This window comes from Bifidobacterium tibiigranuli (assembly GCF_009371885.1).
GTDB lineage: Bacteria > Actinomycetota > Actinomycetes > Actinomycetales > Bifidobacteriaceae > Bifidobacterium > Bifidobacterium tibiigranuli.
Genome location: NZ_QLZA01000004.1, coordinates 112,796 through 170,466 on the forward strand (window position 1 = coordinate 112,796; position 57,671 = coordinate 170,466).

At 59.7% G+C, this 57,671-nt stretch carries 45 protein-coding genes, 1 tRNA gene and 1 riboswitch (2 of these 47 running past the window's edge); of the genes, 28 read left to right on the forward strand and 18 right to left on the reverse strand.

The window, feature by feature from the left end; genetic code table 11:
- Both DDF78_RS04605 and DDF78_RS04610 read left to right on the forward strand, forming a co-directional pair.
- On the forward strand, nucleotides 1-490 hold the 3' portion of the coding sequence (locus DDF78_RS04605; protein ID WP_152580574.1) for an ABC transporter permease. The gene continues 389 nt to the left of window position 1, outside the view; the window shows 490 of its 879 coding nt (coding positions 390-879); its start codon lies beyond the left edge, outside the window; the stop codon is at nucleotides 488-490.
- Nucleotides 491-773: 283 nt separating this feature from the next.
- A complete protein-coding gene (locus tag DDF78_RS04610) occupies nucleotides 774-3,230 on the forward strand; it encodes a cation-translocating P-type ATPase (protein ID WP_152580575.1) in 2,457 nt (818 codons plus the stop codon).
- A 383-nt stretch (nucleotides 3,231-3,613) separates the two neighbouring features.
- Here DDF78_RS04610 and thiD read toward each other — a convergent pair whose 3' ends face one another.
- The 4 genes from thiD to DDF78_RS04630 form a co-directional block, all read right to left on the reverse strand.
- Nucleotides 3,614-4,285 carry a bifunctional hydroxymethylpyrimidine kinase/phosphomethylpyrimidine kinase gene (gene thiD / locus DDF78_RS04615; RefSeq protein WP_202613206.1) on the reverse strand — a complete coding sequence of 224 codons (672 nt, stop codon included), beginning with the start codon at nucleotides 4,283-4,285 and terminating at the stop codon, nucleotides 3,614-3,616.
- 161 nt (nucleotides 4,286-4,446) lie between these two features.
- On the reverse strand, nucleotides 4,447-5,139 hold the full coding sequence (thiE, locus tag DDF78_RS04620) for a thiamine phosphate synthase (protein ID WP_152580576.1): 693 nt from the start codon (nucleotides 5,137-5,139) through the stop codon (nucleotides 4,447-4,449).
- Nucleotides 5,136-5,939, reverse strand: coding sequence for a hydroxyethylthiazole kinase (gene thiM, locus DDF78_RS04625; RefSeq protein ID WP_152580577.1), 804 nt, complete (start codon nucleotides 5,937-5,939; stop codon nucleotides 5,136-5,138). The genes thiE and thiM overlap by 4 nt, the downstream gene beginning before the upstream one ends.
- Nucleotides 5,928-6,019: riboswitch (TPP riboswitch) on the reverse strand. Its footprint overlaps the gene before it by 12 nt.
- Before the next feature lie 201 nt (nucleotides 6,020-6,220).
- A complete protein-coding gene (locus DDF78_RS04630) occupies nucleotides 6,221-7,804 on the reverse strand; it encodes a S10 family peptidase (protein WP_152580578.1) in 1,584 nt (527 codons plus the stop codon).
- A 322-nt stretch (nucleotides 7,805-8,126) separates the two neighbouring features.
- Here DDF78_RS04630 and DDF78_RS04635 point away from each other — a divergent pair, with 322 nt between their 5' ends.
- The 3 genes from DDF78_RS04635 (at nucleotide 8,127) to DDF78_RS04645 (ending at nucleotide 12,809) form a co-directional block, all read left to right on the forward strand.
- Nucleotides 8,127-9,299, forward strand: a complete 1,173-nt coding sequence (locus DDF78_RS04635) for an FRG domain-containing protein (protein WP_152580579.1) — start codon at nucleotides 8,127-8,129, stop codon at nucleotides 9,297-9,299.
- Nucleotides 9,299-11,251: an AIPR family protein gene (locus DDF78_RS04640; protein ID WP_152580580.1), complete on the forward strand. Its 1,953-nt coding sequence runs from the start codon at nucleotides 9,299-9,301 to the stop codon at nucleotides 11,249-11,251. Before DDF78_RS04635 ends, DDF78_RS04640 begins: the two co-directional genes overlap by 1 nt.
- 202 nt (nucleotides 11,252-11,453) lie before the next feature.
- A complete protein-coding gene (locus tag DDF78_RS04645) occupies nucleotides 11,454-12,809 on the forward strand; it encodes an ATP-binding protein (protein WP_152580581.1) in 1,356 nt (451 codons plus the stop codon).
- A 360-nt stretch (nucleotides 12,810-13,169) separates the two neighbouring features.
- On the opposite strand, the gene DDF78_RS04650 is transcribed toward DDF78_RS04645, so the two are convergent.
- The 4 genes from DDF78_RS04650 to DDF78_RS04665 are packed head-to-tail and all read right to left on the reverse strand — an operon-like array spanning nucleotide 13,170 to nucleotide 16,855.
- Entirely contained in the window at nucleotides 13,170-13,961 is a 792-nt protein-coding gene (locus DDF78_RS04650; RefSeq protein WP_152580582.1) for a metal ABC transporter permease, read from the reverse strand.
- Nucleotides 13,954-14,943, reverse strand: coding sequence for a metal ABC transporter permease (locus DDF78_RS04655; RefSeq protein WP_152580583.1), 990 nt, complete (start codon nucleotides 14,941-14,943; stop codon nucleotides 13,954-13,956). The genes DDF78_RS04650 and DDF78_RS04655 overlap by 8 nt, the downstream gene beginning before the upstream one ends.
- Nucleotides 14,930-15,907: a metal ABC transporter ATP-binding protein gene (locus DDF78_RS04660; protein ID WP_152580584.1), complete on the reverse strand. Its 978-nt coding sequence runs from the start codon at nucleotides 15,905-15,907 to the stop codon at nucleotides 14,930-14,932. The genes DDF78_RS04655 and DDF78_RS04660 overlap by 14 nt, the downstream gene beginning before the upstream one ends.
- A gap of 6 nt (nucleotides 15,908-15,913) precedes the next feature.
- Entirely contained in the window at nucleotides 15,914-16,855 is a 942-nt protein-coding gene (locus DDF78_RS04665) for a metal ABC transporter solute-binding protein, Zn/Mn family (RefSeq protein ID WP_202613207.1), read from the reverse strand.
- Nucleotides 16,856-17,416: 561 nt separating this feature from the next.
- Here DDF78_RS04665 and DDF78_RS04670 point away from each other — a divergent pair.
- Genes DDF78_RS04670 through DDF78_RS04690 form a run of 5 tightly spaced genes read left to right on the forward strand, consistent with a single transcriptional unit; the run spans nucleotide 17,417 to nucleotide 23,201 of the window.
- Nucleotides 17,417-18,577: an extracellular solute-binding protein gene (locus tag DDF78_RS04670; RefSeq protein ID WP_152580585.1), complete on the forward strand. Its 1,161-nt coding sequence runs from the start codon at nucleotides 17,417-17,419 to the stop codon at nucleotides 18,575-18,577.
- A gap of 38 nt (nucleotides 18,578-18,615) precedes the next feature.
- Nucleotides 18,616-19,587: an ABC transporter permease gene (locus tag DDF78_RS04675; protein WP_202613208.1), complete on the forward strand. Its 972-nt coding sequence runs from the start codon at nucleotides 18,616-18,618 to the stop codon at nucleotides 19,585-19,587.
- A 3-nt stretch (nucleotides 19,588-19,590) separates the two neighbouring features.
- Nucleotides 19,591-20,412, forward strand: a complete 822-nt coding sequence (locus DDF78_RS04680) for an ABC transporter permease (RefSeq protein ID WP_152580586.1) — start codon at nucleotides 19,591-19,593, stop codon at nucleotides 20,410-20,412.
- A gap of 30 nt (nucleotides 20,413-20,442) precedes the next feature.
- Nucleotides 20,443-21,651, forward strand: a complete 1,209-nt coding sequence (locus DDF78_RS04685; protein WP_202613209.1) for an ABC transporter ATP-binding protein — start codon at nucleotides 20,443-20,445, stop codon at nucleotides 21,649-21,651.
- Between the two features lie 8 nt (nucleotides 21,652-21,659).
- Entirely contained in the window at nucleotides 21,660-23,201 is a 1,542-nt protein-coding gene (locus tag DDF78_RS04690) for an inositol monophosphatase family protein (RefSeq protein ID WP_162000699.1), read from the forward strand.
- Between the two features lie 231 nt (nucleotides 23,202-23,432).
- Here DDF78_RS04690 and DDF78_RS04695 read toward each other — a convergent pair whose 3' ends face one another.
- Nucleotides 23,433-24,434 (reverse strand): NAD(P)-dependent oxidoreductase, encoded by a 1,002-nt coding sequence (locus tag DDF78_RS04695; RefSeq protein WP_162000700.1) that lies wholly within the window; start codon nucleotides 24,432-24,434, stop codon nucleotides 23,433-23,435.
- A 233-nt stretch (nucleotides 24,435-24,667) separates the two neighbouring features.
- On the opposite strand from DDF78_RS04695, the gene DDF78_RS04700 reads away from it, so the two are divergent.
- From DDF78_RS04700 to DDF78_RS04730, 7 genes are all read left to right on the forward strand, one after another.
- Nucleotides 24,668-24,740 (forward strand) — tRNA-Lys (locus DDF78_RS04700).
- A gap of 304 nt (nucleotides 24,741-25,044) precedes the next feature.
- Entirely contained in the window at nucleotides 25,045-26,043 is a 999-nt protein-coding gene (locus DDF78_RS04705; protein ID WP_152580589.1) for a virulence RhuM family protein/type II toxin-antitoxin system death-on-curing family toxin, read from the forward strand.
- Between the two features lie 207 nt (nucleotides 26,044-26,250).
- Entirely contained in the window at nucleotides 26,251-27,831 is a 1,581-nt protein-coding gene (locus DDF78_RS04710) for a dicarboxylate/amino acid:cation symporter (protein WP_152580590.1), read from the forward strand.
- A 448-nt stretch (nucleotides 27,832-28,279) separates the two neighbouring features.
- Nucleotides 28,280-28,498: a ribbon-helix-helix domain-containing protein gene (locus DDF78_RS11970; protein WP_202613210.1), complete on the forward strand. Its 219-nt coding sequence runs from the start codon at nucleotides 28,280-28,282 to the stop codon at nucleotides 28,496-28,498.
- Between the two features lie 361 nt (nucleotides 28,499-28,859).
- Nucleotides 28,860-29,504 (forward strand): hypothetical protein, encoded by a 645-nt coding sequence (locus tag DDF78_RS04720; RefSeq protein ID WP_152580661.1) that lies wholly within the window; start codon nucleotides 28,860-28,862, stop codon nucleotides 29,502-29,504.
- Between the two features lie 161 nt (nucleotides 29,505-29,665).
- Complete coding sequence (rpsO, locus tag DDF78_RS04725) at nucleotides 29,666-29,935, forward strand: 30S ribosomal protein S15 (protein WP_152580591.1); 270 nt, start codon at nucleotides 29,666-29,668, stop codon at nucleotides 29,933-29,935.
- A 544-nt stretch (nucleotides 29,936-30,479) separates the two neighbouring features.
- Entirely contained in the window at nucleotides 30,480-33,089 is a 2,610-nt protein-coding gene (locus DDF78_RS04730; protein WP_152580592.1) for a polyribonucleotide nucleotidyltransferase, read from the forward strand.
- 220 nt (nucleotides 33,090-33,309) lie between these two features.
- On the opposite strand, the gene DDF78_RS04735 is transcribed toward DDF78_RS04730, so the two are convergent.
- On the reverse strand, nucleotides 33,310-34,530 hold the full coding sequence (locus DDF78_RS04735; protein ID WP_152580593.1) for a trans-sulfuration enzyme family protein: 1,221 nt from the start codon (nucleotides 34,528-34,530) through the stop codon (nucleotides 33,310-33,312).
- Nucleotides 34,531-34,786: 256 nt separating this feature from the next.
- On the opposite strand from DDF78_RS04735, the gene DDF78_RS04740 reads away from it, so the two are divergent.
- The 7 genes from DDF78_RS04740 to DDF78_RS04770 all read left to right on the forward strand — a co-directional run bounded on the left by DDF78_RS04740 (nucleotide 34,787) and on the right by DDF78_RS04770 (nucleotide 44,547).
- The gene (locus tag DDF78_RS04740; RefSeq protein ID WP_152580594.1) at nucleotides 34,787-35,365 is read left to right on the forward strand and encodes a LemA family protein; all 579 of its coding nucleotides are present in this window, start codon (nucleotides 34,787-34,789) and stop codon (nucleotides 35,363-35,365) included.
- A gap of 190 nt (nucleotides 35,366-35,555) precedes the next feature.
- Complete coding sequence (locus DDF78_RS04745; RefSeq protein WP_152580595.1) at nucleotides 35,556-37,775, forward strand: DUF2207 domain-containing protein; 2,220 nt, start codon at nucleotides 35,556-35,558, stop codon at nucleotides 37,773-37,775.
- A 129-nt stretch (nucleotides 37,776-37,904) separates the two neighbouring features.
- On the forward strand, nucleotides 37,905-38,768 hold the full coding sequence (locus DDF78_RS04750; RefSeq protein WP_152580596.1) for an aldo/keto reductase: 864 nt from the start codon (nucleotides 37,905-37,907) through the stop codon (nucleotides 38,766-38,768).
- 448 nt (nucleotides 38,769-39,216) lie between these two features.
- On the forward strand, nucleotides 39,217-40,242 hold the full coding sequence (locus DDF78_RS04755; RefSeq protein ID WP_152580597.1) for a purine nucleoside phosphorylase YfiH/LACC1 family protein: 1,026 nt from the start codon (nucleotides 39,217-39,219) through the stop codon (nucleotides 40,240-40,242).
- Between the two features lie 162 nt (nucleotides 40,243-40,404).
- Nucleotides 40,405-41,094, forward strand: coding sequence for a pyroglutamyl-peptidase I (locus tag DDF78_RS04760; protein WP_152580598.1), 690 nt, complete (start codon nucleotides 40,405-40,407; stop codon nucleotides 41,092-41,094).
- 252 nt (nucleotides 41,095-41,346) lie between these two features.
- Nucleotides 41,347-42,909 carry a cell division protein gene (locus tag DDF78_RS04765; protein ID WP_202613211.1) on the forward strand — a complete coding sequence of 521 codons (1,563 nt, stop codon included), beginning with the start codon at nucleotides 41,347-41,349 and terminating at the stop codon, nucleotides 42,907-42,909.
- 303 nt (nucleotides 42,910-43,212) lie between these two features.
- Nucleotides 43,213-44,547 carry a C1 family peptidase gene (locus DDF78_RS04770; RefSeq protein WP_152580599.1) on the forward strand — a complete coding sequence of 445 codons (1,335 nt, stop codon included), beginning with the start codon at nucleotides 43,213-43,215 and terminating at the stop codon, nucleotides 44,545-44,547.
- A gap of 397 nt (nucleotides 44,548-44,944) precedes the next feature.
- Here DDF78_RS04770 and DDF78_RS04775 read toward each other — a convergent pair whose 3' ends face one another.
- The gene (locus tag DDF78_RS04775) at nucleotides 44,945-45,955 is read right to left on the reverse strand and encodes a Gfo/Idh/MocA family protein (protein ID WP_152580600.1); all 1,011 of its coding nucleotides are present in this window, start codon (nucleotides 45,953-45,955) and stop codon (nucleotides 44,945-44,947) included.
- A gap of 135 nt (nucleotides 45,956-46,090) precedes the next feature.
- On the opposite strand from DDF78_RS04775, the gene DDF78_RS04780 reads away from it, so the two are divergent.
- Entirely contained in the window at nucleotides 46,091-46,414 is a 324-nt protein-coding gene (locus DDF78_RS04780) for a nucleotidyltransferase family protein (protein WP_162000701.1), read from the forward strand.
- A gap of 106 nt (nucleotides 46,415-46,520) precedes the next feature.
- Here DDF78_RS04780 and DDF78_RS04785 read toward each other — a convergent pair whose 3' ends face one another.
- From DDF78_RS04785 to ffh, 7 genes are all read right to left on the reverse strand, one after another.
- Nucleotides 46,521-48,383, reverse strand: a complete 1,863-nt coding sequence (locus tag DDF78_RS04785) for an ABC transporter ATP-binding protein (RefSeq protein WP_152580602.1) — start codon at nucleotides 48,381-48,383, stop codon at nucleotides 46,521-46,523.
- Entirely contained in the window at nucleotides 48,380-50,275 is a 1,896-nt protein-coding gene (locus tag DDF78_RS04790) for an ABC transporter ATP-binding protein (protein ID WP_152580603.1), read from the reverse strand. Before DDF78_RS04790 ends, DDF78_RS04785 begins: the two co-directional genes overlap by 4 nt.
- A 178-nt stretch (nucleotides 50,276-50,453) precedes the next feature.
- Nucleotides 50,454-51,113 carry a ribosome maturation factor RimM gene (gene rimM, locus DDF78_RS04795; RefSeq protein ID WP_237564547.1) on the reverse strand — a complete coding sequence of 220 codons (660 nt, stop codon included), beginning with the start codon at nucleotides 51,111-51,113 and terminating at the stop codon, nucleotides 50,454-50,456.
- Nucleotides 51,110-51,346, reverse strand: a complete 237-nt coding sequence (locus DDF78_RS04800) for an RNA-binding protein (RefSeq protein ID WP_152580604.1) — start codon at nucleotides 51,344-51,346, stop codon at nucleotides 51,110-51,112. The genes rimM and DDF78_RS04800 overlap by 4 nt, the downstream gene beginning before the upstream one ends.
- Before the next feature lie 2 nt (nucleotides 51,347-51,348).
- Complete coding sequence (gene rpsP / locus DDF78_RS04805; protein WP_152580605.1) at nucleotides 51,349-51,828, reverse strand: 30S ribosomal protein S16; 480 nt, start codon at nucleotides 51,826-51,828, stop codon at nucleotides 51,349-51,351.
- 266 nt (nucleotides 51,829-52,094) lie between these two features.
- On the reverse strand, nucleotides 52,095-53,138 hold the full coding sequence (locus DDF78_RS04810) for an endonuclease/exonuclease/phosphatase family protein (protein WP_152580606.1): 1,044 nt from the start codon (nucleotides 53,136-53,138) through the stop codon (nucleotides 52,095-52,097).
- Nucleotides 53,139-53,152: 14 nt separating this feature from the next.
- Nucleotides 53,153-54,805, reverse strand: a complete 1,653-nt coding sequence (ffh, locus tag DDF78_RS04815; protein WP_152580607.1) for a signal recognition particle protein — start codon at nucleotides 54,803-54,805, stop codon at nucleotides 53,153-53,155.
- Nucleotides 54,806-55,029: 224 nt separating this feature from the next.
- Between ffh and DDF78_RS04820 the strand changes: the two genes are divergently transcribed.
- The 3 genes from DDF78_RS04820 to spxB all read left to right on the forward strand — a co-directional run.
- Complete coding sequence (locus DDF78_RS04820) at nucleotides 55,030-55,797, forward strand: hypothetical protein (RefSeq protein ID WP_152580608.1); 768 nt, start codon at nucleotides 55,030-55,032, stop codon at nucleotides 55,795-55,797.
- 4 nt (nucleotides 55,798-55,801) lie between these two features.
- Entirely contained in the window at nucleotides 55,802-56,107 is a 306-nt protein-coding gene (locus DDF78_RS04825) for a winged helix-turn-helix domain-containing protein (protein ID WP_152580609.1), read from the forward strand.
- A 346-nt stretch (nucleotides 56,108-56,453) separates the two neighbouring features.
- Nucleotides 56,454-57,671 carry the 5' portion of a pyruvate oxidase gene (spxB, locus tag DDF78_RS04830; protein ID WP_152580610.1) on the forward strand. Its footprint extends 630 nt past the window's final position, so 1,218 of the gene's 1,848 nt are visible here — the first part of the coding sequence; its start codon is at nucleotides 56,454-56,456; its stop codon lies off the right edge, out of view.

Sequence of the window (57,671 nt, forward strand, 5' to 3'; positions counted from 1 at the left end):
CCTGACTCTGCTGGTCGGCGCGCTGCTGCAGTTCGTTTTCGCCACCCAGCTGATTGTCCGCCCGCACCCGTGGTACGCGCCGCAGATCGTGGTGACGATGACAGGCATGCTGCTGGGCAATATGGTCGCTGCGATAGCCGTGGCGATGAGCCGCTTCTTCGACGATATGGCCTCGCGCCGATATGAAATCGAGATGCTGCTCAGCCTCGGCGCCACGCCTTTCGAGGCCGCGAAGAGCTCGATCATCTCCTCGGTGAAGCTCGGCATGATTCCCACGATCTCGCAGCTGGCATCCAGCGGCATCGTGCTGATTCCGGGCATGATGGCCGGTCAGGTCATCGCCGGAGCCGACCCGCTGACCGCAGCCAAGTACCAGTTCGTGGTGCTGGCCATCATCAGCGCACTGACGCTGCTGGCTGATTCGCTGATCATGCTGCTCGTCTACCGCAAGCCGTTCACCGCGCTGCACCAATACGTTCAGAAGGCATAGCGTTTAGACAGCATAGCGTTTAGACGGCTGAGCATTCAGACAGCATAGCGTTCAGTTTTCACAGTATTCAACAGCATTCAGCCCCATAACCTCCCGATTTCTTAGCATCGGCTCAGCCGCAGCCAGTTAGCATGACCATTGTTATGCATAACGACGGGCTCACCGCATAGCACAGATGCCCGCCGCGTGCAGACACCTGTCGATGGCCACTGTTTGATGGATACTGTTATATATAGCCACCGAGCCGACTGGTTTACAACGATTGACTTATGGAGACTGATTGATGGACACTGACGCAATAGCAAACGCGACGCCGAATGGCACTGGCACTGCACACGGCAAGCCGCCCGTCGTGGGACTCGCTGGCTGGGAGGTCGAGGAGCGGCGGCAGCACGGCGAGGGGGAGACCGGCGCGCAGAGCATCACCAAGTCGGTGGGCGCAATCCTGCGCGAGAACATCTTCACGCTGTTCAACGCTCTCAATCTCGCCATCGTGATTATGCTCTTCGCGGTTCACGCCTACTCGAATATGCTGTTCTTCGGCATTATCCTGCTCAATGTCATCATCGGCATCGCGCAGGAGCTCAAGGCCAAGAAGCTCGTCGACGAGCTGGCGATCCTCAACCAGCCACACGCCATCGTGCTGCGCGACGGCGCGGAGACGAAGATTCCGGCGTCGCAAATCGTCAAGGACGATATCCTCGTGCTCGACTCGGGGCAGCAGATCTGCAATGACGCCGTAGTGGTTTCCGGCACGCTGGAAGCCAACGAATCGCTGCTGACCGGAGAAAGCGATTCGGTCGACAAAGTCGCCGGCGACGAGCTGTTCTCCGGCAGTTCGGTGGTGTCGGGCCGCTGCTATGCGCGCGTGACCCATGTGGGCGACGACAATTACGCCAATTCGCTCATCAACGAGGTGCGGCGCGAGAAGCGCGTGCACTCCGAGCTGCTCGACTCGATGAACAAGGTCACGCGCTTCACCAGCTGGCTCATCATCCCGCTGGGCATCGCGCTGTTCCTGGAATCGACGCTGCTGCGGCACGGCGGCATGTACGATTCGGTCGTCTCGTCGTCCGCCGCGCTGCTGGGCATGCTGCCCAAGGGGCTGGTGCTGCTGATTTCCGTTTCGCTGGCCACCGGCGTCATCAGGCTGGCGAAGATGCGCATACTCGTGCAGAACATCTATTCCTTGGAGACGCTGGCCCATGTGGACGTGCTGTGTCTCGACAAAACCGGCACGCTGACCGACGGCAATATGACCGTGGAATCGGTGGTTGCGCTGGGTAGTGGCAGTGCGTCTGGAACCGGTGCTGATGCTGCGGGTGCAGCAGTCACAGCAACCGAGAATGCAGCTGCATTGAACGGCGATCTATTAATGACGTCCTATCTGACCGCGAGCGACGACAACAACGCCACCATAGCCGCGCTGCGTCGCCACTGGCTTGGCGACGAAGCCGACGGGGGCAACCTTGGCAGCACGCCGCAGCCGCTTCCGGCAAGCGGCAGCATCGCCTTCTCCTCGAAGCGCAAATGGGGAGCCATCGGATTCGCCGACGCAGGCACGGTGTTTCTCGGCGCTCCCGAACGCATCCTCGGCGAGCTGCCGCAGGAGGCCCAGGACTTGATGCGCCAAGGCCTGCGAATCATCGCGGTCGGCTACCTGCCCGGCAAATGGAGCGACGAGGAGCAGCTCCCCGGCAATCTGCAGCCGCTGTATCTGATTGCGCTGAGCGACAACATCCGCACACGCACCAAAGAGACACTGCGGTATTTCCGTACCGAAGGCGTCGATGTGAAGGTCATCTCGGGCGACCATCCCGACACCGTCAGCGCCGTTGCCAAGCAGGCCGGACTGGAACGCTGGAATGACGCGGTCGACATGTCCACGGTCGACGCCGATGCGCCGGATGAGGTCTTCGACGAGTTGAGTACGCGATACGCGGTATTCGCCCGCGTGACGCCCAAGCAGAAGCGCCTGCTCGTGCAGGCCCTGCAGCGGGCCGGGCGTCAGGTTGCCATGACCGGCGATGGCGTCAACGACCTGCTGGCCCTGCGCGAGGCTGACTGCTCGATCGCCATCGCCTCTGGCTCCGATGCGGCCCGCCAGATTTCGCAGGTCGTGCTGCTGGATTCGGACTTCACCTACCTGCCGCATGTCGTGCTGGAAGGTCGCAAGGTCGTCAACAACGTGACGCGCACGGCCGCCGTGTTCTTCATCAAGACGATCTACTCGGTGCTGGTGTCGCTGTTCTGCCTCGCGCTCAACATGCCCTTCCCCTTCATCCCGATTCAGATCACGCTCGTTGATGCGTTCATCGAGGCATGGCCGTCATTCCTGACGATCTTCGAATCGAGCACTGCGCGCATCCGGGGCAAGTTCCTGCCCACCGCGCTGCGCTCGGCGGCTCCATTCGCCGTGGCCGTGACCGGCATTATCGTCGTCACGAGCCTGATCGCGCCCTTCGGCGCGCTGCAGAACCAGACCACCATGTTCCTGCTGCTCATTGCCACTTCTATGGTCGCGGTCGTCCGAAGCTGCATCCCCTTCACCCGCCTGCGCGCCTTCGTCTGCGTGACGATGGCTCTCGGCGCGCCTGCCGCGCTGCTCGTGCTGCACAAGCTGTTCCAGGTCGTCGCGATCACCGCGCCGATGTGGGCGTATATCGCCGTGGCCTTTGCCGCAGCGATGGTGTTTTTGCTTGTGGTCAGGCTGGTGCAGCGGACTGTGTTTTCTAAATGACCGTGTCTTCGCGGGGATTGCGGCTTCTTAAGCTGTATCTTCTCGATAGAGGTCCGCACAAACGGTCCGCAAGGTGGGCGCGGCAATGATGTGGTAATGATATAGCGCTCGCCTTCGCCGGCCCTACCAGTAGCGGTAGCTGGTTGATTCGGCCGGGGACGCTGACGATTGCTGCCGCAGTTTCGCGTTAAACATTCGCCGCTGTTGGTCTACCAGGTGATCGACCGGGCCGTGGCCGCTTTCCGGGTGCCGACTTAGTCGCCAATCGGCACCGGCTTCGATGGCCCGATGCAGGTAATCGCGCGCGTTGGCGACGGCCTCTGGTGAGATGCCAGTGGCCCTGGTGTCGCCGTGCAGAGCAGTGCTGGCCGCGATGGCCGAACTCAGCGTGCATCGGTGCCGTGCGTGTTGCGCGTGCGAATTCTCGGACTGGCGAATCGCGTGACGCCTTCAGCGCTCGCCAGCACATCGGTAAGCACATCGTCATCGAGATGCCCGCCTTTGACCAGCGCCGAACGTGCGCCGGCCGACACCAGCGCGCGGGCCTGCTGCTCCAAGTCATTGGCATTACGCGCCGTGGGCACATCGTCGCCCAGCAACACGGCCGTTTCGGGCAGGTTGGGCGTGACGATGTCGGCAAGGCGCATGAGCCGCGTGCGGATGACATCCACCGCGTCCTCTTCGAGCAGCCGGTCGCCGGAGGTCGCCACCATGACCGGGTCGAGCACTACAAGCCCGAATTCCTCGCGACGCTGTTCGATTACGTCCGCGACTGCGTTGGCTACAGCGGCATTGGACAGCATGCCCAGTTTGGTCGCAGCGATTGGCAGATCGTCCAAGACTGTATCGATTTGGTCGCGCACGAGCTGCGGGTCCACGGCGACCGCCTGACGCACGCCCTGCGTGTTCTGTACGGTGAGGCCCGCCAGTGCTGCCGCGCCGTAGACACCAAGCGCGCAGAAGGTCTTCAAATCCGCCTGTGTACCTGCGCCGCCGCTGGGGTCGGAGCCTGCGATGCTGAAGGTGACGGGTGGCTGCATGACTGTGTGTTGCATGATTGCTTCTTTCTTCATTGATAAGGGATGCCATTGTTCCCGGATTCGGGGGCGATCATTTGGGTAATGACCGGCTTGTTGGTTGTGCTGAACTGGGTCGAATCCGAAGAATGCAGACTTCGTAATATCGACCATTGAGTATGAATATGTATGCGATTCGGTCAGACGGAAGCGCTGGAATCGCCCCATGCCGACAGCAGCTCGACAGCGGCCTGTTGCGGATCGGGACGCGCGGCAATTGCCGAAACGACGCAGATGCCATCGACTCCGGTGCCGATAACCGAGCGAACGTTACTGTGGTTAATCCCGCCAATGGCAACCGTTTTCGCACGTCCAGCGGTCTGCTGCACAAGCTTCGCTGCGCCGTCAAGGCCCAAGGCCGCTTCGGTGTCGGTTTTGGTAGGCGTGTCCCAGATGGGAGAAAGCCCCAGCACATCGGCGCTCTGGTCGGCAAGCTCGGCGTCGAGTTCGCGTTGATTGGAGATCGACAGTCCGATGAGCAGCCCGTCGCCAAGCCTGCGCCGCGCCTCGCGAATATCGCCGTCGGACTGACCCATATGCACATTGAGCCCAAGCTCTTCGGCCACGTCAAGCCGGTCGTTGACCACCAGCGCCGCCTGCTTGCCGCAGTGCTCATATGCCCGCTGATTGGCCTCGACGCAGGCTTTCGTAAGCGCAAGAAAATCATCGTGCGGCAGGGTTTTGTCGCGAATCTGCACGACGCCCGCGCCGCCGATTACCGCCTGCTCCACGAACCACGGCACGCGTTCGGGGCCGCCCGCAAGCGGCGTATCGGTCACGAAATACAACCGCCAGTCCACGCTGTCGGCGAGGTCGGGCTTCGCCGTCGTCATGATTCCTCGATTGCCGTGAGCTGAACGATTTCGTCGGGCTTCACGGTGTACAGCGCGTCAATCCATGCGGTGCGGAAGCTGGCCGGGGCGCTCGCTTGCCGGCCTGCCAGCGTGCCTGCCGCTGCGAACAGCGCATGCGCCGCCACAACGCCGTCATGGTCGGTCAGCTGCGCCGATCGGGCTGCGGCTATGCAGGCGGCGACCACTGCGCCGAGCGAGCAGCCGGTGCCCACAACGAGCGGCATCAGCGGACTTCCGCCGGTGATGCGCGTAGTGCGGTCGGGCGAGATCACGACGTCGGTCGGGCCGGAAACCGCCACGACAGCGCCGCTGGATTGCGTCAACGAGCGAGCCGCGCCAAGAGCGGCTTCGACCTCATCGGTGGCGTCGACGCCACGGCCGCCCGCGCTTTCGCCGGTCAGTCCCAGAATCTCCGAGGCGTTGGCGCGCACGGCGGCGGGATGGTGCTGCAATACTTCCCGTGCCAGTGCAGTGCGCACCGGCAGACCACCCACGGCAACCGGGTCCAAAACCCACGGCGTATGCGCGGATTCAGCGGCATCGACCGCGAGCCGCATGCCCTGATGCTGCTCGCCCAAGCCGTTGCCGACATTGATGAGCAGAGCGGATGCGAGACCGGCGAAAACTCGCGCATCCTCCGGCAGATCGATCATGGCGGGTGCGGCGCCTATCGCCAGTAATACATTGGCGGTGATTTCGGGCACGACGCTGTTCGTCATGCAATGGACGAGCGGCGTCGTTGCGCGGACGTTTTCGAGTATGCGGATGACCTGAGTCATATGGCTCCCTTCGCTAGCACTGTCTAGATCAGGTGTTGCGGGTGTGTTCTCAGCCCTTGCGGGCACCCCGGCACTTCGGGAGCCATACTAGCACGCGCACGGCCCGTTCCCCAAGGCTGCTGCCTGTTGTCTCCGCATGGCCCATGTGCGATCTGCGATTGCATCGGCAAACAGCATAGGGATAGCTGCAACAAATTGGGTGCCACGGCTTTACTCAAGCTGCGGCACCCCAATCGTGTGACAATGGAACCTGCGGGCTGGAACGTCCCGTTCCGGGCGAATCAGTCGATGGCTCCTGACAGCTTCGCCGCCTGCGGGCGCTCGTTGAGCTGGGGAAGATCAGCTACGTCGGCGTCGTAGAAGCGGCCCAGGTCGCGGCGGAACTTCTTCAGGCTTTCCTGCGACGAGTAGAGCATATGCCCGGCCGGGTAATACGTGAAGGCGATGTTGCCGCGCAGCGCCTCGGGCAGCCCCGTGTGGTCAATGTCGTATTCGGTCTGATTGAAGGGCGTGCATAGGTCGTAGATGCCGTTGCCGATAAGCACTTTGAACGCGGGCTGCTGGCAGATGGCCGCAGCCAGATCGCCGGTGACCTTCGGGAAGGGGATGATCTGGCTCCACGAGGTTTTCGTGTGCTCAGGCATCTTATGCCACCACGTCCAGCCTTTGCCCGGCTCGGTCGATTCCCAATCGAAGTTCGCGAATTCCTGGCGTTCCCGCGTGTCATTCCACTCCAGCTCGTCGCGCAGATAGGCGTTGACGAGGCTGGCGTAGGCGGGAGCGAGCAGGGCGTCGTCCACCACGAAAGTCTCGTCGTCGCTGACGGCGTCGAGATCGTACCCGGAGGCGCGCCCGTCGTAGCGGCCGACGATCGTGCCCTTGTCGCGCAGCAGCTGCTTGCGGAATCGCGTATCCAGCACGCGCAGGTCGGAATCGAGCACGTACTGCTCGCTCAACCCCGTCAGTTCGGCGTAGCGCCTGGCGACGGCGGTTTTAGTTTGCGGGTCGAGCGTCGCGCCTTGCGCCAGAGCGAGGCGCAGCGGGCCGTTCGCGAAGGCGCGGGCCTGCTGCAAATGCTCGGCGATCTCGGTGTCTGAGGCCGCTTTGCCGTGGTATTTCGCGACCGAGGCGAAGGTGGGGAAGTAGCCGATATAGTACTGGTCCGACGTGCTGAGCGTGAAACCGTAGTCCAGGATGTTCGAGATCAGCGTCAGGCCGTTGAGGCTTACGCCGTCCTGCTGCAGGCGGTACGAGAGCGCGGCGCCGCGCGTGGTGCCGTAGGATTCGCCGAGCACGTATTTGGGCGAGTTCCAGCGGTGGTATGCGGTCAGGAAGGCGCGGATGAACGCGCTGAAGCCGCGCACATCGCCGTCCACCGACCACAGCTCGGCCTTCGCTTTCTCCGCGATGCGCGAGAAGCCGGCGCCCGGGGCATCGATGAACACCAGATCGGATTTCGGCAGCAATGTATAGGCGTTATCGGTCAGCGAGTAAGGCGCATGGTCGGCCGACGTGTCGTTGACGGCGATGCGACGGGGCGCGAGCGAGCCGAGCAGCAGAAACGTCGTGGAGGAGCCGGGGCCGCCGTTGAACACGAAGGTGACTGGGCGCGTCGGGTCCGTTTTGCCGTCGGCGTCGAGCGCCTGGAACACGGTGTAGAACACGCTTGCCGCGGGCTTGACCTTCTCCGTGTCGATGTTCAGCGTGCCTACGGTCGCCTCGTACTGCCATTCGGTGCCATCCAGCGTGATGCTGTGGCGGGTAGCGTGCGCGCTCTGCGGCGGCAGCTGTTCGGCACTCGCGACATTGTTCGTGTCGGTTTTGGTTTGTGCATCCGATTGTGCGTTCGGCTGCTCGTCGGTCATATGACTGTCTCCTAGGATCATTGCGGCAACGGTTGGCAATATGCCTCCAGTGTATTCTGCGGTGGTACACACCGGGGGAATGCATATTGAAAAAACCAGCCAACCACGGATAGGCTTGCATTCACAAATAGAATCCGGTCTGGACAACATGCTCATATGGCACGACCGTTAAATATTAGGGACAACGATAGTCGTCGGCACCCGATAATGTCGGAAAAGACCGGGCAGGACATATATGACACGCCCTCAATAAACCTACGTTGTTAACTTAAACTCCCAACTGGTATTGTTGCTTGCAGTTCGTTCGTATGGGGGAGGGGCAGTGGCAGACAAATCAGTTAAGTCAGTGTCAGATTTTATACAAACAATTCAAGAGAAAGTAATTTCTCTTCGCCGAATTAGCGGTTCTGATTTGTTCGTATTTCGAGGCGAACCTAAGCTTTTTCAAACACATGGGATGCCGAATGTATTTCGTGAACCTAATAAATCGTCGCTTGAAAACATACCGTATTATGAAAAGAACATACTCGACATTTTTCGATCATATGGGTTCTCAGAAAGCCTTAGTTATTTAGAGCTCGCAATAGATGCACAGCATGGAGGGTTTGCGAGCCGTCTTCTTGACATTTCCTTCAACTCATTGGTGGCGTTATTCTTTGCCGCTGAGAAGTCCGAAAATGACGAGCACCCTGAAAATGCTGCGGTATACGTTTACGCCGTAAATGATCTCTATTCGCCGGAATCGCACAACGTCCAAGATCTATATGATTCGATACTTGATCAAGAGCCAACTTACAACAATCGACTGTCGGGCTATAGCCACATTTTCATTGACTATGTGAAATCTAACAAACGAATTATCGCACAGAACGGTGGGTTCATTCTTTTCCCTGGAACAGAATACGTTCCTTTCCCTCCATTTAAAACTGACAGAGTGGTCATAGATGGTGCGCACAAAAAAAGAATTCTTAATGAACTCGCTTCTTTTTTTGGTATTACAGAGGGAAGTATTTATCCCGAAAGCAACACTAACGTTGGATATCTCACAAAAAAAGCGCAACATATGCGCAATGACGGCATGTCCGCAGTTCAGCAACAAAAGGCTTTTATTGATGAGTTCGAAAATTACTGTGAGTACTACATCGAACAAGCGACATACATCATGACAGATCTGAATTCGTTAGGGAAGAATTCCTCAGGAGGAGCTACTAATAAAAACGAAATTCACAGGAAAAAAGAATTTGAAGAACTGCTTCTCGCTATTGAGAAGGAACTTTTATCTGTGAAAACAACTTGGATCGAGTATCAGAAAAGCTCTCTGAACGTCCAGGAACAAGACTCGCAGAAGGATAAATTGTCTAACGAAAGCTCAAAGAAGTTTGATGCAGTGATGCAGCATTTTGAACAACAAATTGAATCGATTTGTCAACAATACTATCGGAAAAACAATAGCGATTCCATATTCTCTATCGAATCATTCATGAAGGTGCAGTAATGGCAAATGGTAACTTCGGAACAATAGTCACCGACGAGATTGTTGATATCCTTGAATCACAAGGGATTGCGGACATCACTAAAGATGACATCGGCCCCTTGATTTCCGGCCGACTCACATGGAAAATCGATCACGATATCTCCAGTGATGCAGAAAAGCTTGCTGGAAGTCTTAGAGTATTCTCTACGGCAGAACTTGAAACCGATCCAGATGACGTGCAACCCATATTTGTGTTTCATTATGAGCCAGTGCATGATTCTTCAGAACCTTTATCATCTTTGCAACGGTTTATAGATCGACTTAAATCCGAAGAGGCGGAACACAAAAAAACTGGCAACGACGGCGCTGACAACAATGAGAATCATGTTGGCGATTGTTTGAAGTTTAACAAACGATCATTACAAAACAAAGTGGAGAATATCTATTTTTACAATATCGTAAGTGATCGAGTGTCATTCAATGAATCCACCAAACTGTCGCTCGCAGTCAAACAGTCGTTGAAGGACTACGTCAATAAGATTTACGACTTTGACATACCCAACGTGTACAGAATAAAGTTCAACACGATCCTCATTCCCAGTGAAGACAACTTAAAACGGCAAATCACCATTCCGATTGTAAGCAGGGTTCGTGCTCTCGACGGCGAGGCCAAAATCTCTCATAAACCGAATGCTGATAAGACGGAGTTGTATTTGAGGTGTACTGTATATACCGCCTCCCTTAACGAGATAGTAAAGTTGTACGAGCAAGTCGGTGAGAGTCTATTCGATCAGAATCTTCGCTACCGAATAAAAGAACAGAACGATGTTGAGAATGCCATGGGCGCAACAATCCAAAACCAACCGCAAATGTTTTGGTTTCTTAACAACGGCATATCCCTCATTGTGACCGATTCAAATAGAATCGAAAGGGGAAGGTTCGACGCTATTTCAATAAATCTGCCTGACCAGAAACACGATGATCTCGACACCGTTTCAGTAGTGAACGGTGCGCAAACGATAAGTTCCTGCTTTTCAATTGACGAAGCAGAATTTAATAAAGATCTTAAAGTTCTCTTACGAGTTTATACATTCGTTCGTAAAAAAGGAAGTGAAATCGATCCAATCGGGGACAGTCTGTTTCAAGGAGAGGAGAAACAACTCTCAGCAGACAAAGTTGATATTTCAAATAAAATCGACGAGATCACTATCGCTCTAAACAGGCAAAAGCCTATCCGTCCTGATGATTTAGCTTTCGCTAGTGATTTTGTGAGACAGATGAACTCTGTCCAGCTTGTACCTGCTGAATCCGATGAGAGAGAGGAACAAGAAAATCGTTTTGATAAGACTAAGTTTGAAATTGTGCGTCGCGGGGACAAAGAGAGCATTTTTTTGCATAAATATTCTCTTATAAGCTTTGCGCGAATCATGGAAGCGACAGGTGAGGAACCTTCTCCGGGTAAAGCGCGTTCTAGCGGATCTAGCACACTACTTAAACAAAAAGACGGAAAGTTTATACGTAAAGAGATTTTTTTTGAAACTGACGGTTCTGATACAGATTTTTACGACAAATATATTACCAAGTACGCGCATGTTAATCTTGCCTTCAAAGTTAGTAATTATGTCGATACACATCAGCAAACATCTGCTAGCACTACATTCAGAGATTCGAACGATATGAATGCCCTTATTAACAACGGAAAGTATTACCTCATCTCATATCTCGTCAAAAGGCTCACAAAAAATGAAAAATTTGAGGCTGATCCTTCAGAAGAAGCAATAGAAGCAGCATACAACGACCTTTTATCCTCAATTAACAAAAACCTTACCGAAATCAAAAATCAATATTATTCCAAACCAGTGTTCGAGTCTCAAAGAGATAGTGGCAAAGATCCTCTTGTGTCAAATGATTTTAAAAAAGATGTTTTATTCTCAATTATCTCTAAGTGTTTGGAACCCCCAGATATGTCTTAGTGAGAGTGCAGCTGACAGTTTCCCTTATTGGTTCCTCTCGTCTGGCCAGCGGTCAGCTCCTGTATCATGTTGAATCTGCATGAAATCCCATAGCAGGCACGTATATGCTATACATGAATAGAACTATTTATGTGTACAATGGGTACATGAAATCATAAGTAATTCGTGTACAAACTCTTGGCTGCCGACGGAGGGAGATGCTATGGCCTATATGCGGCGCAAGCTCGAAGATACGATTCGTCACTGGGCGCAGGCAGGTGATGCGCACCCGCTGATTATTCGTGGTGCCCGAAGGACGGGAAAGACCTATCTTGTCGAGCATGTCGCCCAGGAGGTGTTCGGCGGCGATGTAGTGAAACTCGATCTGCAGACTGACTTGGGCACCATCGAGAGAATATTCGACGTGCCCACCAACGATATCGATGCCATTGTCGGTCGCATCCGCGAATACACGGGGAAGCGATGCGAGCCCGGTGCCACGCTCCTGTTCTTCGACGAGATTCAACTGAGCGACAAGGCGTTGAACTCGCTGCGGTTCTTCTCCGGCACCCCTTGGCGCGTCATTGCAACCGGCAGCCTGCTCGGCGTCGCCGTGAGGAAGCGCCGGCTGCCGTTTCCTTCGGGAGTCAGGCAACTCGACCTTCATCCCATGGATTTCGAGGAATTCCTGTGGGCGGTGGATGAACGGCCGCTGTCCGACGCGATCCGCGAACATGCCGATCATCCCGCGTCCTTCCTCATGCACGACAAGGCGCTTGATCTGTATCATCGCTATCTCGTCGTCGGAGGCATGCCCAAACCGGTGGACGTCTACCGTACTACGCAATCTTTCGAAATGGTGGCCCAGGAGCAGCGGGAAATCAATGACACGTATGTCAATGACATGACCGATCCCGACAACGGCATCAGCGGGATATCGGCGAAACGCATCTGGGACAGCCTGCCCCGGCAGCTGCTGCGATCCAGCACGAAAAAGTTCAAGTACGCGGACATCATACGCGGTGGCCGCCGCGAACGCCTGCTCGAACCGTTGGAATGGCTTGAGGCCGCTGGCATCATCAGCAGGAACGAGATGACCGGCGACACTGCGGCTCCGCTCTCCCCGTACTCCGACGAGGAAGGGAGCTTCTTCAAGGTGTACGTGGCGGACACCGGCATCATGTTTTCCAAATTCGACATCGATGCGACACTGCTCCTGCGCCGTGAAACCGCGCAGCTGCTCTCCTCCGATTTCCGTGGGGCGCTGGCTGAGAACTATGTCATGCAGGCGCTCCGGGCGAACGGCATCAGCACCTTCTACTGGGCATCCACCGGCAAGGAGAAGGGCGAGCTGGACTTCGTGTTCCAGAACCGCGCCGCGCAAATCATCCCCGTCGAAGTCAAGTCGGCGCGCAACGTGACGGCGAAAAGCCTGCGAAGGTTCGTGCAGGCAGGGCATTCGGCTAAGGCCTACCGGCTGTCCGAGCGTGACTTCGGCGCGGATACGGTGGCAGGCACCGAAGTTCCGCTCATTAGTCTGCCGTTGTACGCCGCCTTCACCATTTCTGGCAACGCATAGCCGACCACCTAGCAGGTAGAACGGTTTACTTTGCCGTTCAAAGAGGCATGGCGCAATGAAAGGCGCGGAAAAGAGGGAGAGCATATGCAAGAACTCGCGGACCAGGCGCGATCGGGTGAGATTGTGGTCAACGCACCCATACACTCGCCGAGGTGGCGTAGTCTGACAACGGGCTGACCGCCGCATAAATCGTTCAACTGTAAGCTGTTGGTCACTTGCTCGATATGCCCCAAGGCGCTTATACGATTTTCTATAGCAGTGCAGCGCAGCTTGTGGGACCCGTCCCGCGACGCGGGCATCCCGGCATACGCAGTTTGCGCTGTGCAGGGATACCCGCAACCGCAATGCCATGCCACCGGCTCATTTCGCGCGGATCAACGATACGATCTTGGCGGCCGTGTACACGCAGGCGGAGCTCAGCGCGACGAAAAATCCGACCGGCATATCGGTGATGACGGACAAGGCTATCGACAGCCACATGCACAGCAGCGAGAACGCGCAGGACAGGACGCCAGCACGCAATGGCCGCGAGCATAGCAGGCAGGCGGCGGCTGGCGGCGCTACGAGCAGGCTGAACAGCAGCATGGCACCGACGACGGGCACGCTGGCTGTGGTGACGGCGGCGATGACCAAGGTGAACACGAATTCGATGACACCGTTGTGGATGCCGCGGGCTTCGGCGAGCTCCGGCATGACCGAGCTGAGCAGCAGCGGCCGGGCGATAAGCGCCACGACGATGACGCCAAGAATGGCGAGCGCGGTCATAAGCACCAGATCGGAGTCCGCGACCGCGAGCACCTGGCCGAAGAGCAGCGCATAGACCTGATTGGTGTAGTCGCCGCCGAGGCTGAGCAGGAACGCGCCGCCGGCGAGCAGGAAGATGAGCGTCAGCGCGATGACGGTGTCCCGGCGCTGCTTCTTTCTGCCGAGCACGGAGATGCCGACCGCTGCGGCGAAGGCGGCAAGGCCCATGCCGACCACCGAGCTGACTCCGAGATATACGGCTGCGGCGGCACCGGCGAACGAGCCGTGCGGTATCGCATGCGCGAGGAATGAGTCGCCACGCAGCACGACGAAGACGCCGATGATGCCGGCGCTCAGCGCCACGACGGTGCCGGCGATCCAGGTATTGGTGAGATACGCGTCAAACATTCGCGCTCGCCGCCTTCCGGCTAATAAGACCGAGGCTGCGGCTATGACTACGCCTGCTTGTGCCGCGCAGCCAGCTCACCAGCCGCGACAGCAGGTAGCACATCGTGACTAGCGCGACGATGCAGAAGCTCACCGACCACGAGTGTCCGTGCATCCACGAATAGCTTTCGTATGAGATCACGATGCCGCCCCATACGCAGAACAGGCCAATGCCGCAGGCGGCGAACATTGCGTTCCGCACGCGCTTGGCCAGCATCAGCCCGCAGGATGCGGGGCCGATCAGCAATGCTGTGGACAGCACGGCACCGACGGAGATGGAGCTCAGGGCGACGCTTAGGGCCAGCACGACCATGAATGCGGCGTTGGTTGCACCGGTCGAGACGCCGCGCGCATGCGCCAGCTGCGGTGCGACGGTAGAGAACAGCGCCGGACGCCAGATAATCGTCAGCATCAGCAGACATAGCACCGACAGCGCGATGACTATGGGCACGACGCTCGGGCTGATGGCGAACAGCGAGCCGAAAAGCACATTGACCGAAGCGCTCCCGCCTTGCGGGCGCATGGTCGACAGGCTTAGGAACAGCGAGGTGAGGCCCATACCAGTGGCGAGAATGATGCCGGTGGACACGTCGCGCCCGCGTAGGCGCTCGACGCCGATGGCATGCATGCCCAGCGCCGCGATGATGCTCGCCACCACGAATCCCCACAGTTGATTGACTCCCAGCAGAAACGCTGCGGAGCCGCCCACCGAGGCGAGGTCGGTCAGCGAATGCCCGGCGAAGGACTGCCCGCGCAGGACCGTCAGCACGCCGACCAGCGCGGTCGCGATCACTACGACGGAGCCGACGATCAGCGCCGTACGCACCTCCGGCACAGCCCAGAGCGCGTTGAATCCGCTTACGGGCAGTGTGGATGACGACGTATTTGGCGCTGCTGACACGGACTGTGCGAGTGCGAACGGCAAGACGCTAGCGGCGGTCATCGTGCGAACCATCTTCCTGCGGTGATTGCGGCGCCTGCGGTAGCTGCGATGCCTGCGATATGTTCGGCCTCTGAGCATCAGCGATGCGCCCGGTCTCGTTTTCGTATTCAGCGCGTCCAGTGCCTTCAATGCCCTCAGCGTCTTCAGCATCCTCAGCATTGTCAGGATGATGCCCCGGCTCGCTGCCTTCGTCGGCCAGCACCACGATGCGGCCCTGCGTGCGCAGCACGGTTATGGGGTGCTGATACAGCTCGCTGAGCACATCGGTGCGCACGACCTCGTCGGTGCGGCCGACCGCCGAACGGCCCTGCGCGAGGTAGACCACGCGATCCAAGACACCCAGCAAAGGGTTGATATCATGCGCGGAAAGAATGATGCCGATGCCCTTGGTGCTGCGAATATGATCAAGCAGGGCTACGATATCGGCGCTGTTGGCCGGGTCGAGATTCGCCAGCGGCTCGTCGAGCAGCAGCAGGGCCGGGTCGGCGACGATGGCTGCGGCGATCATGATGCGTTGCTGCTGGCCGCCGGAAAGCCTGCCTACGGGGCGGTCGGCGTATTCCAGCGCGCCGACGCCTTTGAGGGCGGTATTGACACGTTCCCAGAAGTGCTTTCCTCGCAGGGAAATGCCGAATTTCTGCCCGTCAAGCCCGAGCGCCACGAAGTCCTTGGCCAGCAGCGGCAGGTCGGGGTCGAGCTCGATTTTCTGCGGCACATAGCCGATGACGCCTGTCTGCAGCCGTTTGCGGCCGAGCACGGTGACGTTGCCTTCGAGCGGCGTGATATCGCCGAGGATGGTTTTGAGCAGCGTGGTCTTGCCTGCGCCGTTTGAGCCGATAAGCCCTACGAACTCGCCCCGGCCCACGGTTAAGTCAATGCCGTCGAGAATGCTCCGGCCCCCGAGGTTTACTCGGAGGCCGGAGACGTTCAACAACGGGCGATTGGTATCGTCAGTTGGCTTCATAGATGTTTATTCTAGCGTTTCAGTCGACGTATTGTTGGCGGCGGCCTGCGTGAGCGCGTTGAGCTCTGCCAGCATCCAGTCGACGTAGTGCATCTTGGTCGGCATGGTTTCGTACGCGCCGACGATCGGGATGCCATTGGCCTTGGCCGCAGCCAGATACTTCTTGGTCAGGTCGGAGACGACCTGCTGGTTGTAGACGAAGGCGGTGACCTGCTTGTCGTTGAACAGCTGCATCTGGGTGGCGGAATCCTGCGCCGAGGGGTCCTGGTCGTTCATGATATCGGCCTGCAGGCTCCACGGGGTCTTGATGTCCACCTTGGCGTTGTCGAGCAGGTAGTTGGCCACGGGCTCGGTTGCCGCGACGGAGACGTTCGGGTACTTGTTCTTGAAGGTGTCAAGCGCCGTCCAGTACTTCTGCACGGAGGTGTCGAAGGACTGGAGGTTGCTCGCGTAGTCCTTGGCATGCGAAGGATCAAGGCGCGTGAGGGTGGCTGCGAGGGTGGAGGCCACGGCGGGCATCGTCTCGGGCTTGTACCACAGGTGCGGGTTCTTGGTGTCGTCGGGAAGGCCGAGCACCTGCTGCGCGCTGATAACGGTGCGGTCGGAGCTGGAATGGCTCTTGAGCATCTTGGCGAGCCAGTCGTCGTAGCCGACGCCGTTAGCGATGACGATCTTGGCGTTGGCGATCTGCTTAGCGTCCGAAGGCTTGGCTTCGAAGTCGTGCGGATCGGCGTTCGGATCGCTGATGATCGAGGTCACCGAGACGTGCGAGCCGCCAATGGACTGCGCCACGTCGCCGTACTCGTTCTCGGCCGCCAGAATCTCGATCTTGCCGTTCGAGTCGGTTGCTCCTGAATTCGAGTTCGATGCGCCGCATCCTCCGGCGAGCGCCATCGCCGCCACCAGCACTGCACCTACCGCAGCCCTTGCCACATGTTTCATCTGCATGAGTGACTCATTCCTTTCATGGCCGCTGCTTGGACCCGTATCGGTATTGTCATGGGTCACGCGCGCGGCATTCATATGTAATGAAAACGGTTATCATTGTAACGGGTATGGGGTACAGCGGGGCGACGCAAGGGGATTGGGGCGCGTTGCGTATGGTGTTGGCGGCGGTTCTTGCGGCACTTAGCAGCCGCGGCATTATTCGTACTTGCGGTGGTTGGACAGGCGAGCGGAGGTTTGGCGCTCGCGTATGTGAGCGCGAATATCGAGGTGTGTCTGGCCGGCTGCGATAATGTCGATTCTCGTCGTAAAACGGCTGCATGAACGACGCCGGAATTTTTCCCTGAGTTCATCTTGGGGACGGCATCGATTCACTCTGCCCTGCAATGATGCATATTAGGCCTTTCTGCTGTGGTTTGACAGACTGGTCTGCCGTCCGGCCCGTTTCGAGCCGGAGTATGCATGGGTTTCCGACTCCCTGTTCGTAAGGCATGTCCTGAAACATGGGGTTTTCGGCGCGTGCTGTATTCGCAGATGCGTCTGAGCGAGAAAAGGAATGAACCAATGAAGATGAGACATGTGCTGGGAGCTGTGGTTGGCGTCGTATCCATGGGCCTGATGGTTGCGGCCTGCGGCCCGACGTCCAGCGGCGGCGCATCCTCGCAGTCATCGCAGAAGGGCACGGTCACCGTGTTCATATCCGGTGATACAAATGTTCAGGATCTATGGGAGAAGGGTCTCATCCCCGCCTTCAACAAGCAGTATCCGAATATCTCCGTGAAAACGGAAATCGATCTGCACGGCGAGCATGACCAGCAGACCGTCGCGAAGCTGGCCACATCGACCAAGGCCGGCGATGACCCCGGATATCAGCTCGTCGACGCAGGGTGGGTGACCGGCCAAGCCGCCAAAGCCAATCTGCTTGACAAGGTCTCCACGTCTGATATCTCGAATCTCGCGGATGTTCCCGCTGACACGGTCAGCATGGGGCAAGGCGTGGGCATTCCCTACCGGGCGTCGTCGGTGCTCCTGGCCTACGATTCAACGAAGGTCAAGAATCCTCCCAAGACCTTGGCCGCCTTGCTGCAATGGATTGTCGACAATCCTGGGCAGTTCGCCTACAACTCCCCGTCCACGGGTGGCTCCGGCGGCGCATTCGTCAACACGGTTCTGGACAGCCACTTGACCAAAGGCCAGCAGGACGTGCTGCGGCTGAAGAAGGATGCCTCTGCTGAGGCGGCCTGGAAGGAAGGCTTCGCCAAGCTCGCCTCGCTCAATCCTTATGTGTATCAGAAGGGTGTCTACCCGAATGGCAACAATCAGGTCCTTTCGCTCTTGGGGCAGGGGTCTATCGAAATGGCCCCGGTGTGGTCGGACCAGTTCATCACGGCCCAGAAAACCGGGACCATTCCCGACACTGTCAAGTATGCGCAGATATCTGGCCCCTCCTTCACCGGCAGCGCATCCTATCTCGGCATTCCCAAGACGGCAAGCAGCAAAAAGAACGTCCACACGCTGGTGAACTTCGTGCTGAGCACTCAAGGTCAGAAAGTCATTGCGGACGAGGTCTCCGGATACCCCGTCATCTCGCTGGACAAGATGGACAAATCGGTGGCCGAGAAGTTCAAGGATGCAGATATCTCCGCGTTGCGCGCAGGATATTATTCCGAGGTCAGCTCCGATATGAATGACCAATGGGATCAGCTGGTCCCCGGCCGGCAATGAGCGAACGGCAAACGCGTAATCGACCGCGGGGCACTCTTGTGGGCGGCAAGGAACCGGACGATAAGATGGGCGCTGTGGAGGAGGAGCCGTGCGCTGAAGCGGCCAGAGGCTATGAGCGGCGTGAGGCTCGCCGCCACGGCTTCATCGGATTCCTGATGTCGCTTCCGCCGATGATCGTGCTGGTGCTGTTCGTCGGAGTTCCCGTCGTTCTCGCCATCCTGTTCAGTTTTGGCTACACCGGCGGACTCAATCAGGTTGCTGCACAGGTCGGCATGGATGTGCGCCATGGCTCGCCGTTCACCGTCGCGGCGTATAAGGACATTCTCGAAGATCCTCGTTTTCTGCGCGATCTGATCGTCACATTGATCGTCACCGTCGTCGGAACCGCCGCAGTAGTCGTGATTACGACCGCCATAGCCTTGTATATGCGAATGTCGCGGTCCAAGGCGGGCTCTCTGCTCGCAGGTCTGGCGGTGGTCCCGTTGTTCATCCCCGTGGTCATCGCCTCTTGGGCGAATCTCATCTTCTATCAGTCCAACGGATTTCTGCGTTCCCTTTTCGCGCAATTCGGGCTGCAGGCGCCGGTCTGGGGCTTCACTACCGTTGGCGTGATCATCGCGTCCGTATGGGTCAATCTTCCCTTCGCGATGCTGATGACGATTTCAGGAGTCCAATCGGTGCCTGAGGATTTCATCGACTGCGCCAGAGACGCAGGAGCTTCGAACCTCCGAATCATCGGGGAGATCCTGCTGCCCCTGGCCAAGGTCCCGATCCTGATTGCCGCGACATTCACCGCCATCGGAATACTAGGGCAATTCACCGTGCCATATTTCACCGGTCCGAATGCGCCGACCATGCTCGGCGTGGATATCTCGAAGTACTATCAGGCGTTCAACCGACCGCAGCAGTCGGTTGTCATCGCGGTCATCATGTTCCTGTTCGGCATCGGCATCGCAGTGGCGTATATCCGTACTTCGGCGCATGACGGCGCCGAACCGCGCAAGGAGTAGCATATGCCATCAGCAATCAGAGTCGGCGCGAAGGCCGTGTGCACGTGGCTCCTCGTCGCCATCGCGGTGGTTTTCATTCTCGGGCCGTTCCTGTGGCTTGTCGCCCATGCCTTCGTCACCTCGTGGACTTATCCGCGGCTATGGCCAGACGGTTTCACACTGCATTGGTGGTCGGTCGTGTTTTCGGACAGCCAGCTGCAAGCTTCGATCGGCAACTCGCTGTTCTTCGCCCCGGTCACTGTGGCGCTGTCATCACTGGTCTGCCTTCCTGCGGCATATGCATTCTCCAGATTCAATTTCCCTGGCAGACGCATATTCCAGGTGAGCCTGCTGGCGGTCAATGCGTTTCCGAAGATGGGACTGTATGTCGCAATGGCGGCCATATTCTACGGCCTGCACCTGATGGAGAGCATCAGCGGCATCCTCATCATTCATTTGATCAGCACGCTGGTCAATATGACATGGATTCCGGCAGCGGCATTCTCCAGCGTGCCGAAAGCCTTGGAAGAAGCGGCCGCCGACGCTGGAGCGGGTAAATTGCGGGTATTCTGCTCAGTGACTTTACCAATAGCCGCCCCCGGCATCCTGGTCGCTATGGTCATGTCGTTTCTGGCTTCCTTCGATGAATCCCAGGGCACGTATCTCGTGGGTGCGCCGAAATACATGACCATGCCCACGCAGATGTATTCGATGGTATTGAATTACCCCGAGCAGGTGTCGGCAGTCTTCGCGCTGATACTTGCCGTCCCTTCCGTCGTGCTGCTGCTGGTATGCAGAAAATACATAATGGGCGGGCGACTGGCTGAAGGATTCCAGATTCGCTGACGACGACTACTGGATATTACGGATATTACGGTGTCGACGCAGGCATGCGGTTCGTGCGTCGGCGGGAAAGGTGCAAGTATGGCGACACATGATCACGAGCCTGCCGTTGGCGGCGGGAACGTTGAACCGCCCGGCGTCCGAGGATACGACTCAGCGCGGGATACGCGGGATATTGGCGAGCCGGGTCTGGTCGTCGAGGGACTGCATAAAAGCTTCGCCGGGCGCGAGGTCATAAAAGACGTGAGCTTGAAGGTGCGTGCCGGAGAATTCGTTTCGCTGCTCGGCCCGTCCGGCTGCGGCAAGACCACGACCCTGCGGATGATCGCAGGCTTCCTGCACCCCGATGACGGGCAGGTGTGGATGGATTCGCGCGACGTGACCGAGCTGGGTGCCGAGCGTAGGCCGAGCGCGATGGTGTTTCAGAATTATGCGCTCTGGCCACATATGACAGTCGAACGCAACGTTTCCTTCCCGCTGCGTGTCGCCAAGCGGCCAAAGGAGGAGATCGCCCGGCGCGTCGATGCGGCGCTGGAACTGGTTAATCTTACACAGCAACGCAAAGCCCGCCCCGCCAGGATGTCGGGAGGCGAACAGCAGCGTGCCGCTTTGGCCCGGGCCCTCGTGCGCGAGCCATCGATACTGCTGCTCGACGAGCCGCTGAGCAATCTGGACGCGAAGCTGCGCGAACGGGTGCGCGAGGATATCCGTTCCATCCAGCAGCGTCTGCATATCACGACGATCATGGTCACGCATGACCAGCAGGAGGCTATGGCGATCTCCGACCGCATCGCCGTGATGCATGATGGCAGACTGGAGCAGGTATGCGGACCTGATGAGCTCTATGCTAAGCCGGCAACGGAGAATATTGCCCGCTTCATCGGCACAATGAGCGAGTTTGACCAAGCTTTCAGACAACGGCGTGTCGTGAAAGACGAACACTGGCTGGTTCGTCCTGAAGACATCGTCTATATCTCCGCCGACCAGCCACGCGATGAGGATGCGGCTTGTGAGGACGATCAGCTGTCACCCAATCACATGCCCGTAATCAATGCCAGAGTCGTGCGGTTGATTCCGCACGGACGATACGGGGAAGTTGTTTTCGAGTCTGACGGTGGCGCTTCACTCGTGGGACTGCATTCGAATGACGCGTCACCCGTCTGTGCAGGGCAATATGTCCGCTTAAGCGCGAAACGGGTATATCACTATGTCGGCAACGAATTATCGGAGGTAATGCAATGATGAATGACATGGGCATGCGATTTGCAGCTCACCGCGGCGTAGTAAATGTGGATGCGGGAATCAGAGAGAACACGCTGGCTTCATTCAGGGCGGCTGTTGAGGCAAAAGCCGATTTGGTCGAACTTGACGTGCGGCTGACTGCGGACGGGAGCGTTGTAGTGCTTCATGACCCCGATATGCTCAGGGTATGGGGAGATCCTCGGCGCATCGACTCCGTAACTTTGCGCGAGCTGCGTGACGGATGGGGTGATGCTGACCAGCGCATACCGACTTTGGAAGAGGTGCTGACCGCCGTTCACGGCAGCGGTTCACGTCTGCTCATCGACATGGACGACGAGGCGTTCGCGGCTCCCGCGCTCGATGTCGTGATGCGCTGTGGAATGGGACGTGAAGTGGAATGGTGCGGCGCGCTCGAAGCGATGCGCATCATCCGCGGAGCTGATGCCGATGCCATCATATGGATGCCGTGGAGCGAGGCAGAGCTTCCATTCCTCGAAGACGTCGAGACGCTGCGCCCGCAGGTGCTCAATGCCCCGCATCTCGCTGTGGGGCCGGACCTGGTCGAACGAGCGCATGAGCTCGGGCTGGAGGTGTGCTGCTGGACTGTCGACGATGAGGTGCAGGCGCGCCATCTGGCAGGTATCGGTGTGGACGGCATTACCAGCAACCGCCTTGCTGCGATCCGCGAATCAGCGCATTCCTTCGACGTGGATCATGAGGAAAACGAATCCGAACGGGATGAACGAGCATTTGCCGTCGCCAGACTGATCGCGCAGGATGCAGCCGAACTCGTACGCGAGAGCGCAGACGAATACCGCACCCATGTGCACGGCAAGGCGACTCCTGCGGACCTGGTCACGGATTTGGACGGGCTGATCGAACGGCTGGTGCGCCAGGCGCTGCGTGCGCAATTCCCCGAGATTCCGATCGTAGGGGAGGAGATGGGCGGAGACGAGCCCGAATGCGGAGACTGCTGGTTCCTTGACCCGCTGGACGGTTCGATCAACTACGCGAATGGGCTGCCGTGGTTCAGCTTCTCGCTGGCGCTGGTGCGCGACGGTTCGGAGCCGATCGTCGGCGCTGTGATCGATCCCATCGGATGGCGTGTGATTACGGCGCGGCGCGGCTACGGCGCATGGGCAGAAGGACAGCGTGTGACGATTCCCGAGCGCGCGATTGATGCCAGCGACCCGCTTCAGGGCACGGTTGTCGCCGTGGAATTGGACAACCAATCCGCATGGCGTGGCCTGAATGGAATCTTCGGGAGACTTTCCGAGCGATACTGTACGCTGCGGGTGCCTGGCAGCGGCACGGCGAGCGTATTCGGTATTGCGTTGGGTCGCGGCGTGGGCACGCTGATCGGGCATTTCGGCCCTGTCGACCATTTCGCCGGGGTGCTGATTGTGCATGAGGCTGGTGGCGTGATCATGGATATGTCTGGCCGCGAGACGCTGAACCCTAGGAATTCGGGCTTCCTTGCGTCCAGAGATCGCCGGTGCGCCGGTGCGCTTGCGCAAGTCTGGCATGAGGCTTTGTCGGAGCTTGAATGATGCCGGTGTCGGTGCAATGGCCGCGTCGCCGGCAGTGGTGGTGCTGGTGTCTGGTCTTTGCATGACGCGCCCAAGACCCCATACGCAAGTCGTCCATTGCCAATGTGAGGCGATGGAATTGCGCCATTCGTCAAAGCTAACCAGTGACTTGCGCACAGCATTCCGGGCGCGTCGTTCCGGCGGGCCCGTGGGTGAACGGGCTCAAGAGCCGCTTACGTCATGCTGAGCCGTCTATGCCACGAGGTTCGTTGGCGTGCCGTCGTGCAGATAAGCACGGATATTGCCGAACGCCTCGTGCAGGCGTTTGCCGAGCGCCTCGTCGGTAGCATATCCGATATGCGGCGTGAGCATCATATGCGGGGAGTGCAGCAGGGGATCGTCGGCGGGCAGAGGCGGCTCCTCGTCGAACACGTCGATGCCCGCCCCGGCGATTCGCCCGGCGTTCAGTGCCTCGGCGAGCGCCGCATTGTCAACGACCGGCCCGCGGGCCGTGTTAATCAACACCGCGTTCGGCTTCATCAGGCCGATGAGCTGCCTGCTGACCAGATGCGCCGTCTGCGGCGTGGAGCTCACATGCACGGTGATGATGTCCGCCTGACGCATCACATCGTCCAGCGGCAGAAATTCGATGCCTTCGATGTCGCGCGGCGTGCGGTTCCATGCCACAATCCGCGCCCCGAACACCTGGGCCAATTCCGCCACGCGGCGGCCGATATTGCCAGTGCCGATGATGCCGAAGGTCTTGCCCGCAATTTCGTTCCGGCGCAGCCCCTCGCTGGTTTGTGCCGAACGCGCGGCGATATCATTGGCCTTCACCTCACGCAGGAGCGCCAGCGTAAGCAGCATGACAAGCTCGGCCACGGCCTCGTTCGAATAGCCCGGGCAGTTGCTCACGGTGATGCCGTGCTCGCGGCAGTAGTCGAGGTCGATATGATCGAACCCAACAAAGGCCACCGCGATGGTGCGCAGCTTCGGGCAGTGTTCCAGCACGGAGCTGCGCAAGGGGAGATTCGTCACGACCAGAGCCTCGGCGTCCTTGGCGCGCTCAATGAGTTCGTCGTCATTGGTGGGCCGCGTGTCGTAGGAGCGCACCGTGACGCCTTTCGGCAGCGTGTCAAGCTCGGCCTGCAGCGCGGCCTCTGGCACTCCTAGCGGCTCCAGAATCGAGATAACTGTGTCCGAGGTAGCAGTGTCTGATGCAGCGTTGTCTGCATCGTTCAGGTCAATCGCCATATTCCATCCCCATCGCATCCGAAGGCAGCTTTTCAACCACAGTGTACGCTTCACCGTATTCCATTTTTATATTCCTTATTCCTGCATATTCTTGTACCTTGCGCTTTCGAGCCGTATTCCATGCTGAACAGAGCGGCCGAACAAACCGTTGAATAAGTCGCTGAATAAACCACCGAATGTGACGCAACGCCGTATTTGTTTTGTCCGTCAGCCGCGTGTATCGTTAAAGAGTTGCCCCTTTAGCTCAACGGTTAGAGCAGCGTCCTTTTAAGTCGTGGGTTGTGGGTTCGAATCCCACAGGGGGCACAATGTTATGCTGGCAGCGAACGCCTACTGCCGTAACGGTTTTGTTGCATCAAATACATGGATTGGGACCGCTGGTGCTTGTCATACCCAGAGCCACGCCGACAGTCCCATATGCGTTGGTGGGCTCTGGTAGGGTTGAATTATTCCGTACGGAATAAGTCTTGTCGAAGGCACTTAAGGGAGCGCATGCGGAGTTTGCATGCTGATGTTAGAATGATCGATGGCTAGTGACTGAATAATAATGGGTTTGGACGCTTTCGACAGCAAACGAATACGTTGATGCATCGATGCGAAGGGCCTACCCATGAATAACTTCACGAACAACCAACCATCCGGGCAGATTGTGCTCTATCAGGGCGACGATGGCTCGCCGGCCATCAGCGTGCGGCTGGAGAATGACACTGTATGGGTGACACAAGCCCAGTTAGTAGAGCTCTTTAAGAGTTCCAAGGCGAACATCAGCGAACACGTCGCTAACATATTCGCGGAAGGGGAACTAACATCCGAAGCAACTGTTCGGAATTTCCGAACAGTTCGTCAGGAGGGGCATCGCAAGGTAACGCGAACACTTACCTACTACAACCTCGACCTCATTCTCTCCGTGGGCTACCGGGTGAAAAGCGCCACCGCTACACGTTTTCGCATCTGGGCTACAGGCAGGCTTAAGGATTATCTGGTCAAAGGCTATGCGCTCAACCAGCAGCGCTTGGATCAGATTGGCCAGGTGGTGCAAATTCTGGGACGCTCAACGGATGAGCTGATCGCCGGCTCGGCCGATGTGCTGGCCGCTTACCTGCCTGGATTGGAGCTGCTGCGCGACTACGACGAGGGCCGAATCGCCACGTCGCCGCACGAGGTTCCCGGTTGGACGTTGACAATCAACGAAGCGCGCGAGATCATCGCTGGGCTCAAGCAGGCATTTCCAGACGATGATTTGCTGGGCAATGAGCGTGGCGATAGGTTGCAGGCGGTGGTTGAGGCGATTTACCAGAGCTTCGCGGGGCAGGATCTCTACCCAACCGTGGAGGAGAAGGCCGCGAATCTGCTATATCTGACGGTCAAGGACCACCCGCTTATCGATGGCAACAAGCGTAGCGCCGCTGCTCTCTTCGTCACGTTCCTCGCCAAGAACGGCGTCCTCGACGATGCCGAAGGGCGTCCGGGCATCACCAGCAATGCGTTGGCGGCGTTGACGTTGATGGTTTCCATGAGCGATCCCAAAGAGAAAGACGTCATGATTGCCCTGCTGATTCGCATGATCAGCAAAGACGGTAAGAACAGCGAGGAAGGTGCGCAGCAGTAGGTGCGCAGAACTGGACAATATTTTCATATAGAATTTCGGGAATTCTGTATGCTGTTTCGACATGCGATTAACCCGCATAACCCCCTATAACTAACGGCGATAGCCTGGCGGTGGCGTTTGGCAGCAACTCGTTTTAGAGTGGGTGCAGTTTTGCAGAACGTGCAGAATAATCGCAGATTTGGCAAAATTGCCAAAAGGGGAGTGATCATGTCGGATTTGGCATGGAACTGGGTGGCTTTGGCGGTCACCGTTGTGCTGTTTGCAGGCTTGGCGTGGCTGAGCCGCAGGCGGCATGTGAATTTCAGCATCAGAGTGATTGTGGCGACGGCGCTAGGCATCGTGGTCGGCGTGGCGTTCAAAGAGCATGTGGAGTTTGTCGCGGTGTTCGGCGAGGTGTGGGCGCATGCGATCAGCGCGATTGTGGTGCCGCTGCTCGTATTCAGCGTGATTTCGAGCATCACCGGACTGGGGGAGTCGGTCAGGCTGCGCAGCATCGGCTTGAAGACCGTGTTCTTCCTGCTGCTCAATACCTTTACCGCGGCTACAATCACCTTGGGCCTGGCGATAGTATTCAAGGTCGGTTCGGGCTTCAGCGGCGCGCAGCCGGCCGGCGCGCATCACAAGGTGGTTCCCGGCGTGCTTGATACGCTGGTTGGCCTGTTCCCCTCGAATTTCGTGCTCAACTGGTCGCAGAACCAAGTGGTTCCCATCGTCATCTTCGCACTGATTCTGGCCATCGCATTCAACGAGGCATCCCGCACGAAGCGCGGCGCGCAGGCGGTGCAGCCGTTTAAGGTCATCGCTGATGCCGGCAATGTCGTGCTGTCGAAGGCCACTCAGATCATCGTGGGCTTCACGCCGTATGCGACGCTGTCGCTGATTGCCGCTGCGGTGAGCAATAGCGTGGTTTCGGCGCTTGTGCCGCTGGTTTCGGTGCTGGTCGTTGCCTACATCGCCTTGATTCTGCAGCTGTTCATCGTTCAGCCAGTGATTCTGAGCGCTGCGGCGCACCTCAACCCGATTCATTTCTTCAAGGCCTTCGGACCTGCCGGCGTCGTCGCCTTCACTTCGGAAAGCAGCATCGGCACCATTCCGGTCACGGTCCGCCAGCTCAAGCGCGGCGGCGTTCCGGACGATGTCGCCTCATTCGTCGCCAGCCTGGGCGCCAATCTCGGCATGCCGGGATGCGCCGGTGTATGGCCGGTGCTGCTCGCCGTGTTCGCGGTGAACGCGCAAGGTCTGAACTACTCCTTCGGGCAGTATCTGCTGCTGATCGTCCTGGCGCTGCTGGTGTCCATCGGCACGGTCGGCGTGCCGGGCACCGCAACAGTGACCGCGACCGCATTATTCGCCTCGGCAGGTCTTCCCGTGTCTTTCATCGCCGTCACCCAGCCGATTTCGCAGATCGTGGACATGGGCCGCACCGCGGTCAACGTCGCAGGAGCCGCGAACACGGCCTTCATCGTCGCCGCCTCCGAACATGAGCTCGACAAGGACCTGTACTACCAGCGCAAGCTCTGGGATGACGAAGACGATCTCGGCAGCCAGCCAGTTGCATCGGCTGCCGAGCCCAATGACCAGGCTGTTTCCATTCCTGTTGCTGCTGCTGTCTCAGCCGCTGATTCTGGCGCATCCGGTGAGCCGTCCGCAAATGCGGCTGCGGCATCTTCTGCCGCAGCTCCCGCTTCGAATTCAGTCAATCTGCTGTCGCTGTCGCCCAGCGCCGCGCTTGAGGGCACCGGCGGAGAAGCCTGTGGCGTGTCCGACCACGGATCCTCGAAGCAGTAGGAGCCGCGCAGCATCGCGCAATTGTTCATTTGGCCGTCCGAAGCAATGACATGCTGCGGACGGCCATTGTATGTTCGGCATGATTGAAATGCATGTGTATGCCACGCGTATGCCATCTATTAAGCAGATTTCGTGTGCGACTGCTGCGACAAGGCCTTGCGAATCTTGTTCCCGCATATAAAGATTGGCGGAATTTCAAGGATTATGCGAAGAGTGCGATGAGTACATACTTTTGTATGTGCTGAATAGACGAAAAAGTGCTGAATAGATGTTCGCGAGGGTATGCGCCCTTGGCAAAGCCGGATTTTTCGGGTTTTCCATGTATTAAGCACTTTTTTCGTCTATTAGGCACTTCGCAAAGTAGACCCCAAATTGGGCATTTGTTATTTTGGCGGAATACCGCCATTCTTGAGGATCTGCGCGTGGGCGTTTGCACGTATGAGACCGCATGATTCTCTCGAATCTGCTTAATAGATTCGAGAGAAACCACTATGCGTGCGATTCAGGTGCTCAATATCCGTCTGCACTGTCTGTGCCGCTCAGCGTGCAACTGCCTGAATGGCTTATTGAGGTGCTTGATCGTGAGGCCCGCCGCATGGGCATTAGTCGGCAGACCGTCATGAAAGTCTGGCTCACTGAACGGGCCGACGCTAAACAAGGCAGCTGATTTTCTGACGACACTTCTGACGACACTTCTGGCGACGATTCTGGCGCGGATGGCAGCTCCCGACGCGCATGGCGTCGAAGGGATGCGGCGGGCGTATCGTTGCAATACAATTGGTGCAGAATAACAATGAGGGGGCGGCATGGCGGATCGGATTGCTGACGGCGTGGAATCCGAGCGAACCGTTATGGCGCAAACGGACGACGCTGCTGGTGCCTCGGATGCTGTAGATATCGCTCGCAACGCTGACACGACGGCTGCCTCGGCCGACACCCACACGGGCAACGCTGCAAATGCCCAGACCCCGCAGACCGCCCAGCCCCAAGTCCCGCCAACTCCCCAGCCGGTCGGCGACAACACCGCCATCGAGATTATCGACGGCGCTATCGCCACGGTCGACGTGTCCAAGCATCCGGTGGCTTCGATACCCGAATCCGATCTTTCCCTTGCCGACATCGAGCGCAGCCGCTCCCGGCCCTTGCAGTGGAGCGTGTACGGTGTCCTCGTCCTGATCGCGCTGATTGCGCCGTACTGGCTGGGGCGCACATTTGCGGTGAATCGGACCGCATGGCTGGTGGAGCATCTGAGCCTGCTCAACGTGCGAGGTGTGGCATTCGTCTCGTGGACGGTCACGCTGCTCGCCGTTACCGGGCTTGGGCTCATGATCGTCGACGTGCGTAAATGGCTGTGGCGCACCGTATTCGTCATCGGTCTGGCTGCCGAGCAGTTCATCGCCGGTCTGTGCCTGCTCAGGCTCAACTTCTGGTATTCGACCTACGTGGTGTATGGCAAATCGGCTGGTCTGGCGAACGCCGCGAACCTCGGCATCATCGCCGCCGGCTTCGGCCTGGCCGTCTTCGCCGTGCTCTGGGTCGGGCTGCTGGTGCTGGTCAGGAAGGATTCGCCGCTCAACGTGCTCACTCGCAGCTGGGCCTCGTTCATCATGTTCTTCGTGATCGAACTGATCGCCCTGGCCATTGTGCTCGGTGCGCTGCTGAACATGTTCTAGACGCATATGCTCAGCATATGTTCAACATATATCCAGCGTTTCCTGCGCCGCCCAGTCGCAGGCTATTCGTACAATAGTCGATTGGCGTGTTTCGCCCGCGGATACAGAGCGCTTGCAGCATTGGGTTGCAGGCACCGCGCAGTGATTACAAGGAGGATACCGTGGCACTTACGGTTGAAGACAAGCAGGGTATTATTTCGCAGTATGCGACGCACGAAGGCGACACGGGTTCCCCCGAGGTCCAGGTCGCGCTGCTCACCAAGCGCATCAACGACCTGACTGAGCATCTCAAGGAGCACAAGCACGATCACCATTCGCGTCGTGGTCTGCTGCTGATGGTCGGCGATCGTCGTCGTCTGCTTGACTATCTCAAGCGCGTTGACATCGATCGTTACCGTTCCCTGATCGAGCGACTCGGCTTGCGCCGATAGTCAACTGTTGCCCGGGCGACTTGTCGTCCGGGCGTTTTTGCATCGCGGACATGTGCGGCGCAGCGTCAGAACCGCGCTGCAGGTGATATAACTCAAGACGATCTAACTCGATACAACTTGATATAACTGAAGATGACGGCAGCCGGATGCGAGTCGCGCGGTGAACAGCAGTGGACAGTGGTGGACAAGGCGCGGAAGCATTCGTGAAGGTGTGGCGAGAAGCAATGCAGCGTGCATGTGAAGAAACATGAAACGTCGCAAAACGCAAACCATGAGGCATGGCGAAACGCAAGCTCACAGGATTTTCGGCTGAAGCGTGCAACTGCGACCGCAAGCAATAGGCAAATGGTGCGCAGTAGCAGACGAAGGCCGACGAGAATAACAGAACAGCACAATACTCAAGACATAAGTGAACAATGAGATCCGAATGAGGATGCGCGGCCAGGTATGCCGCGTCGGATTGGGCGCATGGGCGCCAAGCAAACGGATTGGCTTATTTGGTTATGTTGCGTAGGAAATAGAAACAAAACAGAAGGAGGAACCCGTGGAGGGTCCCGAAATCAAGGCCGCTGAGGCCGTTATTGACAATGGTTCATTTGGCAAGCGCACATTGCGCTTCGAGACGGGTCGCTTGGCCCAGCAGGCGGACGGCGCAGTAGCCGCCTACCTCGACGACGATTCGATGGTGCTTTCCACCACGACCGCCGGATCCAGCCCCAAGGAGAACTACGACTTCTTCCCGCTGACCGTCGACGTCGAAGAGAAGATGTACGCCGCGGGCAAGATCCCCGGCTCGTTCTTCCGCCGTGAAGGCCGCCCGTCGACTGAGGCCATCCTGGCCTGCCGCATCATCGATCGCCCGCTGCGCCCCCTGTTCCCGCACACGCTGCGCAACGAGGTGCAGGTTGTGGAGACCGTGCTCGCCGTCAATCCTGACGACGCCTATGACATGATCGCGCTGAACGCCGCTTCGGCATCCACGCTGATCTCCGGCCTGCCCTTCGGTGGCCCGGTCTCCGGCGTGCGCCTGGCGCTCGTCGACGGTCAGTGGGTCGCCTTCCCGCGTTGGAGCGAGCGCGATCGCGCCGTCTTCGAGATCGTGGTCGCAGGCCGCGTCATCGAGAACGGTGACGTTGCCATCGCCATGATCGAGGCCGGCGCCGGCAAGAACGCCTGGACCCTCATCTATGACGAGGGCCAGACCAAGCCCGATGAAGAGGTTGTCGCCGGCGGTCTGGAAGCCGCGAAGCCCTTCATCAAGGCGATTTGCGAGGCGCAGAACGAGCTGAAGGCTCAGGTCTCCAAGGAGGCCAAGGACTTCCCGCTCTTCCCGGAGTACACCGACGCGCTGTATGCGCGCATCGACGAAATCGCGCACGAGCAGCTCAACGAAGCGCTTTCCATCGCGGAGAAGCTGCCGCGTCAGGAGCGTCTGCATGAGATCAAGAACTCCGTGCGCGAAGCGCTCACCGGTGAGTTCACCGAGATGGATCCGGCCGAGAAGGACAAGGAGCTGGGCAACGCCTTCAAGGAGCTGCAGCGCCAGATCGTACGCCGTCGCATCCTGACCGAGGACTACCGCATCGACGGCCGCGGCCTGCGCGACATCCGCACGCTGTCCGCCGAGGTCGACATCGTGCCGCGCGTCCACGGCTCCGCGCTCTTCCAGCGCGGCGAGACCCAGATTCTGGGCGTCACGACGCTGAACATGCTCAAGATGGAGCAGCAGATCGACGCCATCTCCGGCCCGCAGACCAAGCGCTACATGCACAATTACGAAATGCCGCCATATTCGACCGGTGAGACCGGCCGCGTCGGCTCGCCCAAGCGCCGCGAGGTCGGCCATGGTGCGCTCGCCGAGAAGGCGCTGGTGCCGGTGCTTCCCGATCGCGAGGAGTTCCCCTACGCCATCCGCCAGGTCTCCGAGGCCATTGGCTCCAACGGCTCCACTTCGATGGGCTCCGTGTGCGCCTCGACCATGTCGCTGCTTGCCTCCGGTGTGCCGCTCAAGGCCCCGGTCGCGGGCATCGCGATGGGTCTGGTCTCCGGTGACGTCGACGGACAGCACATCTTCAAGACGCTGACCGACATCCTGGGCGCGGAAGACGCCTTCGGCGACATGGACTTCAAGGTGGCGGGAACCTCCGAGTTCATCACCGCCCTGCAGCTCGACACCAAACTCGACGGCATCCCCGCCGACGTGCTGGCCTCGGCGCTGAACCAGGCCAAGGAAGCCCGCACGACGATCCTCGAGGTCATCAACGAGTGCATCGACTGCCCGGCCGAGATGAGCCCGACTGCGCCGCGCATCATCACTACGACTGTCCCGGTCGACAAGATCGGCGAGATCATCGGACCCAAGGGCAAGATGATCAACCAGATTCAGGAAGACACCGGCGCCAACATCGCCATCGAGGATGACGGCACGGTCTACATCTCCTCCGAAGGCGGCGAAGCTGCTGAGAAGGCGAAGGGCATCATCGATTCCATCGCTAACCCGCATGTGCCGCAAGCCGGCGAAACTTTCAACGGCAAGGTCGTCAAGACGACGAGCTTTGGCGCGTTCGTGAACCTGACGCCTGGCACCGACGGCCTGCTGCATATCTCGCAGATCCGCAACCTGACTGACGGCGAGCGCGTTGAAGCGGTCGAGGACGTGCTCAAGGAAGGCGACACCGTTGAGGTGATCGTGCAGAGCGTCGACGATCGCGGCAAGATCTCACTGGCCATCCCCGGCTTCGAAAGCCAGGAATCCTCGGCTCCGCGCCGTTCGCGCGACGATCGTGACGACCGCCGTGGCGGCCGCGACGACCGTGGATACCGTGGGCACCGCGATGACCGCGACTACGATGACCGTCCGCGCCGTTCGCATGACGACCGTGGGGATCGCGGCGACCGCTATGAGCGTCGTGACGATCGCCATGATGACCGTCACGAGGACCGCGGTGGCTATGGCGACCGTCCGCGTCGTTCGCATGACGATCGCTCGGATCGTGATGATCGCCGTGGCGGCTACCGTGGTGGCCGTCGCAACGACCGCAACCCGCGCTACGCCGCCGACGATCACTACGACGAGTACAGCGCCGACCGCGCCGAGCGTTCAGAGCGTCCGCGCCGCCGCGTGCGTCGCGATTTCGATCCCTTCGAGGACTGATCATCCGACTGATTGTCGAGACACTGAGCTGTTGAAACACTGAGCTGATCTGAGTCGAATCGACTCGATAAGCGCAGCTTTACAACACGAGAGGCCCGCCCTGGCTATGAACCGGGGCGGGCCTCTCGTATGCTCTCGCGGCCAGCACTCTCTGTATAAGTTAAGCAGACTGCTTGTCGGACGATGGTCAGCGAATGATACACGGAGTGTGGGCGTACCTCTACAGCCCTGCCTCAGCCAGCGCGTGATCGGTGTCGCGAATGAGGTCATCGGTGTCTTCCAGTCCTACGGCCAGGCGGAAGAAGCCGCGATGAAACTCCTGCGGGTAGAGATACTGGCGCTCGTCGTCCTCGCCGAGGAACACGATAAGGCTTTCGTCATGGCCGAGCGAGACGGCCGAGGTGATTACGTTGAGCTTGGAGACGAAGCGGTTGTGCCCGTCGTGGTCGGTGTCAAGGCCAAAGGCGAGCACGCCGCCGAAGCCCGCATCGGGCCGGGCGAGCTGCCGTGCCGCCACCTCGTGATGCGGGTGCGATTCCAGCCCGGGGTAGGCGACGAACCGCACCTGCGGCAATGATTCCAGATGCCTAGCGACGGCCAGCGCGGAGGCGTTGTGCTGCCTCATGCGCAGCGGCAGCGTCACCGAGCCGCGATTGATGAGCCAGGCGTTGAACGGCGAGATGATGCCTCCGTAATTCACCTGATACGTGAAGCGAATCTGGTCGGTGATCTCCTTGCGCGTGGCGATAGCACCGCCGAGCGCATCGCCGTGGCCGTTGACGTACTTCGTGAGGCTTTCGATCACGATGTCCGCGCCAAGGTCGGCTGGGCGCACATTGAACGGCGAATTGAAGGTGTTGTCGACGCTGAGGAGCGCGCCTGCCTCATGCGCGATCGTCGCGGCGGCCTCAATATCGGTCACCTTGAGCGTGGGGTTGGCGGGCGTTTCGATATGCACGAGCTTCGTGTTCGGTCTGATGGCTTTTGCGATGTTGCGTGCATCGGAGGAATCGACGATGGAGGTTTCGATGCCATATTTCTCTGGCAATATCTGATTGAGCAGTCGGTATGCGGCGACATACGTCGTATCGGAGAAGACCGCGTGATCGCCGCGATTCAGCACCGTGGTGAAGGTGGCGGCGAGCGCAGCCACGCCGGAGGCGAGCACGACCGCGTCCTCGGTGCCTTCGAGGTTTGCGAGCTTCGCCTCAAGGTAGCGCTGGTTGGGATGGCCGTTGCGGGCATACAGGTTCGTGTCCGAGCTGGACCAGTTGATGTCGGAAGGATCGTAGGGTAGCGCGTAGGCGTTCGCCAGTGTGATCGGCCGGCGAATCGCCCCGGTTTCGGCGTCCACACCGTTGCCGAGATGGATGGATTTGGTCGCGAAGCCAAGCGGCGTGCCGTCGAAGGATTCGCCATGATGCACGAGATCTGAAGTCATAGCCCCAGTCTGCCAGCATCGGGCCGTTCTCGCATGTTCGGTGGAATCCCCGAAAACGCGCGCTGAAGCCGTTTGATAACCGCTCATAGAAAGAAGCGAATAGCCATAGTCGCATTCATAGTCGCATTCACAGTCATATTCGCAGCCATATTCACGGCGCGTTGCGTTGCGGTCGGTCGCTTTCTGCGCGTGCTGCGAAACCACCATCCTTGCCCTTTGCAAGAATGGAAAGGCAAGCAAACGTAAAGGAGCGAATATGAGTGTCGGACTTATTGTTCTTATCATCGTCATCGTGCTCGTCGTCGGCCTGGTGCTGTGGGGCATGGGCGCCTATAACGCGTTGGTCGCGCTGCGCAACCGCGTCGGCAACGGCTGGGCGCAGATCGATGTGCAGCTCAAGCAGCGCGCCGATCTGATCCCCAATCTTGTCGAAACCGTCAAGGGTTACGCCACGCACGAGTCCGAGGTCTTCACCCAGGTGACGCAGGCCCGCGCCAAGGCCCTGTCGGTGGCCAGCGACCCCAGCGCTACCACAGCTGACCGCGCACAGGCAGAGAATGCGCTCTCGCGCACGCTGGTCAACCTTCAAGCCACCGCCGAGGCCTATCCGCAACTGCAGGCCAACCAGAACTTCATGGATCTGCAAGGCCAGCTCAGCGCGCTTGAGCAGAAGATCGCCTACGCGCGCCAGTTCTACAACGACGTCGTGCTCAAATACAACACGAAGATCGAAACAGTGCCCAGCAACATCATCGCCGGGATGTTCCACTTCACGCAGGCGCAGTACTTCCAGACCGACGAAGCTGACCGGCAGGTTCCGCAGGTCAAGTTCTGAGCGGTTAAGGTTTGGGCGGCCAGATTCGAGCATCCTGAGTTGCGTGCCTCTGCGCAAAGCGGTCGACTCGCGCGGTCAGGCAGCTTTGTGCAGCTTCAAGTCGTGACCAATGTTGATGCTGTCAGCGTGATTTCCAGCCAGCGTCAAACAGTGCCAGCGTCAACCATAGATTGCCGAGGTGAGGATTCCTATGACAGCGAAACGTGTAGTGCGTTCCATCGTCGTGGCGCTCGCGATTGCCGTCGTCAGCGTGCTGGTCGTCTTGGTGGCGGCCACTGGGCTGGGCGGCGCGTCCGCCGACCAGAGCTATCGCAGCCTGAATTACGACGTCACGGTGCTGGGGAACGGCGATCTGAAAATCACTCAGCTCATCGACATGAAGCTCAAGAAGCGCGACGGGGGTAGCCCGTGGCGGCAGCTGTACCAGCAGTACAAGCTCAGGCAATCGAACCTGACGAATATCGCCGACGTCTCCGTGAAGAACGTGACCTCGGGGGAGCGCTACGGCGAAATCGCCCCGCAATCGCCCGATGGGGTTAGCGAATCCGATTGGAATGAGCGCTACGCCAAGCACTGGTACATTGCCGATGTGACGGACGGCGATGACAATCCCCAGCCGTATACGCGCGATGACCCGGCGACCGGCAAGCCCATCGACTCCGATCGAACGGTGGAGATCGGCTGGAACATCCCGTACACCAAGAAGGCGGACAGCCTCAAATTCGAGGTGTCCATGACCTTTGAAGGGGTGTCTACGGCCTACAGCGATGTGGCGAAATTCCAGTGGGAGCCGTTCGGCGACAGCAACCAGATCCCCATCGGCACCGTGACCGGCACCGTGCGGTTCCCCGAGGGCGTCACCTCGCGCAATTCCTGGGCGTGGCTGCATTTCTCGGGCACGTCGACGACGTCGCGCGCCGCTGATGGCACGCTGCATTTCACGGCCCACGACGCCCGCAATGGGCAGCATTTGGACCTGGTCGCGATGTTCGACGTCCATCAGTCGCATGGCGTGGCGAGAACCAGTCCGGATGCGGCGAAGGACGCCACCATCAGCGATGAGACCAGCCAGGAGACCCTGTGGCGTCAGGAGCAGCAGAGCCATGCCCGACGGGTGCTCGCGCTGGCCCTCGTGCTGTGTCTCGTGGGATTGGCGCTCGTCGTCGTCGGCGTCGCAGTCTCGATTCGCAGCAACAAGCAGGCGCAATACCACGGCGATATCGAATACTGGCGCGACCCGTCGGATATGAGCCCGGCCAGTGCCGCCAAGATGCTGTCGGTTATGCGCAAAGTGTCTTCCAGCGCGCTGAATTCGCGGCAGATGGCGTCCACAGTGCTGTCATTGGCATCGAAGAAGGCCATCGCCATCTATCCTGGGGCAGCGAGCAACTATGGCGGCATCGACATGAGCCAGGCGTCGCCCGCGCAGATTTCGGCGATGCTGCAGACCGACACGAAGACGCCCAGACATATGAACGACACCAGCACAATCGTGATTATGCCGGTGTGCGCGAACGACCGGCAATCGCTGCGGCTGAGCCAAAGCGAGGAAGGCGCGCTGCGTCTGCTTGAGGCCGGTGCCGAGCGGGTCGGTTTCCCGGTGTTCGACCTGCATGAGATGAAGGCCGCATTCAAGAGCTGGGAAAGCGGCTACAAGGTGCAGGATCGCTACACGACCAGCGTCAGGAACGAATTCGCCAGACTCGGGGCCACCAGCGCTGTGGGCGGCTTTGCCAAAGCGCTTGGCAGCCTCACTGTTTTCGTTGGGATTATGGGGCTATTCGCGCTGACGGCGAATAAGCAACTGGCGCTGGGGCTGATCGTGGGCGGGCTGATCTTGTTCGGTGGCCTCTTCGTGCTGTTCAGCTCCAAGGGCACCGGGCTGACAGAGCAAGGCCAGGATCTGGCAGGGCAGGTGCTCGGGCTGAAACGCTACCTTGAGCATTTCAGCAATTTCTCCGACCGTGGCCCTACAGATCTGGTGCTCTGGGACCGCTACTTGGTTTACGCTGCCGCATTCGGCATCTCCAAAGTGGCGGTGAAAGAGCTGTCCGCAGCCTACCCTGAGCTGAGCGACCCGCAATGGCTGGATGCCAACGCAGGTGGCTCGCTGCTGTACTGGCAGTATCGCCCGCTGCTGTGGGGCGTGGCGGCCGGGCAGCTGGGCGGCGTCGGCCCGAATGCGGGCGGCGGGTTCGCCGCTGGCAGCTTCGACCCTGGTTCGCTCAGCGCCAATGTGGGCGATATCGGCGCGCAGCTCACCGCGAGCTTTGCAGACTTGAGCAACACCATTCAAGCCGCTAAACCGTCCTCGTCTGGCGGTTCGTTCTCTTCTGGAGGTTCGTTCTCCTCAGGCGGATTCGGCGGCATGGGCGGCGGTTCGGGCGGCGGCTCCTTCGGCGGGCGGTGAATCGGGCCGGAAAACCCGATGACGCTGGCCAAGAAAACCCGTTCGCGAGGTACGCCTTGTGCACAGCGAGTCAGGCTAGACTTGGCTTCGAGATTATAGACAATAGGAATTCATAGGAAGGAAAACATCATGGTGCTGCACCGTAATTTAGGACCATACGATACGACTGCCATCGGTCTGGGCGAAATGCCGCTGACTTTGGAGAACAACCTCGGCGAGGCCAAGGGGCTGGAGACGATTCACGCGGCGCTGGACGCCGGCTGCCGCCATATCGACACCGCGTGGGCCTACTACTGCTCGGGCGGCGAGGAGCAGACCGGCGAGAAGCTCGTGCGCAAGGCGCTGGAGACCTGGGACGGCCCGCGCGATGAGGTTAGTATCGCCACCAAGGTCGGGCATTTCCGCAATTTCACCGACGGCGTGCCGACCTGGGACGTTGACGGCAGGCCGGAGACCTTGATTCGCAATGGCAAGCTGTCGGCGCAGGCGCTCGGCGTCGAGTCCATTGACCTGCTGTACATGCACCGCCCCGACCCCAAGGTGCCGTACAACGAGTCCATCGAAGCCATCAAGCAGCTGGTCGACGAGGGCGTTGCCAAGCGCGCCGGCATCTCCAACGCTTCGATCGAGCAGATCGACACTGCGCGCGCAATCCTCGGGGATTCGCTGATTGCCGTGCAGAATCAGTATTCACCGATCTACCGCGATACGCAGGACACGCTTGACTACACGGCCGAAGTCGGCTTGGCCTTCGTATGCTGGAGCCCGCTCGGCGGCTACCGCAAAGCCAAGGACGAGAGCAAATTCGACCCCTTCCGCGCACTGGCCAAGGCCCGTGGCGTCAGCTACCAGCAGATCGTGCTGGCGTGGGAGCTGGCCAAGGGCGGCCACGTCTTCGTCATCCCCGGCGCGCATCGCCCCGAAACGATTCTCGACAGCCTCAAGTCCGGCGACCTGAAGCTCACACCCGAAGAGCTCGCCACCCTCGGCTGAGGTTGCACTGGGTAAGCCTGCGCTGGCCGCAGCGTCGCCTTTTGACCGCTAAGTTGAGGCTGCCGTACAAAACGCAACGTTTCGCAGCCTGATTACGTTGCATTTTGTACGGCAGTCTTACGCTGGCGTGCATAATGTAACACTTTTGGTCGATTGGGCAGTCGGGTGATTGGGCGGTTGAGCCATCGGGGCATCGGATGATCAGGCCGGCAGGCATGCTGCTATTCGCTGACGGCGCAAAGCACCGTCCTTCGCGACCTTAGTGGTCGCTCACCTCGCCTACGCACTGACGGCGCAAAACACGCCGTCCTTCGGTCCCTTGGCGGGGCCTCACTTCACCTACAGACAGCACACCGTGCTGTCTGTTTTACGGTTCAGCTGGACTGTGCGCTTTACGGCTCAACACAGCGAGGCGCGGTAATCCGGGCTTCATACCATGATTGAGACTATGACCGATTTCTCTTCCACTACGCATGGCAGCCCGCAATTCGATGATGCGATTCTCGACAGCAGCGCGATGTCGCCGACCGACAGCGCAGGCAACCCGATTCCGGTCACCATACCGATCGATCTGGCCCCGGGCGTCAAGGTCGTGTACACCACGCGGCTGGGCGGCGTGAGCCAAGGCGATTGGGGCAACTGCAACTACGGCGGCAAAGGCGGGGAACCGCCGGAGCGCGTCACGGCCAATCGCATCGCCCTAGCCAAGGAATTGAACGCGGATTTGTCCTTAGTGAGTCAGATTCACTCCGGCATCGCCGTGGATACGGACAAGTTGGCCGACAAGCACAAGCACAATGCGCCCTTCGGCATCGATCTGTCAGGAACGGTCAAATCGGGCAATGATACCGTCATCGAAGCCGATGCGCAGGTCACATCCCGTACCGGCCTCGCCCTTGGCATGTTCGCCGCGGACTGCATGCCGGTCCTGCTGGCAGACCCTGAGCACGGCATCATCGGCGCAGCGCATTGCGGTCGGGGTGGGCTGCTGCGCGGCGTCATTGGCGCATGCGTCGAGCTGATGGTGAGCAAAGGCGCGCAGCCGCAGCATATCGTCGCTACGTTGGGCCCGCGCATCTGTGCGGATTGCTATGAGGTCGGCGGCGAGATCGCCGATGATTTCGACGCGCATTTCCCGGGCAGCTATTCGCTGACGCGCTTCTCGGGGCCGGGCGTCGACCTTGTGGCTGCCGCGATGCAGGAACTGGCCGCCGCTGGCATCCCGCGCGACAACGTCATCGATTCACGTCCGCGTGTCGCTGCCGCAACCCAGTATCTGAGCGAAGACGAAGAGCTGATTGGATTGTGCCTGCGCGATGACGAGGATTCGCCGCGCCTGAACGAGCGCATCGCCAAGCTGCGCCATCCCATGTGCACCTTCGAGAATCCGCTGTGGTACTCGCATCGTCGCAGCTCGCGGGCAAACAAGGCGCACGAAGGCCGCATGCTCGCGCTTATCGTCCAAAATCGCTGAGTCGAAATCGCTGGGTCAAAAAACACTAAGTCAAACACACTGAGCAATGAGCACTGTAGATTCCGCAGTCGATTCAGCCTCTTGCGCAGGCGCCTCAGCTGACCCCTCAGCTGACGCCTCAGTGTTGCCCATGCGCAGTTGCAAACGCTAGACTTGGGTTCCATGGAGCATATCAACGTCGTGATTTCCGGATTCGGGCCGTACGAGGGCGTCGAGAGCAATCCCGCCTATGAGGTGCCTGCCGCGCTGGCTGGTCGAGGGCTGGGCGAGCGGGGCGACGAGCGCGACGATGCGCTGCGCGACGTCGAGGTGTCGATTACGGCGACGCGGCTGCCGATCAGCTTCGGAAGCGCCTGGCCTACGCTGCTCAAAACCATCGAGGCCGTCAATCCCGACATCGTCATCGCCACTGGCCTCAAGCAGGCGTCGCATGGCATCCGGCTTGAGCGCTGCGCCATTAATGTCATGGATGCGAGTCGGCCTGACGCCGACAACGCGCTGCCCACGCGCCTGCCCATCGATGCGCAGGGGCCGGCTGCCTACTGGACCAGACTGCCGTTGCGCTCGATTCTCGCCGATTTCACCCGGGACGGCATTCCCGCGTCGCTGAGCTCGGATGCTGGAACCTTCGTGTGCAACTCGCTGTTCTACAATCTGCTCAACTGGTCCTCGTCGCAGCCGCGTGTGCTGTCGGGCTTCGTCAATTTCCCGATGCTGACAGACGCCGACGGCACTGACGGCGCGCAGCTTGGCCTGCCGATGAATCAGCAGATCGAGGCGGGACGAGACGTGGTGCGCGAAGCCGTCCGGTACTATCTGCAGCCGTCATCCAGCGACATTCTGCTTGAGTAGGTGCAGGGGCATTGCAGCGCATTGTGCCCGGTACAAGTCGCATATCAGTCGCATTTCAGCTGTGTATCAATCTCATATCAGCGCGGGCGACTTTCGCCTTCAACGCTTTGTAACTGCACGGTGGTGCTGTTTCTTGTAGCGGTATCGCTAAGGATTGTGCGAGTCTGCGGGCAATGCGCGGTTTCGTGCGTTAGAGTGCAAGCGGTGATGAGTTTTATGGCACGCTAGGTGCCGGCGGTGAAAGGAAACAACATGGTGGAGGGCTTCCCAATCGTCCTGCGGGGATATGACAAGGACAGGGTCGATGAGGCGTTCACGCAGTCCCGGGAGACGCTGAATAGTCTTCGCGAGCAGGTCAAGTCGAGCGACGATACGATTCTGCAGCTTCAGGCCCAGCTGCAGGAGGAGAAGAACAACGCCAAGAAGGCGTCACAGGGTAATTCCTTTGCCTCGCTGGGCGCGAACGCCCAGCAGATGCTCGCATCGGCGGAGCAAACGAGCACCGAGCTGCTCGAGCGGGCCAAGCAGGATGCTGCTGCCACTCGGGCAAGCGCGCAGGCGCAGGCGCAGACCCTGCTCAACAACGCGAAGCTGGATGCGCAGCGCATGATCGATGACGCTGACGCGAAGGCCGAGGCAACCGTCGGCAAGGCGAAGAGCGAGGCGGACACACTGAGCAAAAGCACTCGCGCCGATGCCGACCAGCTCACTTCGCAGACGGCTAAAACCGTGGCCGAGCAGCGCGACGCGCTCGAAATTGAGTTGAGTAACGCGCGCGAGGAGCACAACAAGCGACTCGCTTCCGAACGCGCCTCGCAGGAGCGCGAAATCGCTGATATGAAGGCGCAGGCGACCAAGGAGGTCGCCGAGCAGCGCAAAACGGCGAACGATGAGATCGCACGGCTCAAAAGCGAGGCGAACGACCAGATCGAAAGCGCGCTCGCCGAGGCGAACAAGAAGCTTGCGGATGTGCGCGAGCAGGTCTCGCATATGATGACCGAGGCCAAGCGGCAGGTGGGGGAGATCACCGACTCCGCGAACGCGAAGGCCCGCGAGATTCTTGACGAGGCGCAGGTGCAGCGCACGCAGATGATCAGCCAGGTCAATGCCGAGTCCGAGCAGATTCGCAACGATATCACCGCGCAGCAGGACGAGGCGACCGCCAAGGTCAACGATCTGCTCGATCATCTCGAGCAGCGCCGCGCCGAGGCCAAGCAGGAGGCGGACGAGCTGGTCGGCCAGGCCAAGGCCGCGCGCGAACAGGCTGACGCCTATGCCGCTGCCAAGCGCGAGGAGGCCGATAAGGAAGCTACCAGCATTCTCGATAAGGCGGGACGGGACGCCGACCGGCAGGTTGAGGAACGCCGTGCGGCCGCCCAGTCCGAGCTTGATGGCCTGACGATGCATATCAAGGAGTTGCAAGAGCGCGAGTCGGGAATCACGCAGCGGGTCACAGAACTGCGTTCGCTCTTTGCGAATGCGTTCTCAGGCTTCGATTTCGCCGGGCCGCGCGAATCCGGTGCCGACAACGTGCCGGTGCTTAACGCGGTTGCCGCCAACGATAGCGCTGATCAGTCCAGCCAGGCGGATGCCTCCGCGCCGGAGGAAGCTGCTGCGCCGGACGCCGGTCAGGATGCCGAAGCGGCGAACGAGACGTCCTCGGAGCAGCCTGCATCGGGTGAGACGGCACAAGCTGATGCCGCTGCTGCATTAGGCAACGAGGACGCGAACGCTGAATCCGCGCAGATCGACCAAGGCCAAGATGGCCAGGAATCGTCCGGTCAGGAGACGCAGGAAATTGAGTTGACTAGCTGAAACGCAACTGGCGTAAGGCCCAATAGGACTTAAGCAAAGCCCAATAAGGCGGTTGAATCCGACGAATACGCTGGATTCAACCGCCTTTGTTATATGTCTCGTTATGCGTATCGATTTTGTCGACCGCGTATTGCGCTGCTTCTTCATGCCCGGCGGCTAAACTCAGGATGGAATTCCGGCGGTGTGAGCGGCGCTGTGCCGTTGCCACGCCGCATTGTGCAGAGTCGGCATCGGCCGGGTTTGGTGTCAGGCGGCACCTAAACCGGTATGGTGCTGACTCGTTGATGAGAATCAAGGAGCAGTATGACTGAAATCAAACCGCTGAACGAAACCAGGCTGGAAGAGCTGCGCGAAGGCTTCGAGTCCGGGGCCTCCAACCGTCTCGCGATGAACGCCGTCACGACGTCCGGCATCGATAAGGTGGCGCGCAACTACGACCGTTCGCGCCTGTTGCAGCGTCATTTCTCGGTGACGGTTGACAATGGCGAGGTCACGAATCAGAATCGTTCCGGCCGCTGCTGGCTGTTCAGCTCGCTCAACGCGGCGCGTTTCATCGCCAAGAAGTCGATGGATATGGATCAGTTCGAGCTGTCGCAGAACTACGCGATGTACTACGACAAGCTTGAGCGCGTCAACTATTTCCTGAGGGATGTGGCGGCGCTGGTCCGCGCCGGTGAACCTGCCGATTCCCAGCTGATGCTGCATTTGCTGGCGGATGTGATGGGCGACGGCGGCCAGTGGACGATGGCCATGAACATCTACAAGAAGTATGGTGCGGTGCCCAAGCCGCTGTTCCCGGAGACGCAGTCCTCGGCGAATACCAGCCAGATGAACTACGAGCTGCGTTCCATGCTGCACACGCAGGTCGCGCGGATGTATGCCGAGCCTTCGCGCATCGACGAGATCGTCAACGAGGGCGTGGAGGCCGGGCATCGCATGCTGACGATTCACCTGGGTGAGCCGCCGAAGAGCTTCGATTGGGAGTGGACCGACAAGGATGGCACGTTCCATCGCGATGGTGAAATCACGCCAGTCGAGTTCTGGAACAAGTACATCAACGCCGGATTCGAGGACTATGTATGCCTCGTTGATGACCCGCGTGCCGAGCACCCGAAGGGCAAGAAGATCGGCATCGAGCATTTGGGCAATGTTGCCGGCAGTGATCCGACCGAATATCTCAACGTGCCCAACCAGTTCATGAAGGACTGCGCGCGTAAGATCATGGCCGAGCAGGGCATCCCGGTGTGGTTCGGCGCGGACTGCCACCCGATGATGGACCGCGACAACGGCGCCTGGGCCACCGACCTGTTCGAATACGGCAGCGTCTACGGCTTCGATTTTGACCTCGACAAAGAGCAGCGCGTGCGCTTCGGCGATTCCGCGATGAACCATGCGATGGCCTTCTGCGGCGTCGATGTGGCCGAGGATGGCACGACGACCCGCCGCTGGCGCGTCGAGAACTCGTGGGGCGACAAGATTGCTGACAAGGGCTACTTCACCATGAGCGACGACTGGTTCAGCGAATACGTCTATGAGATCGCCGTCCCCAAGTCCATGCTCCCCGAAGAGTACCTCCAAGCCCTAGCCGAACCAGCCCAAATGCTCCCCGCCTGGGATCCAATGGGCGCATTGGCCTAAAAGAAACAGCCCTGTGGGCTGTTTCCGGCCAATACGCGCCGGAGGTCGGCTTACGCCGCCCTCCGGTACTCCGCAAGAATCACAAAAACTCAAGCCTTTCCGCACAAACCCAACCCCAGACGCGTTGGCCTACCCCGGTCGTGTGGAGCCCAGTGGACTTTTCCGCGAGAGCCCTGAGAGCCGGCCTACGCCGGCTCTCAGTAGTCCCCGTGGATTGCTCAACGTGACTGTTGCTTCTAACTCAGCAACCGGCGTTGGCCTAAGACGGACAGCCCTGCTGAGCCGTTAAGCAGACAGCGGTACAGTGTCACGGCTGTGCTACCGCAAATGAACGCGCCGCATTCACGCAACCGTACGCGACAGCACATCAGCGCACACCAGCACCCAGCAGCACTCATCAGCGTTCGCCGCCATCGTCCGCAGGGAAGTGGATGCCGGCGCTCTGGCGCATCTGCCAGAGCGTCTCGCACACCTCGCGGCTCTCCTTGAGCCAGCGGGAATATCGTGATTGCTGTGCCGGCTCGGTCGGAGCTTGGGTGACGTCGGTGAAATCCCGTACTTCTTCGCTCATCGGGTTGCCGGTTGGGGATTGGCAGATCTCTCGCACGGTGCCGTCGCTTTCCACAAGGCGGACGCTGCCGAGATCGCCGCCGTTGCCGAAGCTGAGGATTTGCCGGCCTGCATATATTTCGGAACCAAACTGAGAGTTGACGGTTTTCGAGATGAGCAGGGTGACGTCGAAATGCTGATAATGCAGCACTCCGGTGCCCATGGCGTCAGTGCCGGTCGGAAGCAGCAGGGGATGGTATTGCGCGGAAAGCGGCGCTCCGAACAGTGCTATCGCGTCATAGACCAGATATACTCCCAAATCCTGCAGGGCCCCGCCCGAAAACCGCGCGGTAAAAATGTTCGGCGTTTCTCCTGCGAGGAACGCATCGTATTTCGAGGAATATTTCATATACGAAAATACCGCGCCGCTGATTGCTCCCATACCTTCCACTTGGTTTGCGATGCTGCGGAATGCGTCGGTGTGGATATGCCGGGCCGCCTCGAAGAAACGCACGTGCGGATGCTGAAGGAGCAGTGACTCGATCTTGGCGAACTCCGCCGGATTCGAGAACGCAGGTTTCTCAACGACGACGTTCTTTCCGGCGCTGATGGCTTTGGCTGCCTGCCCATAATGCATCGAATTGGGCGAGGCGATGTACACCGTGTCGATCTGCGAATCCGCGAGAAACTCCTCGATATCGTCATATGCCGGATATGTTTCGTCGGGGCGTCTGAATCCCTCCGCAGCCTCGCGTGTTCTGGAAAGAATCCCCGCCAACCGCGCGCCCTGCTGCTGGCGCACCGCGTCGGCGAACTGACGTGATATCCAGCCAGTTCCGATAATCCCTACGTTCATCATTTGCCCCCTTGCGCGTGCCGGTCAATCATTCTGCGCTTATCTTACCGTCTCTTTTCTCCGGGGCGGACTACGTGGGACGCTATGAACAACGATTACGACTTTCTGCCATCGGATAGATGCCGGTACTATGGGTATATGAATGAACTGACGCTGCAGGAAGTGGAGAGCGTGGCCAAGCGCGCCGCTGAGAGCCATGGTGTCAAGGAAATGTATGTCTATGGTTCGGTCGCAAAGGGGAGCAGCGGGCTGAATTCCGATGTTGATTTGATATATCGGCTTGCCCCAGAGAAAAAGGCCACTGCTGGGGTCATCATGTCGCTCAAGGACGAGTTGGAAAAAGGATTCGGCAGGCCGGTTTCGCTCCTGTCGATGCGGACTTTCGAGTTCAATGCCAAGCACAGCCCATCAGGAAAGCGGTTTTATGATGCCGTCGAGCACGACCTGAAAAGAGTTGTCTGATGCATAGATCACAAGAAAGAGACGGACTTCTGCTTGAGCATCGAGCCGGGCGGCAGCAATAAATATACATTAAGTTGTTGTGCGAAATCATGAAGGATTTACGCACCTACACGCTTTGGTCGGCGACCATGCGGGCGTAGGTGCCGTGGCGGGCCATGAGCTCGGCGTGCGAGCCTTGTTCGAGGATGTGGCCGTGGTCGATGACGACGATGAGGTCGGAGTCGCGAATGGTTGAGAGGCGGTGCGCGATGACGATGCTCGTGCGTCCGGCGGTCATGCGCATCATCGCGCGGCGAATCGACTGCTCGGTGACCGTGTCCACGGAGCTTGTGGCCTCGTCGAGGATGGCGATCGGCGCATCGGCGAGCAACGCCCGCGCGATGGTCAGCAATTGGCGCTCGCCTTGGCTCAGCGCCGCGCCGGAGCCTTCCAGCACCGTATCGTAACCGTGTTCGAGGCGACCGATGAACCCGTCCGCGCCAGCCGCACGGGCGGCGGCTTGTATCTCCTCGCGCGTGGCGTCGGGCTTGCCGTAGGCGATGTTGGCGGCCACCGTGCTCTCGAAAAGCGAAGGGTCCTGCAGCACGGTGCCGAAGGCGCGGCGCAGGTCCGCGAGCTTGTAATTGCGCAGATCATGGCCGTCGAGCAGGATGCGGCCGCCGCTGACATCGTAGAAGCGCGCCAGCAGATTGACCATCGTGGTCTTGCCCGAACCGGTCTGCCCCACGAAGGCGACCCGCGCGCCCGCAGGAATGTCCAAGCTGATATCGTGAATGACCTCATGCGCCTCGTCATAGCCGAAGGTGACATGGTCGAAGACGATATGCCCGCGCGGATTGCTGGCAGGAATGGCATTCGGTGCATCCGCCGGCTCGGTCGGCTCGTCCATGATTTCGAACATGCGCTCGGCCCCGGCCACGGCGGTCTGCAAGGTGTTGTAGATGTTGGCGATATCGGTGAAAGGCCGCGAGAACTGCCGCACATACAGCAGGAAACTCGTAATCACGCCCACATCGGCCTGACCGTGCACGGCCATGAGCCCGCTGACCACCGCAACCATGAGGAAGCCGAAGTTGTTGATCGCATTCGACAGCGGCATAAGGAACCCGCTCAGCGTCTGGGCCTTCGTGCCGGTTTCGCACAGCTCGTCGTTCGCCTGCTCGAATTCCTCGATCATCGCGCGCTCGCGACCGTAGGCCTTGACCATGCTCAGGCCCGAAACGCTCTCCTCCACCTGCCCGTCGAGCCGCCCGAGTACCTGCTGCTGCTTGGCGTAGAGCGGCCGGGTGCGCGTGGTGATGACCTTGGCGAGGATGAACACCAGTGCTACTGGCACTAGGGAAACCAGGGTCAGCGGCACGCTCAGCCAGATCATGCAGGCGAGCGTGCCCAGAATCGTGAAGACGTAGACCATGAGGTCGGCGAAGGAATCGGAGATCGTCTCGCTGATATTGTCGACGTCATTGGTCAGGCGGCTCATCAGCTCGCCGTGCTGATGCCGGTCGAAGAAGCGCAGCGGCAGCGCTTCAAGCGCGTGGAACAGGGACACGCGCAGATGCAGCACGATATGTTGCCCGGCCGCCGCCATAAGATACTGCTGGCTGAAATTGACCAGCCAATCCACGAGGTAGACCGCTGCCAGCACCATCAGTATCGTCGTAATCGGGTCGCCTGTGGCGATGGTGCTGATGACGAGACCGACCAGTAGCGGCGAGAGGACCGCCGAGCCGGCGCCGAGGCCTGAAAGCGCGAATACCGGAATGAGTTCGCGGCGTTGGCCTGCGGTCATGTCGAACAGCCGGCGCAGCGTGCCGCGCATGTTCTTCGGCTTGACGACGGCCGCTCCGCGTTTGGCCAGTCCGCCGCCGAATTGCGGGCCGCCGATGGTGTTTGGAGCGGGCTGTGAGGCAGTGGACGCGGTGGATGCGGGGTTTGACGCAGGTGAGGCTGGGGTTTGGTTCTCGCTCATTGTCGTGCCTCTTCGCCTGTTTGCAGCTCGTCGCTGTGTTGCTCACCGCTGTGTTGTGTATCGCTGTGCTGCTCGTCGCTGCAAGTTTCCCCAATTTGCGAGTCATAGATGCTGCGATACTGCGGCGAGCATTCCATAAGCGCGTCATGACTGCCGGTGGCGACCACCGTGCCGCCGTCCATCACCGCGATGCTCGAACACCGGCGCACGGTCGAAATACGCTGCGAAATGAGCATCGTGGTCAAGCCCTGCTCGTGCGCGGCCAGCTCGCGCAGATGGTCAAGCACACGCTGCTCGGTCGTGCTGTCCAGCGCGCTGGTGCAATCGTCCAGAATCAGCACTTCGGGCCGCCGCGTCAACGCGCGGGCCAGCGATATGCGCTGCTTCTGGCCGCCGGACAGGTTCACGCCGCCCTGGCCAATCACACTGTCCAATCCGTTCGGCAGCTCGTCGATGAATTCGCTGGCGCAAGCCAGGCGCACGGCCTCGCGCAGCTGGGCTTCGCTGGCCTCGGGATTGCCCCACAGCAGATTGGAGCGAATGGTGCCGGAGAACAGCACCGGCTCCTGCGGCACCAGCGCGATGCGTTCGCGCAGGGTTTCGACATCAATGGCCGCGATATCGGCTCCATCCAGCTCGATATGGCCGCGCGAAGGCTCGTAGAATCGCGGTATCAGGCTGACCAGCGTCGATTTGCCTGAGCCGGTCGGGCCGATGATGCCCAGCGTAACGCCGCGCAGCACGCTCAAGTCGACATCGTGCACGGCGTCGTCCGCAGCGCTGGCGTAGCGGTAGGACACGGAGGTGAACCGCAGCGCCAGGTGCTTGGCATCTGGCGGGTTTGGTTGATTGCGATTATCGGGTGGTGCAGTCTCGCCGCTGCCAGCCGGCACGACGCCGCTGCCATCCGACACTGTGTCGCTATCAACTACTGTGCCGCTATCAATGACGCGCTCCTCGCTGGGCTGCTCGAAGATTTCACCGATGCGCCGGGATGAGGCGCTTGCACGCACTGAGGAATTCAAGATCATCGCGACGCGACCAAGCGCGAACAGCACCTGCGTCATATAGTTCATCGAGGCCATAAGCGCACCGATGCGTCCGGGATTCTGTGCGCGGGAGAGCCAAAGTAGCGCCACGATGCCCATGTTCACCGTCAAATTGATTAGCGGCCCGTAGGTGGCGTTGACCCGCGTCGCGCGGATGTTCGCCGTTGCGAAGTCTCCAGCGGCGGCATCGAAGCGCTCGGCTTCTTGTCGTTGCGCTCCGAAGGCCTTGACGACACGCACTGAGCGCAGGAATTCGCGGCTGATGGTACCGAGCTTGTCCAGTGCCTTCTGCACAGTCAGAAAACGCGGGAAACTGCGCGTCATATTCATCCAGATGAGCACTCCGGCGATGGCGAGAATCGCCGCGACGACCGGCGCCTGTTCGGGTATCTGCATGATGATGAGCGCAATCGCACCGATGCAGGTGATCGGCGATTTGAGCATGACGCGCATCAGCCCTTGCGTGAAGTTCTGGATCTGCGTCACGTCGTTGGTGATGCGGGTGATGATGGCGCCCGGTTGCAGTCGGTCGACCTCTTCGAAGGTCAGCGACATCACCTTGCCGTAGGCGTCCGAGCGGATGTCCTTGCCGATGAGCTGCGAAGCGCGGGAAGCGTAGATATTGCGCACCACCGCGCCGATGGCTCCGGCGAATGCCACGGCCAGCATGACGACGCCCCAGTTCAGCACAGCGTTCACATCGCGCCTGGCGACGCCGTCATCGACGATCATCGACATCAGGGTCGGCTGCAGCAAATCGCTCAGGGTCTCGATGGTCAGGAAGGCCACGGCGATTGCCGCCAGACCCCAATGCCTGCGCACATACCCGAAAATCAGCCTCATGCCATGCCTCGGTCTTTGTGAGAAACACTGTTACAAGAACAACCGTTACGAGAACGACTGTTGTGCGAATACAACCGTTACGCGAGTGCTGTGAATATAACTGCTACTCGAACGCCACAGTTGCACGAATGCAACCGTGGCGAGTGCGGCATTCACACGAATGCAGTTATTGCGCGTGCTAGCCTAATCCGGGAATCAGACCTCCGGGCGGGTCGATGGTGAGCGTTCGCTCGTCCAGGTCGATATCGGGCACAATGGGGTCCACGAAGGGGATAAGCGCCGTGGTGGGCGCAGTTGGCGCGGTTTCGTCGGTGGCAGTCTCAGCGTCACCTGCCGTCGAGCTGCCAGACGTTAAGTCATTGCCTACTAAGCCACTCACCAGCCGCAGCTTCAGCAGCGACTGCGCAGGGCCGTCGATCACGTCGACGATCTTGCCCAGAACCTTGCCGCCGGGCAGACCCAGCGCATTATCGCTGGCAAGTCGCGCCTCAAGCCCGATGAGATCCTTGGGATACCAGGCATTTTCCTGCGCCATTTCCTCGGGGTCGTCGGCCTCGCCGTACAGCTCGACGCCGTTCATGGCTTCGGCTGCCTCGCGGCTGTCAACGCCGTCAAAATGCACAATCCAGCGATCCTTGAAGGTCCGCGCGCTTTCGACGGTGTATTCGCCTGAGCCGTCGCGGGTGAACAGCGACGCGCCGGGGGAGAAGCGCCGCCCGGGTTCGTCGGTGGTGATGCGGACGTTGACCTCGCCTTTGAGACCCTGCGCCCGGCCGATACGACAGACCCTCAACAGCTCGCGCTGCTGAGGGTCCTCGTCATGCACTGAACTCGTCACTTCTTGCGGACATCCATGATGTCAACGCGCACCTTGTGGTCGGCCAAAGCCTGCGCCACGGTGCGGATCGCGTTCGCGGTGCGGCCGTTGCGGCCAATCACACGGCCGATGTCTTCCGGGTTCACGCGCACGCGAAGCAATTCGCCGCGAGGGTTCTCATGGGACTTGACGGACACATCGTCGGGAAAATCGACGATGTTGGTGATCAGATGTTCAACGGCCTGCGCGAGCATGATTACTCAGCCTGCGCTTCCGAGGCTTCCGCTTCGGCTTCGGCTTCGGCCGGTTCGGACTCAGCTGCCTCGTCGGCCTTGGCGGCTTCCGCTTCAGCTGCAGCCTTGGCCGCTGCCGCAGACTTCGCGGCCTTGACCTTCTGCGCTTCGGCTTCGACGGCTTCGACGCGAGCTGCTGCGTCCGGCTCGTCCTCGGCGACCTTCAGCGTGCCTTCGGCACCATCGAGTCCCTTGTGCTTCTGCCAGTCACCGGTGATATTCAGCAGCTTGAAAACTGCTTCGGACGGCTGCGCGCCGACGCCCAGCCAGTACTGCGCACGTTCGGAATCAATCTGGATGAGCGACGGCTGCTTGTTCGGGTCGTAGATGCCGATCTCTTCGATGGACTGGCCGTCGCGCTTGTTGCGCGAATCGGTGATGACCACACGGTAGAAGGCATAGGACTTCTTGCCCAGTCGCTTCAGACGAATCTTGGTTGCCAAAATGGCTCTCCTTGTTACTTAGGTTGCCGGTTATCGGTTTTCTGTGGGGGCACAAAAACCTCCGACCAGCGTGTTCCTCGCGGCGTGCGGGAATGAGAGGGCCCCGCATCCGTGAATAACTGAGACATTATACAACACAGGCATGGATAGCGCGCCGTGCGGTGTCGGCGGAGGCGTTGCAGGGCTGGGCGTTGCGTGGGGAGACGGCGGGGCTGAGCGCGGCGTACTACATTATGTTCGCCGCGCAGACAGGGTGGTCAGCGCTGTCAGCGCGTGACGCTCAGCGTTGCTGCAAGTGCCAGATGGTCGCTGCCGGGGATTGCGAAGGATTCCACGGCGCGCGCTTCGAGGCCGTTGCTGAATACGATGTGGTCGAGTTCGAGGCGCGGCCAGGGCAACCATATAGGAAAGGTCGGGATGCGGCCGGTTCCTTGGCTCAGGGTGGCATCACGTAGACCCGAGCGCAGCAGCGCACGGAAGCTGGGGTGATGCAGGTTCGCGTTGAGGTCGCCCATGACGATGGTGCTTGCAGCGCGCGTGTTGCTGTTCACACCGGCAAGGCCGATGATTCCCCGTGACCATTGCGCACACCCGCGCATGGGCGACTTCGGATGGGCGGATGCGCACAGGATTGTGCGTGAATCGGCAGCGCACTGCTGCGGGACCGCCACTACGAGGCTGGGCACAGCGGCAGCGGGGATGTCGACGGTATCGGCGATGGCGGCGGTGACCGGCAAATTGGTCCAGATTCCATTGAATCCGCCATTGTCAGTGTCACGCATGGTGCCGATTTGATGATGCGGGAGCAGCTGATTAAGTCCTGCGGCTGCGAGGTAGTTCAGCAGATTCTCGCTCATCTCCTGCAATGACAGTACAGCAATGGCTCTGCTGCGTACGGCTTCGACAATCATCCGGGCATCCGCCCGACCGTAGCGGCAATTCAGGGTCATGACCGAGAACTCGTATGGTGTGCGCTGTGCAGCGTCACTGGTGTGTTGCGAACTCTGCTGCAGGTCGTGTTGCGCACTGTCCTCCGGCTGAGCGTTGCGGCGCAGCATACGCAGGGTATGCCGGTAATACGGCAGATCGAAAGCGGCGATAATGACTGCCAAAACCACTGCCAGAACGGCCAGATGCCAGTACCCCTGTGCTGCGGCAAGCACGCCGCACAACGCGCTGGGGATCCAGAGAAAATGAATGAACGCAATCAGATACGGCAGCGGCATGCGCCCTTCCGCACCCGCTGGAAGGAATCGCAGACACGCCCAGCCGATGATAAGCGCCAATGCGATGGCGATGGCTATGCTCATTGCAACTCACGCAACTAGTGCAGCAGCCCGGCCAATCCGCCGCCCAGATTCGGCGGCAGCGTCGGTTCGCCCTCGCCTGCGCCGCTCAGCGCCTCCTGCAAGCCTGCGGGCAGTGCGGGGTTCTGCGGCTTCTTGGCGAAGGCCGAGCCACCGGACTTGGGGCCGCCCTTGCCTGCAAGCCGCTCGCGCAACGCCTTCTCCTCGGCCTCGCGCTTCATCGGATTGCCGGATTTGGAGCTCTTCTTCTTGCTCTTCTTGCCGCTCTTTTTGCCGGAGCCAGCAGCAGGACCGCCGAAGCCGGGGATGCCGCCCATGCCGGACTTGTTCGACATGCGACGCATCATCTTTGCAGCCTGCTCGAAGCGCTGCAAGAGTCCGTTTACTGCGGAGACGGTGTTGCCGGAGCCGTACGCGATGCGCGCACGGCGCGAGCCGTCGATGATTGAGGGGTCGCGACGCTCGGCCGGCGTCATGGAGTGAATAATGGCCTCCGTGCGGTCGATCTCATGCTCGTCGAACTGCTCAAGTTCCTTGCGATGCTGCGCCATGCCAGGAATCATGCTCAGCAGGCTCTTCATCGAGCCGAGCTTGCGCACCTGCTGCAGCTGCTCAAGGAAGTCGTCAAGGCCGAAGGTGCCCTTCGACATCTTCTCAGCGGCCTTCTTGGCCTCTTCCTCGTCAAACTGCTTCTGCGCCTGCTCGATCAGGGTGAGAATATCGCCCATGTCGAGGATGCGCGAGGCCATGCGGTCGGGGTGGAACACCTCGAAGTCCTTCAGACCCTCGCCATTCGAGGCGAAAAGAATTGGCTTGCCGGTCACGCTGGCGACCGAAAGCGCCGCGCCGCCGCGGGCATCGCCATCGAGCTTGGAGAGCACGACGCCGGTGAAGTCCACGCCTTGATCGAAGGCCTTGGCGGTCTGCACCGCATCCTGACCAATCATGGCGTCAATGACGAAGAGGATTTCGTTGGGATGCACCGCGTCGCGGATGTCGCGGGCCTGCTTCATCAGCGCCTCATCGACGCCGAGACGGCCTGCCGTATCAATAATCAGCGTGTCATAGAGCTTGGTTTTCGCCAACTCAAACGAGTCGCGGGCCACCTTGACCGGGTCGCCGCTCGTCGCTCCGGGGGCGGAAACCGCGTCGCCGCCGGCTGATTGGACGCCCTTTTCCGGCGCGTAGACTGGCACGCCTGCGCGCTCGCCGACCACTTGCAGCTGCGTCACCGCGTTCGGGCGCTGCAAATCGGCCGCCACGAGCAGCGGTGTGTGCCCGGCGTCCTTGAGCCAGTAGCCGAGCTTGCCGGCGAGTGTGGTCTTGCCCGCGCCCTGCAGGCCGGCGAGCATGATGATCGTCGGCGGGTTCTTGGCGAAGTTCAGCGGCCGGTCGACGCCTGCGCCCAGAATCGCCGTCAGCTCCTCGTTGACGATCTGCACCACCTGCTGCGCGGGGTTGAGCGCCTGCGAGACTTCCACGCCGAGCGCGCGCTCGCGGATCTTCGCCGTGAAGGAGCGCACCACTTCGAGCGACACATCGGCGTCGAGAAGCGCACGGCGTATCTCGCGGATGGTCCCGTCGATATCCGCCTCGGAAAGCTTGCCTTTGCCCCGCAAATGCTTGAAGGCATTCGAGAGCCGGTCTGTCAAAGAACTAAATGCTGCCATAATGCCATTCAGTCTAACCGTTCGTAGGGAGAAGCGGAGGCGCAGGTTGGGGTGGGCGGTCGAACGTGTGGTAGTAGAGCATAAATTCTTTGACGCAGTGATTTTTGACGCAGCGGTCTTTGACATAATGTACTTTGTGTTATAAAGTTAAATAGTAACGCAAAGTAAACTGCATTCGTGAAACAACAAGAATGCAGGCAGCAATTAAGAAAGAGGTGGTGACCGTGGGACAGCAACAGCGAACTCATAATCGTCTTGGTAAGCCGAGCGCGCAGGACTCCCCGCAGGTGGATGTGCCAACAAATACGCAGGCGGCAGCAGCGCTCGACAGCGAATCGCTATCCGACCCGCATGAGGCGCTCAGGCTCATCGAGCATCAAAGCCGGCGCATAGGCCGCATGTTCAATGTGTTTCATTGGAAGTTCTGCCTGGTGTGGGGCCTGTCGTGGCTCGTCGGGTACGGAGTGCTCGGGTTTGCGACCAAGGCCACCGACGGAGTGACGCCTTGGTGGGCGTGGTGCGTCGCAGCGGCTTTGCTGGTTGCCTCGGTCGCGCTCTCGGTAGTCATCGGCATCAGGGGCGTTCCGGGGTACAAGTCATCGGCCCAGCAGGCCCGGCGCTATGCCAAACAGGGTGCGATCTATGGCTGGACATGGTTTGCCGCCTTCTTCTTCGGCATGGGCGGGCTGAGCATGTTCGTGAACCGTTTCGCGCTTGCCGACGAGGCTACTACGATTCTCTATAATATGATTTCGATTCTGTTGGTTGGTGTGCTGTACATGATCGGCGGCGCGCTGTGGAACGATCTGTCGCAGCTGATTATCGGCGTATGGATGATTGTGATTGCTTTTGTGCTGCCGATGCTCGGCGTCATCGCAGGCTTTTTCGTCATGGCATCCCTCGGCGGCGGTGCCATGCTGCTGCTGGCGCTCTGGGCGGTAACGCTGGGCAGCCGCAACGCCTCCTTCGCCCCGCTCATGGGCAGGCGGTGAGCATATGGAGGACGAACTCGACCCCGTCATCCACGCCGCGTCCCGCCTGCGCATCATGACGGCGCTGGCCGCCATCGGCAAGGATTCCTCGCTGTCGTTCGCGAAGCTCGCCGATCTGCTCGACATGACTCCGGGCAACCTCTCGGTGCACCTGACCAAGCTGGAAAAGGCCGGGTACGTAGCAATCGAGAAGATCTTCGAGGGCCGCAAGCCTGCCACCTTCGTCGCCATGAGCGAGCAGGGCAGGGATGCCTTCGACCATTATCTCGCGGCGCTCAAGAAACTGCTCGGTCCGGTCGACAAGGGCTGAGGCTGCGGCATGTGAATAGCCCGAGGGAAGAAGCCACTCTCTCGGGCTTATTGTCCTATGAAGTCGAGGGAATATAAGCTTTATCACAGCGTGATGAAAACAGTGCAGCAAAGCCAGTGTGATGAAGGTCATAGGAAAGCTCGGAGTGCGGGAAAGCTGGAATGGTAATCTGGCAGTAAACGTGTCGCACGACGCCTGCCGCAGCGAACGCAAAGGCGAGTCGGCGGACTGAAGACAACAATGGGGTCGGTCGATTGTGGTGGCCGCGCGCACGGGCAAATGATAGTAAGCGATACTGCTAACTCGGCTACTCGCAGCTCACAAGGCTGCTATGCAAAGGAGAGTCATGGCAAAGAACGTCATTCAGTTCGGTTTCGATGCGAAAACCGCGAACCAGCATGAGGAGGGGACCATCAAGGCCGGCGTCGCCACCGTCAAGGTCCTCGAATCCTGGGGTGTCAAGCACATCTTCGGCATTCCGGGCGGCTCGATCAACTCGCTGATGGATGCGCTCTACGCCGAGCGCGACAACATCGACTACGTTCAGGTGCGCCACGAGGAAGTCGGCGCGCTGGCCGCCTCCATGCACGCCAAGTACACCGGCCACATCGGCGTGTGCTTCGGCTCGGCGGGCCCCGGCGGCACGCACACCCTGCAAGGGCTGTACGATGCGCGCGAAGAGCATGTGCCGCTGCTGGCGCTCATCGGCCAGTTCGGCACGGCCGGCCTCAACTGGGATACCTTCCAGGAGATGAACGAGAACCCGATCTACGCCGACGTCTCCATCTACAACCGGCAGGTCTCCACCGCCGAGCAGATGCCGCACGTCATCGACGAGGCGATTCGCCAGGCCTACGCCAAGAACGGCGTCGCCGTCGTGCAGATCCCGGTCGATCTCGGCTGGGTCGACATCCCGCAGGACGGCTGGTATTCCGCCGCTAACGCGCATCGTCCCTACCCGAATCCGGTGCTCAATGTCGAAGACATCGACGCGGCTGTCGAGCTGCTGAACCAGGCTGAGCGTCCGGTCGTCTTCGCCGGCATCGGCACGCGCGGCGAGCATCAGATCGTGCTGGATCTGTGCCGCAAGATCAAGGCCCCGCTGGCCAACACCGGCATCAGCTTCGACAATTTCCCGTCCGATTTCGAGGCGCTACTCGGCAGCCCGAACCGCGTCTCCACCAAGCCATCGGTCGAATGCTTCCCCGAGGCCGATACGGTGCTGTTCGTGGGCAACAACTACCCCTTCGCCGAAGTCTCCAAGGTCTTCAAGAACGTCAAGAAGTTCATTCAGATCGATATCGACCCCTCGAAGCTCGGCAAGCGCCATCACGCCGACGTCGCCATTCTGGGCGATGCGGGCGATGCGCTGCGCGCTATCTACGAGAAGGTTGACGAGAAGGAAAGCGCCGGCTGGTGGCGTGCGAACCTCGACAACGTCGCCAACTGGCGCGAATACGTCACCAAGCTGGAGAAGAAGACCGAGGGCGACCTGCAGCTCTATCAGGTCTACAACGCAATCAATGAGGTGGCCGACGGGGACGCGATCTTCTCGGTCGACGTC

Coding starts and splice junctions, on each gene's coding strand:
- DDF78_RS04610 (WP_152580575.1), top strand. CDS start 774: ATGGACACTGACGCAATAGCAAACGCGACGCCGAATGGCACTGGCACT.
- thiD (WP_202613206.1), bottom strand. CDS start 4,285: ATGCAACACACAGTCATGCAGCCACCCGTCACCTTCAGCATCGCAGGC.
- thiE (WP_152580576.1), bottom strand. CDS start 5,139: ATGACGACGGCGAAGCCCGACCTCGCCGACAGCGTGGACTGGCGGTTG.
- thiM (WP_152580577.1), bottom strand. CDS start 5,939: ATGACTCAGGTCATCCGCATACTCGAAAACGTCCGCGCAACGACGCCG.
- DDF78_RS04630 (WP_152580578.1), bottom strand. CDS start 7,804: ATGACCGACGAGCAGCCGAACGCACAATCGGATGCACAAACCAAAACC.
- DDF78_RS04640 (WP_152580580.1), top strand. CDS start 9,299: ATGGCAAATGGTAACTTCGGAACAATAGTCACCGACGAGATTGTTGAT.
- DDF78_RS04645 (WP_152580581.1), top strand. CDS start 11,454: ATGGCCTATATGCGGCGCAAGCTCGAAGATACGATTCGTCACTGGGCG.
- DDF78_RS04650 (WP_152580582.1), bottom strand. CDS start 13,961: ATGTTTGACGCGTATCTCACCAATACCTGGATCGCCGGCACCGTCGTG.
- DDF78_RS04655 (WP_152580583.1), bottom strand. CDS start 14,943: ATGACCGCCGCTAGCGTCTTGCCGTTCGCACTCGCACAGTCCGTGTCA.
- DDF78_RS04660 (WP_152580584.1), bottom strand. CDS start 15,907: ATGAAGCCAACTGACGATACCAATCGCCCGTTGTTGAACGTCTCCGGC.
- DDF78_RS04665 (WP_202613207.1), bottom strand. CDS start 16,855: ATGCAGATGAAACATGTGGCAAGGGCTGCGGTAGGTGCAGTGCTGGTG.
- DDF78_RS04670 (WP_152580585.1), top strand. CDS start 17,417: ATGAAGATGAGACATGTGCTGGGAGCTGTGGTTGGCGTCGTATCCATG.
- DDF78_RS04680 (WP_152580586.1), top strand. CDS start 19,591: ATGCCATCAGCAATCAGAGTCGGCGCGAAGGCCGTGTGCACGTGGCTC.
- DDF78_RS04690 (WP_162000699.1), top strand. CDS start 21,660: ATGGGCATGCGATTTGCAGCTCACCGCGGCGTAGTAAATGTGGATGCG.
- DDF78_RS04695 (WP_162000700.1), bottom strand. CDS start 24,434: ATGGCGATTGACCTGAACGATGCAGACAACGCTGCATCAGACACTGCT.
- DDF78_RS04705 (WP_152580589.1), top strand. CDS start 25,045: ATGAATAACTTCACGAACAACCAACCATCCGGGCAGATTGTGCTCTAT.
- DDF78_RS04710 (WP_152580590.1), top strand. CDS start 26,251: ATGTCGGATTTGGCATGGAACTGGGTGGCTTTGGCGGTCACCGTTGTG.
- DDF78_RS11970 (WP_202613210.1), top strand. CDS start 28,280: ATGATTCTCTCGAATCTGCTTAATAGATTCGAGAGAAACCACTATGCG.
- DDF78_RS04735 (WP_152580593.1), bottom strand. CDS start 34,530: ATGACTTCAGATCTCGTGCATCATGGCGAATCCTTCGACGGCACGCCG.
- DDF78_RS04740 (WP_152580594.1), top strand. CDS start 34,787: ATGAGTGTCGGACTTATTGTTCTTATCATCGTCATCGTGCTCGTCGTC.
- DDF78_RS04745 (WP_152580595.1), top strand. CDS start 35,556: ATGACAGCGAAACGTGTAGTGCGTTCCATCGTCGTGGCGCTCGCGATT.
- DDF78_RS04750 (WP_152580596.1), top strand. CDS start 37,905: ATGGTGCTGCACCGTAATTTAGGACCATACGATACGACTGCCATCGGT.
- DDF78_RS04755 (WP_152580597.1), top strand. CDS start 39,217: ATGACCGATTTCTCTTCCACTACGCATGGCAGCCCGCAATTCGATGAT.
- DDF78_RS04760 (WP_152580598.1), top strand. CDS start 40,405: ATGGAGCATATCAACGTCGTGATTTCCGGATTCGGGCCGTACGAGGGC.
- DDF78_RS04765 (WP_202613211.1), top strand. CDS start 41,347: ATGGTGGAGGGCTTCCCAATCGTCCTGCGGGGATATGACAAGGACAGG.
- DDF78_RS04770 (WP_152580599.1), top strand. CDS start 43,213: ATGACTGAAATCAAACCGCTGAACGAAACCAGGCTGGAAGAGCTGCGC.
- DDF78_RS04775 (WP_152580600.1), bottom strand. CDS start 45,955: ATGATGAACGTAGGGATTATCGGAACTGGCTGGATATCACGTCAGTTC.
- DDF78_RS04780 (WP_162000701.1), top strand. CDS start 46,091: ATGAATGAACTGACGCTGCAGGAAGTGGAGAGCGTGGCCAAGCGCGCC.
- DDF78_RS04785 (WP_152580602.1), bottom strand. CDS start 48,383: ATGAGCGAGAACCAAACCCCAGCCTCACCTGCGTCAAACCCCGCATCC.
- DDF78_RS04790 (WP_152580603.1), bottom strand. CDS start 50,275: ATGAGGCTGATTTTCGGGTATGTGCGCAGGCATTGGGGTCTGGCGGCA.
- DDF78_RS04800 (WP_152580604.1), bottom strand. CDS start 51,346: ATGCTCGCGCAGGCCGTTGAACATCTGATCACCAACATCGTCGATTTT.
- DDF78_RS04810 (WP_152580606.1), bottom strand. CDS start 53,138: ATGAGCATAGCCATCGCCATCGCATTGGCGCTTATCATCGGCTGGGCG.
- ffh (WP_152580607.1), bottom strand. CDS start 54,805: ATGGCAGCATTTAGTTCTTTGACAGACCGGCTCTCGAATGCCTTCAAG.
- DDF78_RS04825 (WP_152580609.1), top strand. CDS start 55,802: ATGGAGGACGAACTCGACCCCGTCATCCACGCCGCGTCCCGCCTGCGC.